Source organism: Microbacterium amylolyticum (assembly GCF_011046975.1).
Lineage (GTDB): Bacteria > Actinomycetota > Actinomycetes > Actinomycetales > Microbacteriaceae > Microbacterium > Microbacterium amylolyticum.
In genome coordinates this window covers 569,127-626,797 of the sequence record NZ_CP049253.1, presented here as the reverse complement: position 1 = coordinate 626,797, position 57,671 = coordinate 569,127, and the positions used below count along the sequence as shown (strand labels likewise).

The 57,671-nt window shown below is 63.4% G+C and carries 52 protein-coding genes and 1 pseudogene (1 of these 53 only partly in view); 33 read left to right on the top strand and 20 right to left on the bottom strand.

The window, feature by feature from the left end; genetic code table 11:
• Positions 1-301 precede the first annotated feature (301 nt).
• Positions 302-961: pseudogene (locus G6N81_RS03175) on the bottom strand (transposase); the annotation flags it as partial.
• A gap of 505 nt (positions 962-1,466) precedes the next feature.
• On the opposite strand from G6N81_RS03175, the gene G6N81_RS03170 reads away from it, so the two are divergent.
• The gene (locus tag G6N81_RS03170) at positions 1,467-2,282 is read left to right on the top strand and encodes an alpha/beta fold hydrolase (RefSeq protein WP_165132956.1); all 816 of its coding nucleotides are present in this window, start codon (positions 1,467-1,469) and stop codon (positions 2,280-2,282) included.
• A gap of 61 nt (positions 2,283-2,343) precedes the next feature.
• Here the strand turns inward: G6N81_RS03170 and G6N81_RS03165 are convergent, their stop codons facing one another.
• Complete coding sequence (locus G6N81_RS03165) at positions 2,344-2,589, bottom strand: hypothetical protein (protein WP_165132953.1); 246 nt, start codon at positions 2,587-2,589, stop codon at positions 2,344-2,346.
• A 220-nt stretch (positions 2,590-2,809) separates the two neighbouring features.
• Positions 2,810-4,102, bottom strand: a complete 1,293-nt coding sequence (locus tag G6N81_RS03160; RefSeq protein WP_165132950.1) for a hypothetical protein — start codon at positions 4,100-4,102, stop codon at positions 2,810-2,812.
• Positions 4,103-4,324: 222 nt separating this feature from the next.
• Between G6N81_RS03160 and G6N81_RS03155 the strand changes: the two genes are divergently transcribed.
• The 19 genes from G6N81_RS03155 to G6N81_RS03065 all read left to right on the top strand — a co-directional run bounded on the left by G6N81_RS03155 (position 4,325) and on the right by G6N81_RS03065 (position 27,753).
• Positions 4,325-7,510, top strand: coding sequence for a LamG-like jellyroll fold domain-containing protein (locus G6N81_RS03155; protein WP_241245042.1), 3,186 nt, complete (start codon positions 4,325-4,327; stop codon positions 7,508-7,510).
• Between the two features lie 296 nt (positions 7,511-7,806).
• Complete coding sequence (gene rpsA, locus G6N81_RS03150; RefSeq protein WP_165132947.1) at positions 7,807-9,264, top strand: 30S ribosomal protein S1; 1,458 nt, start codon at positions 7,807-7,809, stop codon at positions 9,262-9,264.
• 98 nt (positions 9,265-9,362) lie between these two features.
• On the top strand, positions 9,363-9,965 hold the full coding sequence (gene coaE, locus G6N81_RS03145; RefSeq protein ID WP_165132944.1) for a dephospho-CoA kinase: 603 nt from the start codon (positions 9,363-9,365) through the stop codon (positions 9,963-9,965).
• Positions 9,966-10,016: 51 nt separating this feature from the next.
• Entirely contained in the window at positions 10,017-12,089 is a 2,073-nt protein-coding gene (gene uvrB, locus G6N81_RS03140) for an excinuclease ABC subunit UvrB (RefSeq protein ID WP_165132941.1), read from the top strand.
• A gap of 29 nt (positions 12,090-12,118) precedes the next feature.
• Positions 12,119-12,832: a DUF4129 domain-containing protein gene (locus G6N81_RS03135; RefSeq protein WP_165132938.1), complete on the top strand. Its 714-nt coding sequence runs from the start codon at positions 12,119-12,121 to the stop codon at positions 12,830-12,832.
• Positions 12,829-13,308 (top strand): hypothetical protein, encoded by a 480-nt coding sequence (locus tag G6N81_RS03130; RefSeq protein ID WP_165132935.1) that lies wholly within the window; start codon positions 12,829-12,831, stop codon positions 13,306-13,308. Before G6N81_RS03135 ends, G6N81_RS03130 begins: the two co-directional genes overlap by 4 nt.
• The gene (locus G6N81_RS03125; RefSeq protein WP_165132932.1) at positions 13,305-14,261 is read left to right on the top strand and encodes an AAA family ATPase; all 957 of its coding nucleotides are present in this window, start codon (positions 13,305-13,307) and stop codon (positions 14,259-14,261) included. Before G6N81_RS03130 ends, G6N81_RS03125 begins: the two co-directional genes overlap by 4 nt.
• A complete protein-coding gene (locus G6N81_RS03120; protein WP_165132929.1) occupies positions 14,258-15,523 on the top strand; it encodes a DUF58 domain-containing protein in 1,266 nt (421 codons plus the stop codon). Before G6N81_RS03125 ends, G6N81_RS03120 begins: the two co-directional genes overlap by 4 nt.
• Positions 15,523-16,080: a hypothetical protein gene (locus tag G6N81_RS03115; protein WP_165132926.1), complete on the top strand. Its 558-nt coding sequence runs from the start codon at positions 15,523-15,525 to the stop codon at positions 16,078-16,080. The genes G6N81_RS03120 and G6N81_RS03115 overlap by 1 nt, the downstream gene beginning before the upstream one ends.
• Positions 16,081-16,133: 53 nt before the next feature.
• Positions 16,134-19,043, top strand: a complete 2,910-nt coding sequence (gene uvrA / locus G6N81_RS03110; protein WP_165132923.1) for an excinuclease ABC subunit UvrA — start codon at positions 16,134-16,136, stop codon at positions 19,041-19,043.
• A gap of 1 nt (position 19,044) precedes the next feature.
• Positions 19,045-20,949, top strand: a complete 1,905-nt coding sequence (uvrC, locus tag G6N81_RS03105; protein ID WP_165132920.1) for an excinuclease ABC subunit UvrC — start codon at positions 19,045-19,047, stop codon at positions 20,947-20,949.
• Positions 20,950-20,959: 10 nt separating this feature from the next.
• Positions 20,960-21,832, top strand: coding sequence for an RNase adapter RapZ (gene rapZ / locus G6N81_RS03100; protein ID WP_165132917.1), 873 nt, complete (start codon positions 20,960-20,962; stop codon positions 21,830-21,832).
• A 180-nt stretch (positions 21,833-22,012) separates the two neighbouring features.
• Positions 22,013-22,996: a DNA-binding protein WhiA gene (gene whiA / locus G6N81_RS03095; RefSeq protein ID WP_165132914.1), complete on the top strand. Its 984-nt coding sequence runs from the start codon at positions 22,013-22,015 to the stop codon at positions 22,994-22,996.
• Positions 22,997-23,184: 188 nt separating this feature from the next.
• On the top strand, positions 23,185-23,808 hold the full coding sequence (locus tag G6N81_RS03090; RefSeq protein ID WP_165132911.1) for a superoxide dismutase: 624 nt from the start codon (positions 23,185-23,187) through the stop codon (positions 23,806-23,808).
• Between the two features lie 102 nt (positions 23,809-23,910).
• Complete coding sequence (gene gap, locus G6N81_RS03085; protein WP_165132908.1) at positions 23,911-24,915, top strand: type I glyceraldehyde-3-phosphate dehydrogenase; 1,005 nt, start codon at positions 23,911-23,913, stop codon at positions 24,913-24,915.
• A 99-nt stretch (positions 24,916-25,014) separates the two neighbouring features.
• A complete protein-coding gene (locus tag G6N81_RS03080) occupies positions 25,015-26,232 on the top strand; it encodes a phosphoglycerate kinase (RefSeq protein WP_165132905.1) in 1,218 nt (405 codons plus the stop codon).
• The gene (tpiA, locus tag G6N81_RS03075; protein ID WP_165132902.1) at positions 26,220-27,035 is read left to right on the top strand and encodes a triose-phosphate isomerase; all 816 of its coding nucleotides are present in this window, start codon (positions 26,220-26,222) and stop codon (positions 27,033-27,035) included. The genes G6N81_RS03080 and tpiA overlap by 13 nt, the downstream gene beginning before the upstream one ends.
• 110 nt (positions 27,036-27,145) lie before the next feature.
• Positions 27,146-27,394, top strand: a complete 249-nt coding sequence (gene secG, locus G6N81_RS03070; RefSeq protein WP_165137665.1) for a preprotein translocase subunit SecG — start codon at positions 27,146-27,148, stop codon at positions 27,392-27,394.
• Entirely contained in the window at positions 27,394-27,753 is a 360-nt protein-coding gene (locus tag G6N81_RS03065; protein ID WP_165132899.1) for an RNA polymerase-binding protein RbpA, read from the top strand. The genes secG and G6N81_RS03065 overlap by 1 nt, the downstream gene beginning before the upstream one ends.
• Positions 27,754-27,902: 149 nt before the next feature.
• On the opposite strand, the gene pgl is transcribed toward G6N81_RS03065, so the two are convergent.
• The 5 genes from pgl to tkt all read right to left on the bottom strand — a co-directional run bounded on the left by pgl (position 27,903) and on the right by tkt (position 34,418).
• On the bottom strand, positions 27,903-28,643 hold the full coding sequence (gene pgl, locus G6N81_RS03060) for a 6-phosphogluconolactonase (RefSeq protein WP_165132896.1): 741 nt from the start codon (positions 28,641-28,643) through the stop codon (positions 27,903-27,905).
• A complete protein-coding gene (locus G6N81_RS03055) occupies positions 28,640-29,590 on the bottom strand; it encodes a glucose-6-phosphate dehydrogenase assembly protein OpcA (protein ID WP_165132893.1) in 951 nt (316 codons plus the stop codon). Before G6N81_RS03055 ends, pgl begins: the two co-directional genes overlap by 4 nt.
• Complete coding sequence (gene zwf, locus G6N81_RS03050) at positions 29,587-31,137, bottom strand: glucose-6-phosphate dehydrogenase (protein WP_165132890.1); 1,551 nt, start codon at positions 31,135-31,137, stop codon at positions 29,587-29,589. The genes G6N81_RS03055 and zwf overlap by 4 nt, the downstream gene beginning before the upstream one ends.
• Before the next feature lie 81 nt (positions 31,138-31,218).
• Positions 31,219-32,325: a transaldolase gene (gene tal, locus G6N81_RS03045; protein WP_165132887.1), complete on the bottom strand. Its 1,107-nt coding sequence runs from the start codon at positions 32,323-32,325 to the stop codon at positions 31,219-31,221.
• On the bottom strand, positions 32,322-34,418 hold the full coding sequence (gene tkt / locus G6N81_RS03040) for a transketolase (protein ID WP_165132884.1): 2,097 nt from the start codon (positions 34,416-34,418) through the stop codon (positions 32,322-32,324). Before tkt ends, tal begins: the two co-directional genes overlap by 4 nt.
• A gap of 356 nt (positions 34,419-34,774) precedes the next feature.
• Here tkt and G6N81_RS03035 point away from each other — a divergent pair, with 356 nt between their 5' ends.
• Together G6N81_RS03035 and G6N81_RS03030 are read left to right on the top strand one after the other, a co-directional pair.
• Complete coding sequence (locus G6N81_RS03035; protein WP_165132881.1) at positions 34,775-35,755, top strand: heme o synthase; 981 nt, start codon at positions 34,775-34,777, stop codon at positions 35,753-35,755.
• Between the two features lie 47 nt (positions 35,756-35,802).
• Positions 35,803-37,278 carry an MFS transporter gene (locus G6N81_RS03030; RefSeq protein WP_165132878.1) on the top strand — a complete coding sequence of 492 codons (1,476 nt, stop codon included), beginning with the start codon at positions 35,803-35,805 and terminating at the stop codon, positions 37,276-37,278.
• A gap of 12 nt (positions 37,279-37,290) precedes the next feature.
• On the opposite strand, the gene G6N81_RS03025 is transcribed toward G6N81_RS03030, so the two are convergent.
• Positions 37,291-38,364 (bottom strand): COX15/CtaA family protein, encoded by a 1,074-nt coding sequence (locus G6N81_RS03025; protein WP_165132875.1) that lies wholly within the window; start codon positions 38,362-38,364, stop codon positions 37,291-37,293.
• A gap of 228 nt (positions 38,365-38,592) precedes the next feature.
• On the opposite strand from G6N81_RS03025, the gene sufB reads away from it, so the two are divergent.
• The 7 genes from sufB (at position 38,593) to G6N81_RS02990 (ending at position 45,326) form a co-directional block, all read left to right on the top strand.
• The gene (gene sufB, locus G6N81_RS03020; RefSeq protein ID WP_165132872.1) at positions 38,593-40,011 is read left to right on the top strand and encodes a Fe-S cluster assembly protein SufB; all 1,419 of its coding nucleotides are present in this window, start codon (positions 38,593-38,595) and stop codon (positions 40,009-40,011) included.
• A 2-nt stretch (positions 40,012-40,013) separates the two neighbouring features.
• Positions 40,014-41,231: a Fe-S cluster assembly protein SufD gene (gene sufD, locus G6N81_RS03015; RefSeq protein ID WP_165132869.1), complete on the top strand. Its 1,218-nt coding sequence runs from the start codon at positions 40,014-40,016 to the stop codon at positions 41,229-41,231.
• Positions 41,228-41,554 carry a non-heme iron oxygenase ferredoxin subunit gene (locus G6N81_RS03010; RefSeq protein WP_165132866.1) on the top strand — a complete coding sequence of 109 codons (327 nt, stop codon included), beginning with the start codon at positions 41,228-41,230 and terminating at the stop codon, positions 41,552-41,554. The genes sufD and G6N81_RS03010 overlap by 4 nt, the downstream gene beginning before the upstream one ends.
• Position 41,555: 1 nt before the next feature.
• Positions 41,556-42,326 (top strand): Fe-S cluster assembly ATPase SufC, encoded by a 771-nt coding sequence (sufC, locus tag G6N81_RS03005; protein ID WP_165132863.1) that lies wholly within the window; start codon positions 41,556-41,558, stop codon positions 42,324-42,326.
• A 9-nt stretch (positions 42,327-42,335) separates the two neighbouring features.
• Positions 42,336-42,665 (top strand): metal-sulfur cluster assembly factor, encoded by a 330-nt coding sequence (locus G6N81_RS03000; RefSeq protein WP_165132860.1) that lies wholly within the window; start codon positions 42,336-42,338, stop codon positions 42,663-42,665.
• A 103-nt stretch (positions 42,666-42,768) separates the two neighbouring features.
• A complete protein-coding gene (locus tag G6N81_RS02995) occupies positions 42,769-43,914 on the top strand; it encodes a MalY/PatB family protein (RefSeq protein WP_165137662.1) in 1,146 nt (381 codons plus the stop codon).
• Positions 43,911-45,326, top strand: a complete 1,416-nt coding sequence (locus G6N81_RS02990) for an MFS transporter (protein ID WP_165132857.1) — start codon at positions 43,911-43,913, stop codon at positions 45,324-45,326. The genes G6N81_RS02995 and G6N81_RS02990 overlap by 4 nt, the downstream gene beginning before the upstream one ends.
• A 30-nt stretch (positions 45,327-45,356) precedes the next feature.
• Here G6N81_RS02990 and G6N81_RS02985 read toward each other — a convergent pair whose 3' ends face one another.
• The 6 genes from G6N81_RS02985 to G6N81_RS02960 all read right to left on the bottom strand — a co-directional run bounded on the left by G6N81_RS02985 (position 45,357) and on the right by G6N81_RS02960 (position 50,859).
• Positions 45,357-46,259 carry an endonuclease/exonuclease/phosphatase family protein gene (locus G6N81_RS02985; RefSeq protein WP_165132854.1) on the bottom strand — a complete coding sequence of 301 codons (903 nt, stop codon included), beginning with the start codon at positions 46,257-46,259 and terminating at the stop codon, positions 45,357-45,359.
• Complete coding sequence (locus G6N81_RS02980; protein ID WP_165132851.1) at positions 46,256-46,933, bottom strand: HAD family hydrolase; 678 nt, start codon at positions 46,931-46,933, stop codon at positions 46,256-46,258. The genes G6N81_RS02985 and G6N81_RS02980 overlap by 4 nt, the downstream gene beginning before the upstream one ends.
• Complete coding sequence (locus G6N81_RS02975) at positions 46,930-47,991, bottom strand: ABC transporter ATP-binding protein (protein ID WP_165132848.1); 1,062 nt, start codon at positions 47,989-47,991, stop codon at positions 46,930-46,932. The genes G6N81_RS02980 and G6N81_RS02975 overlap by 4 nt, the downstream gene beginning before the upstream one ends.
• Positions 47,988-48,860: an ABC transporter permease gene (locus G6N81_RS02970; protein WP_165132845.1), complete on the bottom strand. Its 873-nt coding sequence runs from the start codon at positions 48,858-48,860 to the stop codon at positions 47,988-47,990. Before G6N81_RS02970 ends, G6N81_RS02975 begins: the two co-directional genes overlap by 4 nt.
• On the bottom strand, positions 48,848-49,648 hold the full coding sequence (locus G6N81_RS02965) for an ABC transporter permease (protein WP_165132842.1): 801 nt from the start codon (positions 49,646-49,648) through the stop codon (positions 48,848-48,850). Before G6N81_RS02965 ends, G6N81_RS02970 begins: the two co-directional genes overlap by 13 nt.
• 77 nt (positions 49,649-49,725) lie before the next feature.
• The gene (locus G6N81_RS02960) at positions 49,726-50,859 is read right to left on the bottom strand and encodes an ABC transporter substrate-binding protein (RefSeq protein ID WP_165132839.1); all 1,134 of its coding nucleotides are present in this window, start codon (positions 50,857-50,859) and stop codon (positions 49,726-49,728) included.
• 246 nt (positions 50,860-51,105) lie between these two features.
• Here G6N81_RS02960 and G6N81_RS02955 point away from each other — a divergent pair, with 246 nt between their 5' ends.
• Positions 51,106-51,855, top strand: coding sequence for a GntR family transcriptional regulator (locus G6N81_RS02955; RefSeq protein WP_165132836.1), 750 nt, complete (start codon positions 51,106-51,108; stop codon positions 51,853-51,855).
• Here G6N81_RS02955 and G6N81_RS02950 read toward each other — a convergent pair.
• Positions 51,850-52,380: a TetR family transcriptional regulator gene (locus G6N81_RS02950; protein WP_241245041.1), complete on the bottom strand. Its 531-nt coding sequence runs from the start codon at positions 52,378-52,380 to the stop codon at positions 51,850-51,852. The two genes, G6N81_RS02955 and G6N81_RS02950, sit on opposite strands and share 6 nt — an antisense overlap.
• A 54-nt stretch (positions 52,381-52,434) precedes the next feature.
• On the opposite strand from G6N81_RS02950, the gene G6N81_RS02945 reads away from it, so the two are divergent.
• The 3 genes from G6N81_RS02945 to G6N81_RS02935 are packed head-to-tail and all read left to right on the top strand — an operon-like array spanning position 52,435 to position 54,313.
• Positions 52,435-53,046: a biotin transporter BioY gene (locus tag G6N81_RS02945; RefSeq protein ID WP_165132830.1), complete on the top strand. Its 612-nt coding sequence runs from the start codon at positions 52,435-52,437 to the stop codon at positions 53,044-53,046.
• Entirely contained in the window at positions 53,043-53,723 is a 681-nt protein-coding gene (locus tag G6N81_RS02940; RefSeq protein ID WP_165132827.1) for an energy-coupling factor ABC transporter ATP-binding protein, read from the top strand. The genes G6N81_RS02945 and G6N81_RS02940 overlap by 4 nt, the downstream gene beginning before the upstream one ends.
• The gene (locus G6N81_RS02935) at positions 53,720-54,313 is read left to right on the top strand and encodes an energy-coupling factor transporter transmembrane component T family protein (protein WP_165132824.1); all 594 of its coding nucleotides are present in this window, start codon (positions 53,720-53,722) and stop codon (positions 54,311-54,313) included. The genes G6N81_RS02940 and G6N81_RS02935 overlap by 4 nt, the downstream gene beginning before the upstream one ends.
• On the opposite strand, the gene G6N81_RS02930 is transcribed toward G6N81_RS02935, so the two are convergent.
• The 4 genes from G6N81_RS02930 to G6N81_RS02915 form a co-directional block, all read right to left on the bottom strand.
• Positions 54,290-55,621 carry a sensor histidine kinase gene (locus G6N81_RS02930; protein ID WP_165132821.1) on the bottom strand — a complete coding sequence of 444 codons (1,332 nt, stop codon included), beginning with the start codon at positions 55,619-55,621 and terminating at the stop codon, positions 54,290-54,292. The two genes, G6N81_RS02935 and G6N81_RS02930, sit on opposite strands and share 24 nt — an antisense overlap.
• Before the next feature lie 2 nt (positions 55,622-55,623).
• The gene (locus tag G6N81_RS02925) at positions 55,624-56,337 is read right to left on the bottom strand and encodes a LytR/AlgR family response regulator transcription factor (RefSeq protein ID WP_165132818.1); all 714 of its coding nucleotides are present in this window, start codon (positions 56,335-56,337) and stop codon (positions 55,624-55,626) included.
• Positions 56,338-56,400: 63 nt separating this feature from the next.
• The gene (locus G6N81_RS02920) at positions 56,401-57,414 is read right to left on the bottom strand and encodes a glycosyltransferase family 2 protein (protein ID WP_165132815.1); all 1,014 of its coding nucleotides are present in this window, start codon (positions 57,412-57,414) and stop codon (positions 56,401-56,403) included.
• 21 nt (positions 57,415-57,435) lie between these two features.
• Positions 57,436-57,671 carry the end of a hypothetical protein gene (locus G6N81_RS02915; RefSeq protein WP_165132812.1) on the bottom strand. It continues 415 nt past the right edge of the window, so 236 of the gene's 651 nt are visible here — the last part of the coding sequence; the start codon falls outside the window, past its right edge; it ends in the stop codon at positions 57,436-57,438.

Here is a 57,671-nt window from a genome sequence, read left to right as displayed (position 1 = left end):
GGCATTTGTTCAGAAAGTTCAGAACTCCCCGCAGGATTGCGGGGAGTTTTTGATTTCCCGGCGACAGCCGATCGGTGCGGGGCTACCGGCCAAAAAGAGTGGATGGGTCTGGCGTGTCACCCGCGTCCTGCCCATCCTGATCGGGACCAGAGCCCTTCACCCGCGTCGAGACCTGTGTCATAAAGGGCGGGGCCGATCGGTTCATCGTCCGGTGCCGGCGCGGTGACGGGTTCGACGGGTTTCGCGAGGTCGAGAGCGTGTTCGAGTGGGAGCTCGTGCAGGGTGAGATACCACTCGACCGCGCGGCGGCGGTCTTGAAGCCGGCGAACCCGTCCATCGCGACCACCTCGATCCGCTTGCTCCACTCCTTGGGCCGTCCGGCGAGCCACTGCTTGAACACCGCCTTCGAGCGGCCCTCGACCATGTCCAACAGCCGTGCCGGGCCCGTCTTCTCGCGGGCTGGGGTGAGGTCGATGATCACGGTCACGTACTTGTCGCCGAGCCGGGTGTGACGCCAGACATGCTGGTCGACACCGATCGTGGTCACCCCATCGAACCGGGTGGGGTCGTCGATCAGTCGCCGCTTGCCTTCGGCGAGGACGGCGGCGTTCGCGGCGCTCCAGGACACTCCGAGACCGCGGGAGATCTTCGTCCTCGGCGTCGCCGCCTTGCTGGTGTCCTGCCGCCATGTGCGCCGGCAGTGTGCGCACCGATACCGGCGCACCCGCACCAGCAGAATCGTCGGTCGGTGGCCGAACGGCTCGTGCGCGAGCCGGCGCGTCACCGTGTCCCGCGGCGCGCCCTCGGCGCCGCATTTCCGGCACCACGGGTCATCGTCGACGACGCGGCACTCGATCGTCGCCCGACCCGGCTCGAGCAGCTGGCCCACGGCGACCAGCCCGAGCTCGTCGGGGCGGCAGAACGTGGTCAGGTCAGTGGTCGCGAACGTAAGGTGGAGCAAGTCGAGGTCTTTCGGGATGGCAAGCGTGAAGAACTTCCATCATCCGGGAGACCTCGACCGCTACCCGGCCATCGACGCGCTCAACCGACTACACCCTCGTTCGTGAAGAGCCACGTAAGGTGGAGCAAGTCGAGGTCTTTCGAGATGGCAAGCGTGAAGAACTTCCATCATCCGGGAGACCTCGACCGCTACCCGGCCATCGACGCGCTCAACCGACTACACCCTCGTTCGTGAAGAGCCAGTTTGACTCGAAGGGGATCGTCATATTTCAGCTACACCTCAACCCGGCCAGCCGAGAAATGCCTCCCCCGAGAGGTTGGAAGATAGTGGGTTCCGTAAACTCTCAAATCGTGCGCAAGAGAAAAGTGGTTTAGGTCGGTCTCGGCGTGTCGTTCGGGTTCTCTCCGCGTTCGTTATCATTTTGCTTGCGTCAATTTTGTCACTCTGCTCGTACCACTACGCGGCGCTCCCTGGCGAGCAGAAGGGCCTTGCTGCTCCAGGCGTGATGGTCACGGTTGAAGGCAACCGTATTCACGTTCTCGGGGTGGGCGATCCGACGGCGCCGACTGTCCTACTGATGGCTGGGGCGGCGACTATCGCGCCTGTCTACGATTTCCAGCCACTCATGTCGGGACTTGAGAACGATTTCCGAGTCGTTGTTGTTGAGAAGCCGGGGTACGGTTACTCAGATTTAGCCGGTTCAGAAAGGGGCCTCGACACGCGTGTCGAAGAGATGCGGAGTGCACTGCGGCAGGCCGAGCAGCCTCCGCCATACATTCTCGCGCCTCATTCTATGTCCGGACTCGAAGCCATATGGTGGGCCGATCGCTATCCGGAAGAAGTGGCAGGGATTGTAGGGCTCGACATGTCGACACCCGAAGCCTATGAGAAGCAGGATAGGAATCTTGTCGCGGCGATAGCTGCGACGGGACACATCGCGACGCGGGTCGGGACACAGCGCATACCCGGCCTATATCCCGGCATGTATTGGTCGACGCTGTCCGAAGCTGATCAGGAACAGCAGCGGCTGCTCCTCTATCGCAACGCAGGTAACGTCGCGCAAGTTCAAGAAAGCCGTCAGGTCTTTGAGAGCGCCGCCGAGCTAGGGACAGATAAAGACATCGATCCTCCGATGTTGCTTTTCGCCTCGGATGGGCGAGACCTCGGCCCCGATTGGCTGAAGGTTCAGAAGCAGCTCGCACTCCGCACTGGCGCGAATCTCGTGATGCTCGACTGCGGCCATGCTGTTCATCACTGCGCGCCCGATCGCATTAGCCACGAGATGCGCACCTTTGCTCTGTCGATCTCCGACTCGCGCTGACTCGAAAGCTCTTCGGGAAGGATCTCCCGTCGCTGCCGTAAAACGCGACGGCCACTTCGCTTCAGTCGAAGCGGTGTAGGGCGCGGAACGCTGCTCCGTGCGAGAGATGGTGGCGTCGCTCAAGCTCGGCAAGCGTTGAACCCGCCGAGTGCTCTGAGATCAAGCGCTGAGCGTGCTCATCCGTGACGCCGGACTGTCGGATCACAGCCTGCTGTTGACGTAGGAAGCGGAGCAGCGCGGATGGTGCAACGCCATGCTTACGCGCGATCGACGTCGCGCTGTCGCCAGCTTCGTAGTCAGCAACCATTCGCTTCACTTGTGCCGGAGTGAAGCGCTGTGTCAGTGGCACGCTGGTGCGGCCTCGTGGTGGTCGGGGCGCCGAATCCCGTCCACCGCCCGCGCGTAGTTTCGCCAGCCCACCAGGGTTAAATCCTGACGCGGTATGGTTTGAACAGAGACGGATAAGGCCAGCGTGAAAAAGACCCCCGGTTAACCGGGGGTCTTTTTGCTTTCCTGCATTCTTCAGCTCAGCGGAACAGCGAGCCGATCCATGAGAAGAGCTGTCGTGTGTCGGCGAACAATTCGGCGATGTCGTTCCAGACGATTGCTCCCGCGATCGCGACGAATCCCGCCGCGAGGATGGCGGCGCCGATGGGGAACGACCGCGTCAACCGCCGACCTTCCTCCGCAGGCCCAGCCGGCGCGCTCTGCAATGGATGCGCGGGATGTGGGCGGCGGTCATCCCGCCAGCGGCCCCATTGCTCAACCTTCTCCGCCATGGCACGCAGGGCCCCATCTGCGCGTTGCCAGCTGGCCGCGTCGTCTCGCGCAAGGTGCCTTTTCGAGTAGAGGAAGAGCTGATTGTCGATGATCTCCACGTCGTAGAGCGCTGCACGGTCGATCAGCCTGGTCATCACGTCGGGCGTGAACAGATACAGCGCGTCGGCCTCGTAGCCCCGCGGGCAGAAAAGCGTGAAGTAGCGGTCGAAATCTCCTTCGAGGCTGAGCTTTTGTTCGGTACGCGGCGCCCACATGCCGGGGAGGCTCGTTGAGAGCAGGTTATTGGCGCCGCGGGCATCCAGCACGATGTGCGGAAGTGCGGCGGGCAGGCGGAGAGTGGCATAGCCCCATGTCACGAGTGTTGGGCTGTTCGGATCCCCAGAGAGGTCGAACGTGTACCTCGCGATTTCGGCCGAGGGTCGGCCCGTTCTTCGTACACGATGTTCGGTGACGACGGGGCGCCCGACCTGGAAGAGCATGCCGCGGAGATGGCGATCGGGGTGCCGCACGCGCGTGTATTCGAGATTGTTGTCGCGCGCATAGTTCTCCGCGCGCACGCCGTATCGAAGGTCTTTGCGCTGCTGTCGGATGTCATGGCCACTGAGCCACCAGACCCATCCCCAGACGATGACCGCAAGCGGCGTGAGAAGAAGTGAATTCGCGAGTGTCGATCCGTTCTCGCCAAAGAGGAGAAAGAAGACCAGCTCAAGCGCGATCATGCCGGGGACTACCACCGCGAGGATGGCAGCGATCACGAGGAAGGCGAGCCCCGCGAGCAGGGTGATCAGTCCGCTGACTCCTCCGATGATCCCCAGGATCACGCGAGCGACGCCTCTCGTTCCGACACCGATTCGAGCGAGCGTCATAAACGACCGTGTCACGATCGCGACGGCCGTATACGCAGCGGCGATGACTCCCTGCCTGCGCGCCGCCTGCACGTTGTGGCGCCGGGCGTAGTCGTCAATCTCGGCGCGTGAGGGAGCTCGCCCCGAGAAAGAATCGACGGTAGCGGGATTCTCGGCGTCAGGTGGTGAGCTCACTCGACGACGCTATCGCGATCGCTGTTCCCGTTGCGGCAGGGGTGGCCCCGCGCTTCGCCTCGACATCACGCGCTTTCTCGAACGGTTGTTCCGTGCGACGGCATCACGGAACTATGATCTTGACGACACGGGTGTACATCGTTGTAAAGTGCATATGCATCGATGTAGATGTATCGGTACGCCGATTCGAGAAGTTCGAGGACGAACCCACGAGGAGTCGCCATGACCGGCAGGTCACGACACACCGCACACATGAGAATCGCGCTGAGCGTTACGCTCGCCGGCGCCCTTGCGCTCGCAGCCCCCGGGGCCGCGAGCGCAGTAATGACCCCGCACGCTGCTCCGCAGACTGCGTCAACCCTGATATCCGACCCTCCCGCGCCGGTGTGGACAGACGTTGAGGTGCATGACCCGTCGTTGATTACTGTCGACGACGAACACTACTTCTTCGGTTCCCACCTTGCCGCCGCGAAGACGACCGACTTCGTGCAGTTTGATCAGGTGGCCAATCACGTCACTGCCGCCAACCCGCTGTTCGAGAACGTCCACGAGGATCTTGCGGATGTCTTCGAGTGGGCGGAGACCCAGACTCTCTGGGCTCCCGACGTGATCCAGCTGGCTGACGGTCGCTTTTACATGTACTACAACGCGTGCAAGGGGGATTCTCCGCGCAGCGCGCTGGGGATCGCCGTTGCGGACGATATCGAGGGCCCGTACGAGGATCTCGGCATCATTCTTCGCTCGGGTCACCGCGAGGGTGAGGAAGAGTTCCTCGTCGAGGGTGACGCGTATGACGGGCGTATCCACCCCAATGCCGTTGACCCGGATATCTTCTTTGGCGACGATGGTCGCCTCTGGATGGTGTACGGATCGTTCTCCGGCGGGATCTACGTTCTGGAGCTCGACCCCGAGACGGGGTTCCCGTTCGAGGGCCAGGGGTACGGTGTGCACCTGACAGGCGGCAACCATAGCCGCATCGAGGGTCCGTCGATGATGTTCCACCCTGAAACGGGGTACTACTACCTGTTCACGTCGTTCGGCGGTCTCGACGCAGACTCGGGATACAACATGCGCGTGATGCGCTCAGAGAGCCCGACGGGACCGTTCGTCGACTCGGCGGGCAACGATATGCGTGAGGTGAAGTCAGACCCGACACTGCCGATTTTCGATGACGTCACGATTGAGCCGTACGGCGCGAAGATCATGGGTAACTACCTGTTTCAGCGCGATGTTGGAGCCCCGGGGTCCGGAATCGGTGATGGCAAGGTTTCGCCCGGCCACAACACCACGTTTGTCGACCCCGAAACGGGGGAGATGCAGTTGATCTTCCATAGCCGCTTCCCCGACATGGGGGAGTTTCATCAGGTGCGCGTCCACGAGATGTTCATGAACGAGGACGACTGGCCGGTTGCAGCGCCTCATCGTTTCGCCGGTGGTAACGATGCATCAGAATTCACTGCGGAAGACATCGCGGGGCCATTCCAGGTGATTACCCATGACAAGACGATTTCCGATGACATTCACCGAGCAGTTGACGTCACGCTGACGCCTGATGGCGAGATCACGGGAGTGTTGAACGGCTCGTGGAGCGTCACCGGTGGCAACCAGATCACCGTTGATGTCGACGACACCACCTATCGCGGAGTGTTGTCGCGTGAGTGGAACGCGACGATGGGCGAGTGGGTCACCGCGTTCTCGGCGCTGTCGACAGGTGGCGTTTCGCTGTGGGGGAGCGCGCTCACCGAGATGACGGACGACGAGGTCGTCGCGGCGGTTCTCGCTGATCTGCGCGTATCAACTCCCGTTGTCGCCGATCTCGAGCTGCCGACGCTGGGAACGCACGGCGCGACGATCACGTGGTCGCCGAGTGACGAAGAGGTCATCGCTGCTGATGGTTCGGTCAACAGGCCGGAGGGCGACGAAGACGTTGACGTCACGCTGACGGCCGCGGTTGTTCGCGGCGATGCGTCGGGGCTGGTTTCGTTCGATGTCATCGTCCCCTCGGAGCCTGCTCCCGGACTGCTCGCTCGCTATCGCTTTGATGGCGATCTCCTCGCCGACGGTGAGGGGAACCTGCGCGCGTTGGCGACATCGTCGAACCAGCCGTCTCCCGCCACAACAACGGGCAACCGCATCAACGTTGCTGGCGGCGAGGCCAGCTTCGTTGCGGGAGCACATGATTCGGCGATTTACCTTGACGGCACGAACGGCGTGCGCCTTCCCGATGGCCTCATCTCCGGTCACGACTATTCCGTTGGCCTCTGGCTCAACCCTGACCAGCTGACGGACTTCACGACATCGTTCTTCGGCGCGCGCAACGAGACCAACTGGGTGAGCCTGGTTCCGCAGGTGGGCTTTGGAGATGGCAATACGCTGCTGTGGTCCGGCTCGACGCGTTTTTACGATGGTGACACGGGCGCGACGATTCCCGCGGGTGAATGGACGCACATTGCGTTCACGGTTGCTGCTGGCGAGGTCACGATCTATGTCAGTGGCGAGCCTGTTCACAGCGGAAGTGGCTTCCCTGATGTCTTCACAACCGCCGACGGCGTTTTCGCGCTCGGTGTGAACTGGTGGGACACCCCTTTCCAGGGCGGCATTGATGACCTGCACGTCTACCGTGGCGCCCTGTCCGCGGATCAGGTGTCGCAGGTGATCGCCGGCGAGACCGCGGACTTCGGTGACGGCTCTGATGGTGAGGGTGACGTGGGCGCTGAGGGTGATGCGGGTGCCGAAGGCGATGCGGGTGCCGAAGGCGATGCGGATGCTGAAGGTGACGCGAGCGCCGAAGGCGATGCGGGTGCTGAAGGTGACGCGGGTGCTGAGGGTGACGCGGGTGCCGAGGGTGACGCGGGTGCCGAAGGCGATGCGAGTGCTGAAGGTTCCGAAGGTGACGCGAGTGCCGAGGGCGACGTGGGTGCCGAAGGCGATGCGAATGCTGAAGGTTCCGAAGGTGACGCGAGTGCCGAGGGCGATGCGAGTGCTGAAGGTGACGCGGGTTCTGAGGGTGATGCGGGTGCCGAGAGTGACGCGGGTGCCGAGGGCGATGCGGGTTCTGAGGGTGATGCGGGTGCCGAGAGTGACGCGGGTTCTGAGGGTGATGCGGGTGCCGAGAGTGACGCGGGTTCTGAGGGTGATGCGGGTGCCGAGGGTGACGCGGGAGTCGTGAGTGCCGCTGATGCCTCGGGCGACGTTGGCGGAACCGAAGCGGATGCGAGCGCTGACACAGGTGCCGCTGCCGCGGGAGATGTCGTTGATGCGGCTGCCGAAGCGGGCGCGTCCGGCGATGGCCTCGCACCGACAGGAGGGAGCACGAGCGCCCTTCCGCTGGCGTTCATCGCGCTTCTGGGTGGGGCTGGTCTTCTGGCCTACGTCATGCGCACGAAGCGGTCTGCGCATCGGGCCTAATGGCCGGTACGCACGCCGGCGGCGATCTCGGAAGTGGGGTCGCCGCCGGCGTCTGTCACGATCCGCGGGAGCGAGCTGCGTCAGTGCCCGTCAGATTCAGCGGACTCCCTCGACGCAGGCGCAGAGTCCTGATAGTCTGAGGTGTCACCCGCGGGTGGGCGCGCTATTGGTGTGCCTGACGTGGGTCACGCCGTACCATCCATCCACCGCTTCGGCTCATCACGGGATTTCCGTGCCCGCGGGCACTGACGATGAGAACGATGCCCGAGAATACAACCTCTAAGGCAAACCACTACATGACTAACGCAACGGCCACCTCGGCCACCAAGCAGGTCGCGATCAACGACATCGGATCTGCTGACGACTTCCTCGCTGCAGTCGAGAAGACGCTCAAGTTCTTCAACGACGGCGACATCATCGATGGCGAGATCGTCAAGATCGACCGCGACGAGGTCCTCCTCGACGTCGGCTACAAGACCGAGGGCGTCATCCCCTCGCGCGAGCTCTCCATCAAGCACGACGTCAACCCTGACGACGTCGTTAAGGTCGGAGACCACATCGAGGCCCTCGTTCTCCAGAAGGAGGACAAGGAAGGCCGTCTGATCCTGTCGAAGAAGCGCGCGCAGTACGAGCGTGCGTGGGGCGACGTGGAGCAGGTCAAGGAGAACGACGGTGTCGTTAAGGGCACGGTCATCGAGGTCGTCAAGGGCGGCCTCATTCTCGACATCGGTCTTCGCGGATTCCTTCCCGCCTCGCTGATCGAGCTCCGCCGCGTTCGCGACCTGACGCCGTACCTCGGCCAGGAGCTCGAGGCGAAGATCCTCGAGCTGGACAAGAACCGCAACAACGTCGTGCTGTCGCGCCGCGCGCTCCTCGAGGAGACGCAGTCGGCTTCGCGTGCGCAGTTCCTCAACGGTCTGCACAAGGGTCAGGTCCGCAAGGGCCAGGTTTCGTCGATCGTCAACTTCGGTGCGTTCGTCGATCTCGGCGGTGTGGACGGCCTCGTTCACGTTTCCGAGCTCTCGTGGAAGCACATCGACCACGCCAGCGAGGTCGTTGAGGTTGGCCAGGAGGTCACCGTCGAGGTTCTCGAGGTCGACCTTGACCGCGAGCGCGTTTCGCTGTCGCTCAAGGCGACGCAGGAAGACCCCTGGCAGGTCTTCGCTCGTACGCACCAGATCGGTCAGATCACGCCCGGTAAGGTCACGAAGCTCGTTCCGTTCGGTGCGTTCGTTCGCGTTGCCGATGGCATCGAGGGACTCGTTCACATCTCGGAGCTGTCGCACAAGCACGTCGAGATGGCCGAGCAGGTTGTCTCGGTGGGCGAAGAGCTCTTCGTCCGCGTCATCGACATCGATCTCGATCGTCGTCGCATCTCGCTGTCGCTCAAGCAGGCCAACGACATGGTCGACCCGAGCGGTACCGAGTTCGACCCGTCGCTCTACGGTATGACCACCGAGTACGACGAGAACGGCGAGTACAAGTACCCCGAGGGCTTCGACCCCGAGACTAACCAGTGGCTCGACGGCTACGACGAGGCTCGCGAGACCTGGGAGCAGGAGTACGCAACTGCTCAGGCTCGTTGGGAGCAGCACAAGGAGCAGGTTGCTAAGGCCATTGAGGCCGAGGCAAACGCCGAGGAAGTCGCACCCGCCGCAGGCGCGTCGACCTTCTCGACCGAGAGCAACGGTGCCGGCGCACTCGCCGACGACGAGGCACTTGCTGCACTCCGCGAGAAGCTCGCCGGCAACTGATTATCTGATCACACCGTCGTGCTGATGGGGCCGGATCCTTCGGGATCCGGCCCCATTCGTCTCCCCTCCAGTGCCTGTGGGCGCATACCATGGTCACCATGGTGCTCGTCGCAGTCACAGGAGGCATCGCCTCGGGGAAATCCACGATCTCCCGCCGGTTGGCATCGCACGGGGCCGTCGTTGTTGACGCCGATCAAGTCGTGCGTGATCTTCAGCAGCCAGGACAAGCAGTTTTCGCGTCGATCGTCGAGACCTTCGGACCGGGCGTCGTCGGCGATGACGGAGCACTGGATCGCGGCGCGCTCGGCGCCATCGTCTTCGCGGACAACGGCAGCCTGGCTCAGCTGAACCGTATTGTCCATCCCGCTGTCAGAGATGAGACTCAGCGACGGTTCCGTGAGGCCTTCGTCAACGACCCCCGGGCCGTTGTCGTTTATGACGTGCCGCTTCTCGCGGAGGCACGGGGCACGGGGGAATGGGACGTTGTCGTCGTCGCGCATGCGCCCGCTCCCGTTCGCATCGAACGGATGATCGCGGAGAGAGGGATGACGCGCGAGGAGGCAGTAGCGCGTATCGCGAATCAGGTCGGAGATGAGGAGCGGCTAGCATTGGCCGATGTTGTCATCGACACAGCGGGAACGATGGCACGAACGCTCGCCCAGGCGGACGCTCTGTGGAGCGATCTCCGCGCTCGTTCATGAGGAAGTCCTCCAAAGGGTTCCCGTGTCAGGGGTCGCGCATAGTCTGGATACATGCAGACCACGCGTAGTGTTCGGCCCTTTGAGGTTGTCAGCGACTACCAGCCTTCTGGCGACCAGCCGAAGGCGATTGAAGAACTTGCGGCCCGGATCAACGCCGGAGAGACCGACGTCGTCCTCCTCGGTGCCACGGGCACGGGAAAGTCAGCGACCACCGCGTGGCTGATCGAAAAGATTCAGCGCCCAACGCTCGTGCTGGCGCACAATAAGACCCTTGCAGCGCAGCTCGCGGGTGAGTTCCGTGAGCTCATGCCGAACAACGCCGTTGAGTACTTCGTGTCGTACTACGACTACTACCAGCCAGAGGCGTACGTTCCGCAGACGGACACGTTCATTGAGAAGGACAGCTCGATCAACGCCGAGGTGGAGCGCCTTCGACACTCCACCACCAACTCTCTTCTCAGTAGAAGAGACGTGATCGTGGTGAGCACCGTGTCGTGTATTTACGGTCTGGGCTCGCCCGAAGAGTACTTGCGTTCGCTCGTGGCACTCCAGGTGGGAGAGCGATACGACCGTGATGCGCTGATTCGGCAATTCATCGGCATGCAGTACAACCGGAACGACGTTGATTTCTCTCGCGGCAACTTCCGTGTCCGGGGCGACACGATCGAGATTATCCCCGTTTACGAGGAGTACGCGATTCGTATTGAGCTCTTCGGCGATGAGATCGAGGCGATTCAGAAACTGCATCCGCTCACAGGAGACGTCATCGAAAAGATGGATGCCGTTGCCGTCTTTCCTGCCACCCACTATGCCGCCGGAACGGAAACTGTTGCCCGCGCGATGAAGCTGATCGAGGCCGAGCTTGCCGAGCGGCTTGCGGAGCTCGAGAGCCAGGGGAAGCTCCTCGAGGCTCAGCGTCTGCGCATGCGCACAACGTTCGACCTCGAAATGCTGCAGCAGATCGGGTTCTGTTCCGGAATCGAGAACTATTCTCGCCACCTCGATGGCCGCAAAGCGGGCGAACCGCCGCACACGCTGCTCGACTTCTTTCCTGATGACTTCGTGATCGTCATCGACGAGTCGCACGTGAGCGTTCCGCAGATTGGCGCGATGTACGAGGGCGATGCCTCTCGAAAGCGCACCCTCGTCGATCACGGCTTCCGGCTTCCGAGCGCGCTCGATAACCGGCCGTTGCGATTCGACGAGTTCAAAGAGCGTATCGGCCAGGCGGTCTATCTCTCGGCGACACCCGGGAAATACGAGATGGGCATCGCCGACAGCGTTGTGGAACAGATCATTCGCCCAACCGGCCTGGTCGATCCCGAAATCGTGGTGAAGCCGTCAGAGGGGCAGATCGATGATCTGCTCGAAGAGATTCGCGTTCGCGTCGAGAAGGACGAGCGCGTTCTCGTGACCACTCTGACGAAGAAGATGGCGGAGGAGCTCACCGACTTCCTTGACGAGAACGGCGTACGCGTTCGCTATTTGCATAGCGATGTCGACACACTCCGGCGTGTGGAGCTTCTCACGGAGCTCCGGCAGGGCGTTTTTGACGTTCTGGTCGGAATCAACCTGCTCCGAGAGGGCCTTGACCTCCCCGAGGTCTCGCTCGTGGCAATCCTCGACGCAGATAAAGAGGGATTCCTCCGCAGCGATACCTCGCTCATCCAGACCATCGGCCGCGCTGCGCGCAACGTATCGGGTCAAGTGCACATGTACGCCGACCGCATCACCAACTCGATGCGCCGAGCCCTCGACGAAACCGATCGGCGTCGGGACATCCAGATCTCGTATAACCGCGAACATGGAATCGAACCTCAACCGCTTCGAAAGAAGATCGCCGACATCACCGATGCCCTGGCAGACGAGGTCGCCGACACGGCCCGCATGCTACAAAACCGAGGCAAAGGGGCGCGCGGCGGAAAAAGTAGCGTCCCCGCTGTCAGGCGCGAGGGCATCGCGGCGGAGGGTGCTGAACACCTCGAACAGACCATCGCTGACCTCAGCGAACAGATGCTCACCGCGGCCGATGAACTGAAGTTCGAGTTGGCGGCGCGTCTGCGTGACGAGGTTCAGGACCTCAAGAAGGAACTCCGCGCGATGGAGAAGGCCGGTCACGCCTAGGGTGTGTTGACCACCGATAGGGTGGGGTCATGGCAACCGACGATGACCGTCTTACGGTGCGTCGAGGGTTCGGGCCCGTCCTGGTCGTCGGACTGATTTTTGGGACCGTTGCTGTTGCGTCGGCTCGTGGGGGCCGCCCCGAGGTGGGCGACGCCCTGTTTCATCCTCCGACGGGCGACGAACCGCCTGAGGGAGAGGTCCTACCGGCGGTGACGATGTCGCCGTCTTTTGAGTACGAGGTGACCTCGAACGAGGTGCCGTCCTCCGTGATGCTGGTGCTCGCGGTTCTCGCCGGACTCGCCCTCGTGGTTGTTCTCTTCAGTGTCGCGCGCGCCCTTCTTCGCCAGCGCCCTCGCGCACGCCAAGAGGGCATTGCGATCGATGATGAACTCACCCCCGTCGTCGCCGAGGCGCGAATGCCCGTCAGCGTTCCCGCTATCAGGCGCGGAATCGAGGGCGCGTTGGCCAGACTCGACGACGATCGGCCGACAAGCGACGCGATCATCGCAGCGTGGGTGGGCTTGGAAGAATCCGCCGATGATGCCGGTCAATCGCGCGGCATCTCGGAAACCGCGGGCGAATTCACGTCGCGCATCCTTCAGGAGCGCCCCGGCGCCGAAGCTGACATCAGGTCGCTCCTCTTTCTTTATGAGAGCGTTCGGTTCGGGGGAGTGACGGCCTCTGACGCCGACAGAACAGCAGCCCGGGCGGCGCTCGAGCGTATTCGCGAGGCCTGGTCGTGAGGCTCGGGCACATCGTGCTCTCGGTGCTCGGCGGCGCATTCGTCTGTGCCGCGCTCGTCTGCTTTCGCGTGGAGACGCTCTTCGCCGTCGGGTGGGCGTTCCTTGCGGTCGCGGTCATCGCGGCTTTCTCCCTTATCGGGACCGAGCTCACCCCGTTGCCGCTTCGCATCGAGCGCCCATCGGGGGAGACCGGCACACGCAGCGACGTGCGCTCGATTGGATGGTCGATCGACCGCCGAACCGGGCTGGTCCGAGATGCTGCCCGGAAAAGACTCCGACGGCTGGTGACTCGAGTTCTCCTCCGGCACAGCATCGACATCTCGCAGCCAGGCGGCCGGGAAGCGGCGATCGCCCTTCTGGGTGAGCCGTCAGTTGGGGCGCTTGAGGGGTCGCAGGTCACGCTGTCCGATATCACCGACATTCTTCACCGCATTGAGCGCGTGCACACCGCACCCCACGTACAGGAGCACACATGACCGGCATCGCCGAGACCACTCGTACCGTCCTCGATCGTGTACGCACGGTCGTTGTCGGGATGGACGAACCGCTCGAGCTCGCGCTCGGCGCGCTGCTCGCCGGTGGCCATGTCCTCTTCGAGGATGTTCCCGGTCTGGGCAAGACACTCGCCGCGCGCAGTCTGGCGGGCGCCATCGGTCTCGATTTCCGGCGGCTACAGTGCACACCCGACATGCTCCCAAGTGATGTCACGGGATCGTTCGTCTACGCGCCGGGCACCGGCGCCTTCGAGTTCCGGCCAGGACCGCTTTTCACGGGGCTCCTTCTTGCGGACGAGATCAACCGGACAACACCGAAGACGCAGTCGGCCCTCCTGGAGGCGATGGCTGAGCGACAGGTGACTGTCGAGGGTCAACGATTCCCGTTGCCCGACGCCTTCCAGGTCATCGCAACGAGTAATCCGATCGAATACGAGGGAACTTATGCGCTTCCCGAGGCGCAGCTCGACCGATTTATGGTGCGTCTCGGCGTCGGCTATCCGACGGTCGAGCACGAGGCGGACATTCTTTTTCGCCGTGTCGCGCGCCAGAGTGAGAAAGCCGACGTCGAGGCGGTGATCGACCAGGCCGGCTTCCTCGCGCTCCAGCAGCAGATCGAGGGGCTGCACGTTGACCCGGACATCGTCCGCTACTGCGTCGATCTGGTACGTGCGACGCGGCGGGACCCCGCGGTTGCCGTTGGCGCCTCGCCGCGTGCCTCGCAGGCGCTTCTTCTTTTGGCGCGATCGCTTGCGGCGATGGCGGGGCGTGATTTCGTTCGCCCCGACGATGTTAAGCGCGTGGCGGTTCCGGTCCTTGCCCATCGCCTCACCCTGACAACCGAGGCATGGGCGGCCGGCACGGCGCCGGAGGCAATCGTCCAGCGAGTTGTTCCCACGGTCCCCGTTCCGCCAACGGCGGAATCGTCGCGATGACGAGAAGATCGTCATCGCGACGCGATTCGCTTCCGGGCGGAGTGCGCATCGGCATGATCGCCGCGGTGACCATTGCGGCGATCGGCCTGATCGCCTCACGACCTGATGTCGTTTTGCTCGCCCTCCCACTTGCCCTGGGCACAACATTCGCACGAGGGCGAGCTGTCGCCACGGCGCCGGACATCATCGTTGTTCCGCCGAAAAAGCCGAACGCGGGCCGCACGACAACGGAGATTTCCGTCGCCTCCGATGCAGAGTCCGTCCATCTCGCCATCCTTGTCGGGCAGGCGAGAGAACACGATGTTGTTCTTGCGCCTGGCGAGGTCGCGCGAGCGACGAGCCGCGTTCAGCATTCCGGGCCATGGGTGCCCGTGATAGCGGTTGCGCGCACGGTGGACATTGCCGGAGCGGGCGCGGGCGACCCGGGGGAGCAGGTGTCCGTTCGCCACACCGTCGCTCCCGTCGCACGCCCCCTTCAAGAGATCCCTGTTCCGTACCGACTGTCGGGGTTGCACGGCGTGCACAATGGACACCGCGCGGGTCAGGGCGGAGACTTTCGGGACACTCATCCGTTTCACCCCGGAGACGAACTGCGCCGCGTTGATTGGAAAGCTACGGCGCGACGCGCCCGAAACCTCGGCGACCTGCATGTTCGCCGCGTCGACGCCATGAGCGACGCGAGTGTCGCCATCGTCATTGATTCATCGGATGATCTGGGACAGGTCGTCGGAACATGGTCGTCGGGTGACCGATCACGCAGTGGTGTGACCTCGCTCGATCTGGGGCGCGAGGCGGCACGATCGCTCGCGGTGGCGGCAACGGGCGTGGGCGATCGCGTGGCGCTGCACGAACTCGGACGCGGCGGTCACAACGCGCGGAGCGGAGCCCAGAGCCGACACCTTGCCCGCCTCGTTCGCGTGATCTCGGACATCGAACCTCGCGGACCCATATCGCCGTATGCCCGCGTCCCGTTGATTGAGCGCGGTGCCGTCGTATTCGTGCTGTCGACCTTCATCGATCCTGCTGCTCGTGAAGTGGCACTTCAGTGGGCCGAAACTGGTCATCGCGTGATCGCGGTCGATGTGCTCCCGTCGCTCGACACCTCGCGTCTTGATGGTGCGGAGCGGGCGAGCCTGCGGATGGTTCTCGCTGAGCGTGCCGAGACCTTGGCTGATCTCACACGAGCCGGAATCGACACCGTCCGATGGGCCGAAGAACCGTCCGTGCGCTTGCGGATTCTGGCCAGACAGAGGAGGCGTTGATGCAGTTTCGACGGCAACGCGATCACACTGTGCATCCTCCCGCCGCGGTCCCATCGGCCGTACTTCGCGCGGCGCTGGGGGCTCTGGTCGCTGGCGGGGTGTATGTGATGCTGCCGGTTCCGCTCTGGCAGATCGCCGGCGTTGTTCTTGGCGGCGTTGCGGCGATATTTCCGCCCATTCGCGCTGGGTATCTGGGCGTTGCGCTCGTTGTGTTGGGCCTGCTGCAGGATGAGCCGAGTCTTCTGCGCACGTGTTTCGCCGTCGCGGTTACGCACGCCGTGCACGTGCTGACGTGCGTCAGCGTTGTTGTTCCGGCACGAGCACGCATCACGGTCCGGGCGCTTCGTCCGGAGGCCGTACGTTTCTTGGGCGTTCAACTCGCCTCTCAGGCGGTCGTCGTGGTGATCATGTTTCTTCCGGTCGGGGAATCTGCGTGGTGGGCGGTCGTTGGTGGCATCTGCCTCGTGGCAGCGGTCGTGCTCTTTCTGGTGCCGCGGAAAACACGCCTATCTCGCGTACACAGCGGTGCAGCACAGCACGAAGGGGAGCGTGGGTGAGGGTTTGCTGTGTCACGACCCATCGGACAAAGTTTCGAAGTAGGATCTGAATCGTGCCGATCGTTCCCGTAGAGACTGCCCAGAAGATCACCGTCCGCGGTGCCCGAGTTCACAACCTCAAAAACGTGGATCTCGAGATTCCGCGCGACAAGATGATTGTGTTCACAGGCCTGTCGGGGTCCGGAAAGTCGAGCCTGGCCTTCGATACCATCTTCGCGGAAGGTCAGCGGCGGTACGTTGAATCACTCAGCGCATACGCCCGCCAATTCCTGGGCCAGGTCGATCGCCCCGACGTGGACGCGATCGAGGGGCTGAGCCCCGCCGTGTCGATCGACCAGAAATCGACGAACCGCAACCCGCGTTCGACGGTGGGAACGATCACTGAGATCTATGACTACATGCGCCTGCTGTGGGCGCGAATCGGGATTCCGCACTGCCCCGTGTGCGATGCGCAGATCCAGCGCCAGACCGTGCAGCAGATCGCGGATCAGCTCGTGTCGCTTCCCGAGGGGACGCGCTATCAGGTTGTCGCTCCGGTCGTCACTCAAAAAAAGGGTGAGTTCGTCGATTTGTTCCAGGAACTTGGGTCGAAGGGATTCAGCCGAGCGCTCGTCGATGGCGATCTGATCCAGTTGTCCGAGCCCCCGAAACTGAAGAAGTCATACAAACACGACATCTCGGTCGTCGTTGATCGACTCGTTGCGCGCGGGGACAGCATTATGACCCGCGTGACCGACTCCGTTGAAACGGCACTTGGCCTCACCGACGGCGTGGTTCAGGTGAACTTCGTCGAAAAAGAGGGCGAAGAAGCATGGCAGTCGTTCAGCGAACGTCTTGCCTGCCCGAACGCGCATCCTCTGCAGCTGACAGAGATCGAACCGCGCACGTTTTCCTTCAACGCCCCGTTCGGCGCCTGCCCCGCGTGCTCCGGGCTCGGAACGAAGATGTCCGTCGACATCGATCTCATGCTCGGTGACGAGGACCTCTCGATCGCCGACGGCGTGATCATTCCCTGGACAACGCAGGGCAAGGGCCTGTTCCAGTATTACGAGCGACTTCTCGAGGGTCTCGCGGCCGATTTGGGTTTCTCGTTGCACACACCGTGGCGCGCGCTCCCGGAAGACGTCCGGCAGACGGTGCTGTACGGACAGGACGACTACAAGGTCAATGTCAAGTACAAGAATCGCTGGGGCCGTGAGGTGCGCTACGCTTCCGGATTCGAGGGCGTTGTTCCGTACATCGAACGCCAGTTCACACAGGCAGAGTCGGATACGCAACGCGCCCGGTGGGCCGATTATCTGCGTGAGATTCCGTGCGCCGTGTGTCACGGAGCGCGTTTGAAGCCCGAGGTCCTCGCCGTCAAGGTCGCCGGACGCTCGATCGCGGATGCAGCAGACCTCAGTTTGGAAGAGGCCGCGTCGCTGATGCACACGATTGAGCTCACCGATCGCGAGGCGATGATCGCCGCTCAGGTGCTACGCGAGATTCGTGTCCGTCTCGACTTCCTGCTTCGCGTCGGCTTGAACTACCTCACGATGAGTCGTGCCGCGGGCTCGCTTTCGGGAGGCGAGGCCCAGCGCATCCGTCTGGCAACGCAGATCGGAACCGGACTCACCGGGGTGCTCTATGTGCTCGACGAGCCATCGATCGGTTTGCACCAGCGCGACAATCGACGCCTCATCGAGACCCTCGAGGCGTTGCGCGACCTGGGCAACACACTTGTTGTTGTCGAACATGACGAAGAGACGATCGAGTCCAGTGACTGGGTCGTCGACATCGGCCCCCGCGCCGGTGAAGGCGGCGGCAACGTCATCCACTCCGGCACGTATGCGGACCTTCTCACCGATGAGAACTCGGTCACGGCCGACTATCTTGCGGGGCGACGACGGATCGAGGTTCCGGCCGAGCGGCGAAAGATCGACCGCAAGCGCATGCTGAAGGTGGTGGGCGCGCGGGAGAACAATCTGCGGGGCGTCGACGCCGAGTTCCCCCTGGGGGTCTTTACGGCGGTCACGGGAGTATCGGGCTCGGGGAAGTCCACGCTCGTCAACGACATCCTGTATCAGGTGCTTGCCCAGAAACTCAACGGTGCGCGGGTGGTCCCCGGCAAACACAAGCGCATCACAGGCCTGGAAGACCTCGACAAGGTCATCCATGTCGATCAGGCACCGATTGGGCGAACTCCGCGTTCCAACCCCGCCACGTACACGGGCGTTTTCGACAAGATCCGCAACCTCTTTGCCGACACCCCGGAAGCGAAGGTGCGCGGTTATCAGGCGGGTCGCTTCAGCTTCAACGTCAAGGGCGGCCGCTGTGAGGCGTGTTCGGGCGACGGCACGATCAAGATCGAGATGAACTTCCTGCCGGACGTCTATGTCGCGTGCGAGGTGTGTGGCGGAAGCCGATACAACCGCGACACCCTTCAGGTGCACTACAAGGGGAAGAACATCGCGGAAGTCCTGGAGATGCCGATCGCCGAGGCGGCCGACTTCTTCGAGCCCATTCAATCGATCCACCGGTTCATGAAGACGCTTGTGGATGTGGGGCTCGGCTATGTTCGGCTCGGACAGGCGGCAACGACGCTCTCTGGGGGTGAGGCACAGCGTGTCAAGCTCGCAACCGAGCTGCAAAAGCGCAGCCGCGGGCGGAGCGTCTACGTTCTTGACGAACCGACAACGGGCCTGCACTTCGAAGACGTACGCAAACTCCTCGAGGTCCTCGGCGGTCTGGTCGAAAAGGGCAACAGCGTCATCGTTATCGAGCACAACCTCGATGTCGTCAAATCAGCCGACTGGGTGATCGACCTGGGGCCAGAAGGCGGCTCCGGTGGCGGAGAGATCGTCGCGACGGGAACCCCCGAGCAGGTTGCCCAGAACCCTGACAGTCACACGGGGCGATTCCTCGCAGAGACTCTCGGAATCATCGCGCGCCCCAGCAGACAGAAAGCGGCCGCCGCTCACTGATATGGCTGATCACCTTCCGTACAAGCCGAAGCCAGGCGATATCCCCACGGATCCTGGTGTCTACCGGTTCCGTGCTGACGACGGAACTGTGCTCTACGTTGGCAAGGCGAAGAGCTTGCGTCAGCGATTGTCGAACTACTTTGCGCCCCTGCACACGCTTCATGAGCGCACCCGACGCATGGTCACGACCGCCACGCACGTGGAATGGACCGTTGTTCCGACCGACGTGGATTCGCTGCAACTGGAGTACCAGTGGATTAAGGAGTTCAACCCGCCGTTCAACGTCAAGTACCGCGATGACAAGTCATATCCCTTCATGGCCATCACGCTCGCGGATGAGGCGCCTCGCGTCATGGTCACGCGCAATGCGAAGATTCGCGGCGCCAAGTACTTCGGGCCCTACCCCAAAATCTGGGCGGTGAAGGACACGATCGAGCTGATGCTCAAGGTCTTTCCGATCCGCACCTGTAACGACTCTTCGTATAAAAAGGCGATGGCCACGGGTAAGCCGTGTTTTCCGGGACAGATCGGAAAGTGCGGAGGCCCGTGCTCCGGCAGGGTGACCATCGAGGAGCACCGGGCGATCGTCGACGATTTCGTTGCGTTCATGCAGGGCGGTGACGAACGGTTTGCGCGCGATCTGACGAGGAAGATGCGTGCTGCTGCGGCGGCCATGGATTACGAGCGGGCCGCCGTGTACCGGGATCAGCTGGAGTCGATCGACGCCGTGTTGAATCGGAGTGCGCTTGTGCTCCCCGATAACGAGGATGCCGATCTGTTCGGCATTGCAGAAGACGAGCTCTCCGCTGCCGTGCATCTCTTCGTCATCCGCGGCGGCAGGGTGCGCGGAGTTCATTCGTCGACGATCGATAAGGAGCTCGACATCTCGAGCGGAGACCTCGTCGATCAGGTGTTACAGCGCGCCTACGGTGAGGCCCGCGAGGAGGGCGTTCCTCGCCGCGTTCTCGTTCCTGTGCTTCCACCCGCGCATGAGGAGCTCGAAGCGTTTCTTTCCGAGCGGCGCGGGACGAAGGTCGAGATCCGCGTTGCACAGCGAGGCCAGCGTGCGGAGTTGATGCGCAATGCGACGCTCAACGCGACGCAGGCATTGGTGCGCTACAAGAGCCGTCGCACAGCAGACTTTGCCGCTCGGTCACAGGCGCTCGGAGATTTGCAGGAGGCGCTGGGCATGGATACGGCGCCCTTGCGTATCGAGTGTTACGACATCTCCCACCTTCAGGGGACGAACGTCGTCGGTTCGATGGTCGTTTTCGAAGATGGGCTCGCACGCAAAGACCAGTATCGCTCGTTCTCCATCGCGGAAACAACCGACGATACGGACAGCATCTACCAGGTGCTCGCACGTCGCCTTGCCCGCCTTGACGAGCCGGAGGAAGCGGTGCCGGACGTTGCCGAGCTGGCGATGAGTGATGCGGAAGGTGTTGTCACGGAGGCCTCGAAGAAGAAGCGATTTTCTTATCCGCCACAGTTGCTCATCGTCGATGGGGGGCAGCCGCAGGTGTCGGCCGCAGCGCGCGCGCTACGTGAGGCGGGTCGAACGGATATCGCTCTCGCGGGAATCGCTAAGCGTCTGGAGGAGCTCTGGCTTCCGGATGATGACTATCCGGTGATTTTGCCGCGCTCGTCCGAGGCGCTCTATCTGGTGCAGCGCATTCGTGATGAAGCACACCGCTTTGCCATCACGCATCAGCGCAAACGACGACGACGCGATATTCGCACGATCCTGAGCGAGGTGCCGGGGCTGGGGGAGGCTCGCATTGCGGCGTTGTTGACGCAGTTCGGATCCGTGACATCGTTGCGCGGTGCATCGGTTGATCAGATTCAGGAGCTCCCGGGAATCGGACCGGTGCTTGCGGCGACAATTTACGACCATCTGAATAGATAAGGTTGGTCATGTGAGCGACGACAGCAGAGGCGAAGTCCTGATCGTCACCGGCATGTCGGGGGCCGGCCGGTCGACGGTTGCCGACGCGCTGGAGGACCACGGCTGGTACGTCGTCGACAACCTCCCTCCGCAGATGTTGCGCCCGCTGCTTGACCTGGCGGGACGCATCGACGGGCAGCTCCCGCGCGTTGCCGCCGTCGTCGACGTGCGCGGAGGAGATTTGTACGCCGATCTGCCGGCGGCTGTCCAGCAGCTTCGCGATGCGAACAATTTGCGCATCGTCTTCCTCGACGCGTCCGATGACGTTCTTGTGCGCCGCTTCGAACAGGTGCGTCGACCGCACCCTCTGCAGGGCGGTGGCACGATCCTGGACGGAATTCGTGAGGAGCGCCGCCAGACTGCCCCAGCGCGTGAGCGCGCGGATGTCGTCATCGATACCTCGGCGCTCAACATTCACCAGCTCGCACGTCGCACGGCCGACCTTTTTCGTGAAGATCATGCCCCGCGGCACCGGACGACGATTCTCAGCTTTGGGTTTAAGTACGGTCTCCCTGCTGATGCCGATCTCGTTGCTGATATGCGTTTCTTGCCGAACCCGTTCTGGAAGGACGAGCTTCGGAACCTGACCGGCGAGCATGAGTCAGTGAGCGAGTATGTGCTGTCGCAGGAGGGCGCGACGGAATTCCTTGAGGCATACGCGAACGCGGTAACGCCGATCATCGAGGGGTATCAGCGCGAGAACAAGGGCCACTCGACGATTGCGATCGGCTGCACGGGCGGAAAGCACCGTTCTGTGGCGATGTCGATTGCGCTGGCGGCCCTGTTGCGGCGGCTCCCTGGGCTACAGGTGGGAGTCCGTCACCGCGACCTCGGCCGTGAGTAGCACGCATGGGCGGCTGTGAAGTGGCCGTGGTCAGCCTGGGAGTGGTGGAAACTGACCTAGTTATATCGCCGTCCGCTGTGAGGTCTCCTACGGTTTTTCGCGGGGGCGGACGGTAGTGTTGAGGGCCCGCTCCCGCTTCTGAACGCGTGGAGTGACGTGGCTTTTCGAGTAGGGAGATCCGTGGCTCTGACCGCCGAGGTGAAGGCAGAACTCATCGCCGTTCGCGACCCGCGACCAACGGTGCGTGTGGCTGAGACGACTGCTCTTCTGCGATTCGCTGGTGGCTTGCACTCGATCGCCGGACGCGTCGCCGTCGAAGCAGAGGTCGATGATCGTCGTCTGGCCGTGCGAACGGCTCGCGATATCGCCGAAATTTATGGTGTTCGCCCCGAGTTGGCGCATGTCCAGGCATCCGGTTCGCGTGATTCCGAAAGGTTCGCGGTCCGCGTTGTCAAGGGGGGCGAAACGCTTGCCCGCCAGACGGGGTTGCTCGATATGCGCCGTCGCCCCGTTCGAGGGTTGCCGAATCGCTTGACAACGGGCAACGCCGATGATCTGGCGGCGATCTGGCGCGGTGCGTTCCTCGCATCCGGATCGTTGTCCGAGCCAGGTCGTTCCGCCTCGCTCGAGGTGGCATGTCCGTCCGGTGAAGCCGGGATGGCGCTTGTTGGTGCGGCAGGTCGCATCGGTATTCAGGCGAAGTCTCGCGAGGTCCGCGGGGTTCCGAGGGTTGTCATTCGTGATTCCGATGCGATTCGCGCCATGCTGCTGGCGATGGGTGCCACGAGCGCGGCAGAGTCGTGGGACCAGATGCGCCAGCGCCGTGAGGTGCGCGCAGGGGTCAACCGCCTCGTCAACTTCGATGACGCGAACCTCCGACGTTCGGCTCAGGCTGCTGTCGCAGCGTGCGCCCGTGTTGAGCGTGCTCTGGAGATCCTCGGCGATGAGGTGCCTGAGCACCTTCAGCAGGCAGGTCAGCTCCGTCTTGCACACCGAGACGCGAGTCTCGACGAGCTCGGACACCACGCTGATCCTCCTCTGACGAAAGACGCCGTTGCCGGCCGGATTCGCCGACTGCTCGCGATGGCCGACAAACGTGCGACGAAAGAAGGCATTCCCGGAACCGAATCGGCGGTTCCCGCCGCAACCGAGAACGCATTGTGATCGTATGACGAACCCCGTCGAGAGTTTTCTCTCGACGGGGTTCGTCGTGCGCGGCGGGTGATTCACCCGGTCCCGGTGCACGAATCGTCATCGTATGTGCCTCTTCCTCGTGGCATCACTAGGATGAGGAGTGTCCGCGTCGATCGCACCCCGCGATCTACAACCCGGTACGAAAGAGAAAGCGACTGATGGCTACATACACGCTTCCTGAACTCACCTACGACTACGCGGCGCTTGAGCCCCACATCAGCGCGCAGATCATGGAGCTTCATCACTCGAAGCACCACGCGGCCTATGTCGCCGGCGCCAACACGGCGCTCGAGCAGATGGCTGAGGCGCGCTCGAAGGGCGAGTTCGGCGCCATCAACAAACTCGAGAAGGACCTCGCGTTCCACCTCGGCGGTCACACAAACCACTCGATCTTCTGGACCAACCTCAGCCCTGAGGGCCAGGAACGTCCCGAGGGCGAGACCGCTGCGGCGATCGAGGAGTACTTCGGTTCGTTCGAGGGCTTCCAGGGCCAGTTCAACGCCGCCGCGCTCGGGCTCCAGGGCTCGGGCTGGGCAGGGCTGTTCTGGGACTCCATCGGCCAGCAGCTCATCATCCAGCAGTTCTTCGACCAGCAGTCGCAGTTCGCGGCAGGCACCGTTCCGGTGCTGCTCCTCGACATGTGGGAGCACGCGTTCTACCTGGACTACAAGAACGTCAAGGGCGACTACGTCAAGGCGTTCTGGAACATCGTGAACTGGGACGACGTCACGCAGCGTCTTGAGACTGCTCGCGAGCAGACCAAGGGTCTCCTCGTCAAGTAACGTTTTTTGCCGGGCGAGCGGAGTGCGGATCCTCTCGCCCGGCGCACGACCTTCCACCGGAAATCGCCCCACTTCAGGGGCACATACATGAGGAGACACATAGTGTCCGCACGGATCGGTATTAACGGCTTCGGCCGCATCGGACGCAACTTCATTCGAGCGGCTTTCGCCCAGAACGCCGACATCGAGATTGTTGCGGTGAACGACCTCACCGACAACAAGACTCTCGCGCACCTGCTTAAGTACGACTCGATCCTTGGCCGTCTGGACAAGGAGGTCACGTACGACGAGACCGCGATCTACATCGACGGCAAGAAGATCGTTGCCCTCGAAGAGCGCGACCCCGCAAAGCTGCCTTGGGGCGAGCTGGGTGTCGACATCGTCATCGAGTCGACGGGTCGCTTCACGCACTCGGACCAGGCGAAGGCCCACCTCGAGGCTGGCGCGAAGAAGGTCATCATCTCGGCGCCCGCCAAGGGCGATGTCGCAACGTACGCAATCGGCATCAACGCTGACCAGTACAACGCCGAGACGGAGCACATCCTCTCCAACGCGTCGTGCACCACGAACTGCCTGGCGCCGCTGGCTAAGGTCTTCAACGACAAGTTCGGTATCGAGCGTGGTCTGATGACCACGGTTCACGCTTACACGGCAGACCAGAACCTGCAGGATGGCCCGCACAGCGACCTCCGTCGCGCCCGCGGTGCCGCGCAGTCGATCATTCCCACCTCGACCGGAGCAGCCGCGGCCATTGGCCTCGTTCTGCCCGAGCTCAAGGGCAAGCTCGACGGCTTTGCGCTTCGCGTGCCGGTCCCGACGGGATCGATCACGGACCTCACGCTCGAGTCGTCTTCGGACGTCACGGTCGACGAGATCAAGGCTGCCTTCAAGGAAGCTGCTGACGGATACCTCAAGGGTGTTCTCAAGTACACCGAGGATGAGATCGTTTCGGCTGACATCGTCACCGACCCGCACTCGTCGGTCTTTGACGCTGGTCTGATCCGCGTCATCGGCCGTACCGTCAAGATCTCCTCGTGGTACGACAACGAGTGGGGCTACTCGAACCGTCTGGTCGACCTTTCGTCGCTCGTCGGCGCTCAGCTCTGATCCAACCGGATCTGATCCTCGTCACACGATGACCCGAACGCCGGTCCGCTCACGCCACAGTGCGCGAGCGGGCCGGCGTTCGCGCTAAGTTGGGAACTGATGACTCTTCGTACCCTCGAATCCCTGGGCGACGTCGCTGGTAAGCGCGTTTTCGTCCGTTGCGACTTCAACGTGCCGCTCAGCGGCGGCACGATCACCGATGATGGCCGCATCCGTGCGGCCCTGCCAACGCTGACCGCTCTTCTTGAGGCCGGCGCACAGGTGATTACCTCCTCCCACCTCGGTCGCCCGAACGGCGAACCGAATCCGGAGTTCTCCCTCAAGCCGGTTGCCGACCGTCTCGCCGAACTGCTCGGCACCGATGTCGCTTTTGCGACGGACACGGTGGGTTCCTCCGCCGAGGAGACCGTCTCGGCGCTGGAAAACGGCCAGATTGCTGTTCTCGAGAACCTGCGCTTCAACGCAGGGGAGACCTCGAAGAACGACGCTGAGCGCCGGGAGTTCGCTTCCCAGATCGCACGCTTCGCCGACCTCATGGTCAGCGACGGCTTCGGTGTTGTTCACCGGAAACAGGCCAGTGTGTACGAGCTGGCGGAACTTCTTCCTTCTGCTGCGGGCACGCTCGTCGCCCATGAGGTCAACGTGCTGTCCGCCCTTCTCGAAGCCCCAGTGCGCCCCTACACGGTTGTTCTCGGCGGCTCGAAGGTCAGCGACAAGCTCGGCGTCATTGACAGCCTCCTGCCGCGTGTGGACAAGCTCCTCATCGGTGGTGGCATGGCCTACACCTTCCTCGCCGCGCAGAACGCGAAGATCGGGAAGAGCCTCGTCGAGGTTGACCAGATCGAAACGGCTCAACGCTACATCGCCGACGCCGAGCAGAAGGGGGTTGAGCTCCTGCTTCCCATTGACAGCGAGATGGCAGCGAGCTTCGCTCCCGACGCCGCTCATGAAGTCGCGCCGTCGACGGGCCTCGAAGACACCGTTTTCGGTGCTGAGGGTCTCGGGCTCGATATCGGTCCCGAGACGGCGAAGATCTTCGCTGAGGCCATCGCCTCGTCGAAGACTGTGTTCTGGAACGGCCCGATGGGCGTGTTCGAGTTCGAAGCCTTCGCGGCCGGAACGCAGGCAGTAGCCAAGGCGCTCACAGAAGCCGACGGCCTCACGGTCGTCGGAGGAGGAGACTCCGCAGCAGCTGCTCGCCAGCTCGGCTTCGCCGACGATGAGTTCGGCCACGTCTCAACGGGCGGTGGCGCCAGCCTCGAGTTCCTCGAGGGTAAGAAGCTCCCCGGACTGGAGGTCCTCGGATGGCAGATGTAACGACGGATGGCGCTCAGCGCGCCGGACGCACCCCGCTGATTGCGGGTAACTGGAAGATGAACCTGGACCACCTGCAGGCGGTCGCTCTTGTGCAGAAGCTGCACTGGAGCCTGAAGGACGCAGAGCACGCCGCCGATTCGGTCGACGTCACCGTGTTCCCTCCCTTCACCGATCTGCGAAGCGTTCAGACGCTCGTCGACGCCGATGAGATTCCCTTTGGTGTTGGCGCGCAGGACCTTTCCGTTCACGATTCTGGTGCGTACACGGGTGAGATCTCGGGTGCATTCCTGGCGAAGCTCGGGTGCTCTTCTGTGATCATCGGTCACTCCGAGCGTCGTGAGTACCACGCAGAGGATGACGACGTGGTCGCGGCGAAGACGCGTGCCGCGCTCACCCACGGCCTTGTTCCCGTGATCTGCGTCGGTGAGACCGCCGAAGACCTCGAGAAGCACGGCGCGAGCGCGGTTCCGATCGCACAGCTTGAGAAGGCTCTTGAGCCGGTTGCGTCGAACGCAGAGATCGTTGTTGCTTACGAGCCCGTCTGGGCCATTGGGTCGGGACAAGCGGCAACGCCTGAGCAGGCACAGGACGTCTGCGCGAAGCTGCGTGATGTGATCCGCGAGAAGATGGGCGACGAGGCAGCCGCCTCGACGCGCATTCTGTACGGCGGTTCGGTCAAGTCGACCAACATCGCCACCTTCATGCGCGAACCTGACATCGACGGTGCGCTCGTTGGCGGCGGTAGCCTGAAGGTCGACGAGTTCTCGTCCATCATTCGCTTCCAGAAGCACGTCGGCGTTTAAGGTCGATTCGGCTCGGCGGCTCGGTCATATGGCCGGGCCGCCGACCTTCATGTAGGTATACTGAACGCTTGTGCGCCGTAGATCGCGGAGCACGACGGAAAGGCCTCACCTTGCAGATTCTCGAGATCTCTCTGCAGGTCCTGCTCGGACTTACGAGCCTCCTGCTCGTCCTGTTCATCCTGATGCACAAGGGTCGCGGCGGCGGACTGTCAGACATGTTCGGCGGTGGCATGGCACAGGCCGTGAGCTCCTCTGGCTCGGCAGAACGCGTGCTCAACTACATCACGATCACGGTCGCCCTTGTGTGGTTCCTGTCGATCGTCGGACTGGGCCTGATCACCAAGTTCCAGGTGCTGTAATGGCGGCCCGCGGCGGAAGCGCGATTCGCGGTACCCGTATTGGTTCCGGCCCGATGGGGGAGCTGGACCATGGGCATCAGGCTGAACGCATCTCGGTCAGTTACTGGGATGCAAAGGGCAACGAGGTCGTGCGTCACTACGCAGCTGACCTTCCCGAGGCCGAGATCCCCGAGTTCATCGACCACCCACGGTCGGGACTGCCCGCGGGGCGCGATAAGGAGAATCCTCCTGCGGCCGACAAGAACGCGCCGTACAAGACGCATCTCGCATACGTCAAGGAACGTCGCACCGATGCTGAGGCTGGCGAACTTCTCGCAGATGCCCTGCAGAAGTTGCGGCAGCGCCGCGGCGACGCGTAAAACGCACGGAGTATGAAGAAGGACCCCACCGATGGCGGTGGGGTCCTTCTTTGCGCGGTGCGCGTGCCCCGAGAGGCCCGTGCGGATCCTGTCAACAGAGAAGACGGGCCCCTCCGCTGGCGGAGCCCGTCTCATCGCAGCAGGGGCCGTCAGTCTGCGAGGGCGGCCTTATCGGCGAAGAGCACCGTTTCCAGGGTGCCCCGGGCCGCCGAAGCGGGAGCCTCACCGGCCAGTGCGCCAGCGCGCACACGCGCAACAGCTTCCGCCTTGTCTGCTCCGGCAACCACGAGCCAGACGCGTGCCGAGCGGTTGATCACCGGCAGGGTGAACGTGATCCTCTCGGGCGGAGGCTTGGGCGAGTTCCGGACCGGAAGCACGGCGACTCCGCCGCTGACGTGAATTTCCTCACGGCCGGGGAACAACGATGCGATGTGTGCGTCGGGCCCGACGCCGAGCAGACAAATGTCGAAGGCGGGAGCCGGCTCGCCGTCCGGCCCGTGCGCGGACAGCTCATCGGCATACGCCTTGGCGGCGTCGTCCAGTGAGCCGTCTTCGGATGCCCACGGTTCGTGGACGTTCACATCGGGAACATCGAGCGCGTCGAGAAGCGCCTCTCGAGCCTGTCGTGCGTTGCGCTCGCCATCGTTCCGGGGGACGAAGCGCTCATCGCTCCACCAGAAGTGCACACGCGACCATGCGACGTCATCGCGGTCCGGAAGGTCTCGGACAGCAGCAAGCGTGCCAATGCCCATCGATCCGCCGGTGAGCGAGACGTGCGCAACACCGTCGCCAGCCGTCAACACGGCTAGCTCCGAGATGAGACGTTCAGCGACCGCGTGTGCGAGTGCGCTTTTATCCGCACGGACGACGACGTTCTCGAGGCTGCTCATGCCCCGGCTTCCTCGGCTGTTGTGGGGTGACTGAGTGCGTTCCACCCCTCCTCGATGACCCGTCCGTACAGCGGGTCGGCGTCCAGACGCCGGAGCTCTTCGGCCAGGCACTCCCGCAACGATCGACGCGCCAGCACGATCTCGTGTGACGGCTGGCCGGGCTGCGTGAGAACAGCGTGCGTTGCCGTGCGCCGTTCGAGGAGAATGTCGCCGCTGGCGCGCGTGAGGCGAACCGAGTGAATGCCGTGATCCCATTCGCTCGGCGCTTCGGGTGTCCAGGTAACTGGCGCGTCCAATGCCATTCCCAGCCACGCCGCGAGAAGCGGCGTCGACGGAGACGACGCTGCCCCGCGCACATCAACGGCGGTGACCGGCTCAAACGGCGGCTGGTCGAGCACAGAAGCAAGCTGTTCGCGCCACCGCGTCAGACGTGTCCATGCGAGATCCGTGTCGCCCGGGGTTGACGAGGCAGACAGCTTCGCGATGCGATCGGCGGCATTCGAAGCCCGGGAGGCATCGGTGATGCGGCGATGGGCGATACGCCCAAGAGCGTCCTGAGAGGGCGCCTCGGGGGCGTTCTCCGGCCACCAGACAACGACGGGTGCGTCGGGAAGGAGAAGCCCGGTAATGAGCGACTCGGGATTGTTTGAGGCTTCTCCGTGCGCGCGCAGGATGATGACCTCGCTTGCGCCGGCGTCGCCGCCCACACGGATTTGCGCATCGAGGCGCGGGGCGTCCTCCGGATGCGTCACCAGGACGATGACGCGCATCGGGTGCTCACGCGACGCGGCGTTTGCCGCCTCGATCGCTTCTTCGACGGGCCGGCGATCACTCTTGATGATGAGCGTCAACACGCGGCCGAGCGCGACGGCGCCGCCTTCTTCGCGAACGCTGACCAGCTTTTTCGCGACCTTGCTGACGGTGGTTTCGTTGAGATCGATGATCATGGGCGCCTCCAGACTCGGCCATCCTGTTCGAGCAGGGCATCTGCGGAGCGAGGGCCCCACGATCCCGGCTCGTACTGCTCCAAGGGCTCGTCGAGCGAAGCCCAGTACTCCTCGATGGGGTCGAGGATGCGCCACGACTGTTCGACTTCCTCGTGGCGAGGGAACAGAGGCGGATCTCCGAGCAAAACGTCGAGGATGAGCCGCTCGTAAGCCTCCGGGCTCGCCTCGGTGAAGGCATGGCCGTATCCGAAGTCCATCGTCACGTCACGAACGTGCGTTCCGTTGCCGGGCACCTTCGACCCGAACCGCAGGGTGACGCCTTCGTCGGGCTGAACACGGATGACCAGCGCGTTGTGACCGAGTTCCGAGCGGTCGCGACCTCGTTTGAAGAGGTGCTCCGGCGCCTTCTTGAAGACGACCGCGATCTCGGTAACACGGCGACCGAGTCGCTTTCCGGCGCGCAGGTAGAAGGGCACTCCTGCCCACCGTCGTGTGGCGATCTCCAGCTTGAGAGCCGCGTAGGTCTCGGTGCCGGAGTTCGGGTCCATGCCCTCTTCGTCGAGGAAGCCCGTGACTTCTTCTCCGCCCTGCCAGCCGCCAGCATACTGTCCGCGTGCGGTTGCCTTTGAGAGGTCTTCCGGCAGCATGACGGCCGCGAGCACCTTCTCCTTTTCCGACCGCAGGTCGTCTGCGGACAGGCTGATGGGCTCCTCCATGGCGGTGAGCGCGAGCAGCTGCAGCAGGTGGTTCTGGATGACGTCACGCGCGGCGCCAACGCCGTCGTAGTACCCCGCACGACCACCGACGCCGATGTCCTCGGCCATGGTGATCTGGATGTGGTCGATGTGATTGCTGTTCCAGATGGGCTCGTAGAACTCGTTGGCGAATCGGAGCGCCAGGATGTTCTGGACGGTTTCCTTACCCAGGTAGTGGTCGATCCGGAAGATCGAGTCGCTGGGGAACGCGGTCTCGAGATAGTCGTTCAGCTCGCGGGCCGTCTCCAGATTGTGCCCGAAGGGCTTCTCAACGACGACGCGCTGCCAGCTGTCGAGCTTCTGCTCGCTCGAGACAAGGCCCGAATCGAGCAGTTGCTGCACGACGATGGGGAAGGACTTCGGCGGAATCGACAGGTAGAACCCGTGATTTCCCATCGTTCCGCGTTCTTCATCGAGGGCGTTGACGGTGCTTCGCAGGCGCGCGAACGCCTCTGCGTCGTCGAACGTTCCGTTGACGAACCGGATGCCCTGGGCGAGCTGCTGCCACGTCTCCTCGCTGAACTCCGTCCGCGAGTACTGCTTAACAGCGTCGTGCACGACCTGGGCGAAGTCCTGGTCCTCCCATTCGCGGCGGGCGAATCCGACGAGTGCGAAACCCGGCGGAAGGAGGCCGCGATTGGCGAGGTCGTAGACCGCAGGCATGAGCTTTTTCCGCGAGAGATCGCCGGTAACGCCGAAGATCACAAGGGCGCTCGGCCCGGCAATCCGGCTGAGGCGCCGATCATTCTGGTCGCGCAGCGGGTTGACGCCGCGCTGGATGGGAGCAGGCATGGATTCCCTAGAGAAGACGAGTGTTGTTATGAGAGAGGACCGGCCGGTGCCTGGTGCGGCACCGGCCGGACCGGAAGGGTTCTACTTGGCGGCCTTGAGGGCTGCCGTGACGGTGTCCTGGAGTTCGTGCCAGGAACCGATGAACTTCTCGACGCCCTCGTCCTCAAGGACCTGGGTCACGTCGGCGAAGTCGACGCCGACACCAGCGAGCGCCGCGAACACACGGTGTGAGTCTGCGTAGTTCGCGGTGATCGTGTCACCCGTGACGGTGCCGTGGTCGAACGTTGCCTCGAGTGTCTTTTCGGGCATCGTGTTGACGGTGCCAGCCGCGACGAGTTCCGTCACGTAGAGCGTGTCGGGCAGCGACGGATCCTTGACACCGGTCGAGGCCCAGAGCGGACGCTGCACGTTGGCGCCGGCGGCGACGAGAGCGGCAGCAGCGGGCTCCGCGAACTTCTGCTCGAAGAGCTCGTAGGCGAGACGTGCGTTCGCAACGCCAGCCTTCGACTTGAGCGCGATCGCCTCGTCCGAGCCGATTGCCACGAGACGCTTGTCCACCTCGGAGTCAACGCGCGACACGAAGAACGACGCGACCGAGTGGATCTTCGACAGGTCGTGCCCTGCGGCCTGAGCCTGCTCGAGGCCGGCGACGAAAGCGTCGATGACCTCGCCGTAGCGCTCGAGGCTGAAGATCAGCGTGACGTTGACGCTGATGCCTGCGCCGATCACCGCAGTGATCGCGGGCAGGCCCGCCTTCGTCGCGGGGATCTTGATGAGGACGTTTTCACGGTCGACACGCGCCGAGAGGTCCTTCGCCTGGGCAATTGTGGCGTCGGTGTCGTGTGCGAGGTCGGGGGAGACCTCGATCGATACGCGGCCGTCCACGCCTGCAGTGGCGTCGTAGATCGGGCGGAAGATGTCGCATGCGTCGCGGACGTCCTCGGAGGTGATCGAGAAGATCGCCTCGTCGGTGGTCGCTCCGGAAGCGGCGAGCTCCTTCACCCGGGGGGCGTACGCCTCGCCCTTGGAGAGAGCACCGGCGAAGATCGTCGGATTGGTCGTGACGCCCGTGACGGCGCGCGAGGAGATGAGCTCGGAGAGGTTACCGGACGAGATGCGCTCGCGCGACAGGTCGTCGAGCCAGATGCTCACGCCGGCGGCGGCGAGCTGTTCAGTGGGGGAGGTCATGCGTTCTCCTTGATGGTCTCGCGTGCGGCCTCAGCGACCGCATCGGCGGTGATGCCGAACTTCTGATACAGGGTCTCGTAGTCGGCCGATGCACCGAAGTGATCCAGCGAAACAATGCGACCAGCGCTTCCGACGATGGCGTGCCACGGCATCGCGATTCCGGCCTCAACCGAAACGCGCGCGGTGATGCTCGAGGGGAGGACGCTCTCGCGGTACTCCTCGGGCTGCGCGGCGAACCACTCGAGCGACGGTGCTGAAACGACGCGCGCGTTGATGCCCTCCGCCTTCAGGGTCTCGCGGGCCTCGACGGCCAGCTGAACCTCGGAGCCGGTGCCGATGAGGATCACATCAGGAGTGCCGTTCGGAGCCTCGGCCAGGACATAAGCGCCCTTGCCGGTGAGCGACGCGGAGGCGAACGTATCGCCGGTGGCTTCGCCCTCGCCACGAGCGAACGTGGGAACGCCCTGACGCGTCAGTGCGATGCCGGCGGGGCCGTCAGTGCGCTTGAGGATTTCGAGCCAGGCGTACGCGGTTTCGTTCGCGTCAGCCGGACGGACGACAGCGAGGTTCGGAATCGCACGCAGAGCCGCGAGGTGCTCAACCGGCTGGTGAGTCGGTCCGTCCTCGCCGAGCGCGATCGAGTCGTGCGTCCAGACGAAGATGCTCGGGATGTCCATAAGCGCCGCGATGCGAACGGCGGGACGCATGTAGTCCGCGAACTGCAGGAAGGTGCCGCCGTAGGCGCGCGTCTTTCCGTGCAGAACGATGCCGTTGAGGATGGCACCCATGGCGTGCTCGCGAATACCGAAGTGCAGAACGCGGCCGTAGGGGCTGCCCGTCCACTTGGAGGTCGAGTGCTCCTCCGGGATGAACGAACGCGCGCCGTCGATTGTGGTGTTGTTCGAGCCGGCGAGGTCGGCGGAGCCGCCCCATAGCTCGGGCAGCTCGGGGGCGAGTGCGTTGAGCACCTTGCCCGATGCAGCGCGAGTGGCAACACCCTTACCCGCCTCGAAGACCGGCAGGGCGCTCTCGAGGTTCTCAGGCAACTCGCCGGCCTCGAGCCGGTCGAGAAGTGCCTTGCGCTCGGGGTGTGCTGCGGCCCACGCGTCGAAGCTCTTCTGCCATTCTGCGCGAACGGCAACAGCGCGATCCGCCAGCGAACGCGTGTGCGCGATGACCTCGTCGGCAACCTCGAACGACTTCTCTGGGTCGAAGCCCATGACCTTCTTGGTCGCGGCGAGCTCGTCAGCGCCGAGCGCGGAGCCGTGGATGCCACCGGTGTTCTGCTTACCGGGAGCCGGCCAGCCGATCACGGTCTTGAGGATGATGATGCTGGGCTTGGAGGTTTCCGCCTTCGCCGACGCAATCGCGTCGTTCAGCTCGGCGATGTCTTCGACATACTCGCCGGTCTTCTTCCAATCAACCTCGATGACCTGCCAGCCATAGGAGGCGTAGCGCGCAGCGACGTCCTCAGTGAACGCCACATCAGTGTCGTCCTCGATGGAAATCTGGTTTGCGTCGTAGAGCACGACGAGGTTGCCGAGCTGCTGATGGCCGGCCAGAGAGGAAGCCTCGCTGGTCACGCCCTCCTGCAGGTCGCCATCCGAGGCGATGACGTAGACGAAGTGGTCGAACGGGCTTTCGCCCGGAGCCGCTTCTGGGTCAAAGAGCCCGCGCTCGTAGCGCGAGGCATAGGCGAAGCCGACAGAGGATGCAAGTCCCTGACCGAGCGGGCCCGTTGTGATCTCGACGCCGTCCGTCTCGCCATATTCCGGGTGTCCAGGGGTTTTCGATTCCCAGGTACGCAGCGCCTTGAGGTCATCCAGCTCGAGGCCGAATCCGCCAAGGTAGAGCTGCACATACTGGGTGAGCGAAGAGTGGCCCGCAGACAGGATGAATCGGTCGCGACCGATCCAATGCGTGTCAGCAGGGTCATGATTCATGACGTGCTGATACAGCAAGTAAGCAGCAGGTGCCAGGCTCATCGCAGTGCCGGGGTGGCCGTTACCGACCTTTTCGACAGCGTCAGCTGCCAGCACTCGCGCTGTATCCACAGCGCGTCGATCGAGTTCGTCCCAACGCAGTTCCGTCACCGGACCGCCTTTCGTGAGGAGATGAAGCGCCGCGGTGACGAGGAGGGTGACACCTGCTATCGCGGGCAGTCGGCCTGACAACGTCGGCGCGCGTCCGGCCCCAGCATAGTCTTCCGGAGAGGACGGCGAGTTCGACGATGTCACTCCATGTCGGCTGGCGCGTTCCCATGCGGTGTCGGCAGCATTGCAACGTTTTCCCAATTCGGCGATCGGCGAAGTGAGATCGTGAGCAGCGCGATGTCGCGTGAGCACAGCGTTGCCGCGTGGCTGTGTTCGTTGGTCACGGGCTCAGAGACAAGTGAACTAGACTGCCGATGCCCACATGCCGACCCGGACGGGAGTGATTCGACTTGTCGATGACGAGCAGCCCCGAGGCCGCTTTCGAGCGCGATCGCGCAGCGAATGACGAGAGCGTCGCCCCGGTTCCCCTCCCGCGAAGTTGGCGGCGCACGGTCGGCGCGTATGTGCAGCTGACGAAGCCGCGCGTGCTCGAGCTGCTGCTGGTGTCAACGGTTCCCGTGATGTTCCTTGCCGCGCAGGGAATGCCGAACCTGTGGCTCGTGCTGGCGACGGTCGTTGGCGGGTCGATGAGCGCTGGCGCTGCCGCCGCGTTCAACATGTACGTCGATCGCGATATTGACGCAGAAATGCGTCGTACCGAGAATCGTCCGCTCGTGACGGGCGTGATCTCTCCGCGTGCCGCGCTGATATTCGCGTGGACTCTCGCGGTGATGCAGGGCGTGTGGTTCCTGGCCTTCACGAATGTGCTCACAGCGGCGCTCTCGACATTCGCGATCTTCTTCTACGCGGTCGTCTACACGATATGGCTCAAGCGTCGCACGGAGCAGAACATCGTGTGGGGCGGCATCGCCGGGTGTTTCCCCGTGCTCATCGGATGGTCGGCTGTGACCAATTCCCTCTCGTGGGAAGCGGCCATTTTGTTCGTCCTGATTTTCCTCTGGACGCCTCCGCACTACTGGCCGTTGTCGATTAAGTACGCGGCGGACTACGACCACACGGCTGTTCCGATGCTCGGCGCGACGCGGTCGAGTATGCAGGTGGGGCTTCAGGTCGTTCTCTACGCCTGGGCCACGGTCGTGTGCTCGCTTCTGCTGGTTCCGGTTGGCGGAATGGGCATCGTCTACTCGGCTTCGGCGATTGTTTTCGGCGGCTGGTTCATTTACGAGTCTCACCGGATGTATGTCATGGCTGTGCGGGCAGCGGCTGGCGAAGAGGAGGGAACCGAAGCGCGTCCGATGCGTGTGTTCCACGCGTCGATCACGTACCTCACCCTGCTGTTCCTCGGGATCGCCATCGATCCGCTCCTGCCGTTCTAGCGTTCGTTCCGGCGGTATCTCTCCGCCGAGCGTAGGCTCGAACAACCATGAGCACGCCTGGCGAACCCCCGCGAACACGCAGTATCACGCTCGACCCTCGTCATCGGAACCGCGCGTTCTGGGTGTGCGTTGCGGTTGCAGCGCTGACGATCCTCGACATCTCGAAGGTGAACGTCGGGCTTGCGTCAATCGAGAACGCCCTCGGCGGAGGCTCCACCGAGCTGCAGCTGATCGTATCTGGCTACATCCTGGCGTTCGGGCTGGTGCTCGTACCCTTTGGCAGAATCGGCGATCAGCGATCGCGCCGCACGCTGATGATCGTCGGTCTGATCGGTTTCGCCGTCGCGAGCGCCCTGTGCGCCCTGGCGCCGAATATCTGGGCTCTGGTCATTGCACGGTTTTTTCAGGGCATGGCTGCCGGCATTCAGATGCCGCAGGTGATGGGAACGATTCAGCAGCTCTACACGGGTAAGGAGCGCGGAGCAGCTTTTGGGCTTTTCGGTGCGACGATCGGCCTGGCGACGGCGTTCGGCCCGACGATCGGCGGGTTGCTCATTGCCATCGGAGGCGCGCAGGACGGATGGCGCTGGATCTTCTGGATGAATGTGCCGCTGTGCGCAGTGGTGGCGATCGCTGCCATCGTCTTTCTTCCCGAAGTGCGTAAACCATCAGGCAAGAAGCTCTCGCTTGACCCGGTCGGCCTGATTCTGTTTGCCCTCACGGTCGTGACCCTCATGATTCCGTTTCTGTTCACAACGGGATCACCGAGTGATACGCCCGTTCGCTGGTGGCTTCTCGTTCCGTGTGTCCTGTTTCTCGCGGCGTTCGTTGCCTGGGAACGGCGCTATGCGCGGCGCGGTGGGTCACCGCTCGTGCCGCTGCGCCTGTTCCGGGTGACATCATGGCGAAACGGGAACCTGATCCAGGCGCTCTTCTTCGCGGCGATGCCATCGATTTTCTTGCTGACGGCGCTGTTCCTGCAGAACGGGCTCGGCCTGGCCGCCGTCTATGCCGGGATGGTGACGATTGGATTCGCCCTTGCCAGCGCCGTCACATCCTGGTGGGGCGGCAAGCTCGTTGCTCGCTTCGGCCGCTCACTGGTCATCTGGGGGCTGAGCGGTGTTCTGATCGCGATCGTTGCGCTGGTCCTGATTTCCGATCTCGCCGGTGATCGGCTGACGCCGTGGCTCATGGTCATCGCGCTGACGGTCGGCGGTGTCGGCGGAGGTTTTGTGATTTCGCCAAACCAGACGCTGACCCTCGCGGACATTCCGCCGAGTGAAGGCGGGCTGGCGGGATCTGTCGGACAGCTCGGGCAACGCATTGGAAATGCCGTGGGAGCCGCCATTGCCCTGTCGTTGTTTTACTCCACGATTTTCCGCGAGCACGGCACGGCCAGCCAGAGCGTTGTGTACCACAACGCATACTCGATCGGTCTGTTGTCCGCGGCGTTGTTCGTTGCGGCCGCTCTCGTTGTTGCGCTTCTCGATCTGAGCGGGAGAAGGCGCGCGGAGCGCGGGTAGCGGGAATCGTCGCTACTGCGGAGGGGCGGTATCGCGTGGTTCCTTCAGGCGCAGCAGGAACACGACATACGCCGCCGCGGTGAGGGCCGCGAGCACCATATGGATGCCGACGAGCAGGGGCGGCAGCGCGTGGTTGGCTTGCCACACGCCGACGATGATTTGCACGATCAGCACGGCGACAAAGGCGATCGACCAGTTTCGCGTCGGCAACTCCTGTGCGAGAGCGGTGAACATCAGCGCGAGCGCCAGCGCCGCCAACGCGTATCCCGGCCAAGCGTGAACGTGCGCGAGGAATGTCGCGTCGAAGCCGTCGCGGACGATATCGAGGTCGCCGGAGTGCGGACCATTGGCCGTCGTGAGGATTCCAAAGACGATCGTCACGCCCAAAACAGCGGCCGTCACGTGAGACAGGACCGCGTACCACCGCGGAACCGCGAGGCGGCGCGGGCCGGGAACGGCAGACAACCGGACGAGGAACGCCACGGTCACACACACCAGCGCTAGTGAGGCGGCGTAGTGGAAGCCGACCATGAACGCGTTGAGTGAGGTCAAGACCGTGATGCCGCCGGCGAAGGCCTGGGCGACCACCCCGGCGACGACGATCCACGCGAGAACCGAGAGGTCGCGGCGCATCGGCACTCGTCGGACCGACACGATGGCCGCAATGATCACGGCGAGCAACAGGATCGAGCTCGCAACAACGAAGATCTGCGTGATGGCAAAGCCCGCTGCTGCGGCAGCCACGCCGCCAACGGCGAACCAGATCGCCAGCTTGACCTCCTGGCGGCCGCCGAGCTTCGCGAGCGTGAGGAGCAGAACGCCGATGGCAACGATGCCGACGACGCCGGTCATCGTGCGATTGCCGAATTCGATCACACCGTGGATTCCCATGTCCTCCGTCGGGACGAGGGAGTCAGGAGTGCACAGGGGCCATTCGGTGCATCCGAGACCCGAGCCCGTGAGCCGTACAGCGCCACCCGTTCCGATGATGAGCGTCTCCGCGAGGAAGGACAGCCACGCGAAAATTCGGAGGGCGGGAGAGAAGCCCGTCACGGTCGGAGAAGAGGGGGCAACGGTCGTGGTCATGCGGGATGGCTCCTGAACGCACGCTGACGTCTTGCCGGGACGGGCATTGACCGGTGCGAACCCTGTAGAATCGGTAGCGGACGGATGCAGGGGCGTAGCTCATTGCATCCGCGAACAGTGTAGGCGCGAAATCTGTGCCCGAAAGCAGGGTCCAATTGCACCGTTTCTTCTCCGAGGCGGTGGGGCAGATGACACTGCTGGAGACCCGTGAGGAGAATGTGAGTCGCCATGTCTGAAGTGCTGATCGACCGTCCAGAGCTTGAAGGTCTGGGGGTGTACGAGTTTGGGTGGCACGACGCCGACGCTGCTGGCGCAAGCGCCCAGCGCGGCATCAACGAGAAAGTTGTGCGCGACATTTCCGCCCACAAGTCTGAGCCGGAGTGGATGCTGAAGAACCGCCTCAAGGCGCTTCAGCTCTTCGGCCGCAAGCCGATGCCCACGTGGGGCGCTGATCTCAGCGAGATCGATTTCGACAACATCAAGTACTTCGTGCGGTCCACCGAGAAGCAGGCCCAGAGCTGGGAGGACCTGCCGGAAGACATCAAGAACACGTACGAGCGCCTCGGCATCCCGCAGGCCGAGCGAGAGCGTCTCGTTGCCGGTGTTGCCGCGCAGTACGAGTCTGAGGTTGTCTACCACCAGATCCGCGAGGACCTGGAAGAGCAGGGTGTCATCTTCATGGACACCGACACGGCTCTCCGTGAGCACCCCGAGTTCTTCGACGAGTACTTCGGTTCCGTGATCCCCGCTGGCGACAACAAGTTCGCGGCGCTGAACACGGCTGTGTGGTCCGGTGGATCCTTCGTGTACGTCCCCAAGGGCGTTCACGTGGAAATTCCTCTGCAGGCTTACTTCCGTATCAACACGGAGAACATGGGCCAGTTCGAGCGCACGCTGATCATCGCCGACGAGGACTCTTACGTTCACTACATCGAGGGCTGCACGGCTCCGATTTACAAGAGCGACTCGCTGCACTCGGCCGTTGTCGAGATCATCGTCAAGAAGAACGCCCGTGTTCGCTACACGACGATTCAGAACTGGTCTAACAACGTCTACAACCTCGTCACCAAGCGCGCTGTGGCAGAAGAGGGCGCGACGATGGAGTGGGTCGACGGCAACATCGGATCCAAGGTCACGATGAAGTACCCGTCGATTTTCCTCATGGGTGAGCACGCCAAGGGTGAGACGCTCTCGGTTGCGTTCGCTGGCCCCGGTCAGCACCAGGACGCGGGCGCGAAGATGATTCACATGGCGCCCTACACACAGTCGTCGATCGTCTCAAAGTCGATCGCACGTGGTGGCGGCCGCGCCGGATACCGAGGCGAGGTGCGCGTCGATGCGAACGCACACCACTCGGCCAACACCGTGCGTTGTGATGCGCTTCTGGTCGACACGATTTCCCGGAGCGACACCTACCCCGCCATCGACATCCGCGTCGACGACGTCGAGCTTGGCCACGAGGCAACCGTCTCGAAGGTCAGCGAAGAGCAGCTGTTCTACCTCATGAGCCGCGGAATGCCAGAAGACGAAGCAATGGCGATGATCGTGCGCGGCTTCATCGAGCCGATCGCGCGCGAATTGCCGATGGAGTACGCGCTGGAACTCAACAAGCTCATTGAAATGGGCATGGAAGGATCGGTCGGCTGAGAATGACGACCACAACCACAGCGCCCGACGAGGCGCAGGATTCGCACGGCCACATGGACCCGGCTCGCGCTCTCGTGCAGCCGCAGGACGAGGTGAGTGGGCCCATCCAGACCCGCTCTGAGCGCCCCCGGTCGTTCGACCCGGCTGATTTTGGCGTTCCGACCGGCCGCGAGGTCAACTGGATGCACACGCCGATGAAGCGCATCGCGCCGCTTTTCGAGGCTGCAGAGGCGAACGACGGTGTCATGTGCACCGTCACCTCCGGGGCAGAGTACGCCAGCGGAACGCTCGCGATCGGTGAGGCACCGCGCGGCGAGTTCTTCCAGCCGGAGGATCTCCCTGCGGCGATTGCCTGGGTGAACTCGGCCGACGCGCTTCACGTTCAGCTGCCGCGGGAAACCGAGGTTGCCGAGCCGATCGTCATCGACATCGTCGGTCAGGGCGCAGATAAGCGCGCTGACGGTCACATCGTGATCGAGGCACAGCCGATGTCGAAGGGCATCGTCATCCTGCAGCACTCTGGCGCCGCGCAGTACGCGCAGAACGTCGAGATCATCGCGCGTGACGGTTCCCACCTCACGGTCATCACTCTTCAGGACTGGAGCGACGGCACCGTTCACGCGTCGTCACACCAGGCGCGCGTCGACCGGGATGCGTCGCTGAAGCACTTCGTCATCACGTTCGGCGGCGACGTTGTACGCGTCAACCCCAGCCTGGAGCTGTCTGGCCAGGGCTCGAATGGGGAGATGTTCGGCCTGACGTACAGCGACGCCGGCCAGCACCTCGAGAGCCAGGTTTACCTGTTCCACAAGGGTGCTCACACCAAGGGCGACGTTCTGTACAAGGGCGCTCTGCAGGGCAACACCGCCCGCAGCGTGTGGATCGGCGATGTTCTCATCGGTCCGGACGCCACAGGAACAGACTCCTACGAGGCCAACCGCAACCTGCTGCTCACAAACGGCACCCGTGCCGACTCAATTCCGAACCTCGAGATTCAGACGGGTGACATCGAGGGCGCGGGACACGCGTCGGCAACAGGGCGTTTCGACGACGAGCAGTTGTTCTACCTGCAGGCCCGCGGTATCTCCGAGGAAGAGGCGCGACGCCTCGTCGTTCTCGGTTTCCTTGTCGAGATCGCTCAGAAGATCGAGGTCCCTGAACTTCAGGAGCATCTCATCGCGGCGGTCGAGAAGGAGATCGCTGAGGGAGTGAAGGCGTGACCAGTCAGCGTGTATGCGGTGTGAGTGACCTTGAACAAGACACCGCATTGCGGGTCGAGGTTGATGGCGTCGCTATCGCCGTCGTGAAGGACGCGAACGATGAGATCCACGCGATCGGTGACGTTTGCACCCACGGCGACATCTCGTTGTCCGAGGGTTTCGTCGAAGGCGACACGCTGGAATGCTGGGCCCACGGCTCGGCGTTCTCGCTGCGCACCGGCAAGCCCCAGACGCTCCCTGCTTACGAGCCCGTTCCTGTTTACGCCGTCCAGATTGACGGCGACGACGTGCTCATCGATATCAACGTGAAGAAGGAAAACTGACATGGCTGTCCTCGAGATCCGCGACCTGCACGTCTCGGTCGAGACGGATGAGGGAACGACCCCCATCCTGAACGGCGTCACCCTCACCATCTCGAGTGGTGAGACACACGCCATCATGGGCCCTAACGGCTCCGGCAAGTCGACGCTCGCCGCGACAATCGCCGGCCACCCGAAGTACACCGTGACGAGCGGTTCGATCACGCTCGACGGTGAGGATGTTCTGGAGATGGCCGTTGACGAGCGTGCTCGCGCCGGCCTGTTCCTCGCGATGCAGTACCCCGTCGAAATCCCCGGCGTTACGGTCACGAACTTCCTTCGTACGGCCAAGACGGCGATTGACGGCGAAGCCCCCGCGATCCGCACCTGGACGAAGGACGTCAAGGAGGGCATGAAGAACCTCCGCATGGACGAGAAGTTTGCGTCCCGTAACGTCAACGAAGGCTTCTCCGGCGGTGAGAAGAAGCGTCACGAAATCCTGCAGCTCGAGCTCCTCAAGCCGCAGATCGCCATTCTCGATGAGACCGACTCCGGTCTCGACGTTGACGCGCTCAAGGTTGTTTCCGAGGGCGTTAACCGTGCCAAGGAGTCCTCGGAGCTGGGTGTTCTGCTCATCACGCACTACACGCGAATCCTGCGCTACATCAAGCCGGAATTCGTGCACGTGATGGTGGCGGGCAAGGTTGTCGAAGAGGGCGGTCCTGAGCTGGCGGATCGTCTCGAAGCCGAAGGTTACGAGGCATACCTTCCCGAGGGTGCGCCCATCGAGGCGTAGGCTGTGACCATGGCTGCAACGCTCACGCCTGAGAAGTACGATCAGGTCGAAGAAGCACTCAAGGACGTCATGGACCCCGAGCTCGGGGTCAACGTGGTGGACCTGGGGCTCATTTACGATCTCGCATGGGATGACGAGAACGACGCTCTCGTGATCCACATGACGCTCACGAGCGCCGGCTGCCCCCTGACCGATGTCATCGAAGAGCAGATCGCTCAGTCGCTTGACGGCGTCGTTGAACGGTTCCGCATTAACTGGGTGTGGATGCCGCCGTGGGGCCCTGAGCGCATCACGGACGACGGACGTGACCAGATGAGGGCCCTCGGCTTCGCCATCTGATCTCTTTCCCCGTGTGGCCCGCCGGCGTATGCCGGCGGGCCACACGTGTCCGTGTGCAGGAAAGAGGCAACATTCGGGGCGTGGGGGTTAGGCTCGACGGGTGATGCTCGACGCCCTTCCCCTCGACGAACTCCGCCAGCGTTCCAGCACGAAGTGGGCGACGCACGGAGACGACGTGCTTCCTCTGTTCGTTGCCGAGACGGACTTCCCGCTGGCTGCCCCGATCGAACGTGTTCTGAGCGAGGCTTTGCGCATCGGAGACACCGGTTATGTGCCCCCGAAAACGCGCTATCCGGATTCGTTTGTGTCCTTCGCGCAGCGGCGGTGGGGATGGGACGTCGACCCGGGTCGCGTCCGGACCACGTGTGACGTGATGATGGGTGTTGCCGAGCTTCTCCGCGCCGTCACGAAGCCGGGGCAGAAGGTCGTCGTCACCTCGCCCGTGTATCCGCCGTTCTTCGGTGTGCACGAGGAATCGCACACCGAGTACGTCGATGTTCCGCTGCTCAAGACACCGGGCGGGTGGAAGCTCGATCTTCACGGCATCGATCAGGCCTTTGCCGAGGGCGCTGTGGCGCTGCTCCTCTGCAACCCTCATAACCCCACCGGTACGGCGCACGACGCGGCGACGCTGGCCGAACTGGCACGAATCGCGGCGTCTCACGGCGCTGCTGTTGTCAGCGACGAGATCCACGCACCCTTGACGATGCCGGGTCGGGACTTCACGCCCTTTCTCTCGACAGGAACCGACGCAGAAAAGGTCGGCTTCGCTGTTCTCAGCGCCAGCAAGGCGTTTAACCTCGCGGGTTTGAAATGTGCTCACATCGTCACGGCCTCCGAGGAGAATGCGCAGATCGTCCAGCGCATCCCCGTTGAGGTCGAATGGCGCACGGGCTTGTTCGGCATCAAAGCGGGCATTGCTGCCTTTGAAGAGGGCGATGAGTGGCTGGATGCGTTGCGCGAGCGGCTAGTTTCCAACCAGCAGTTGCTCGTCGAGCTGCTCGCGGAGCACGTTCCTGGCGCGGTCTATGAGCCGGGAGACGCCGGCTTCCTCGCCTGGGTGGATATGCGGGCCACCGGATTGGGCGACAACCCCGCGGCGCGGATCCTTGAGGACGCCCGTGTTGCGGTGAACCCGGGACTATCCTTCGGAGCGCCGGGAGTGGGATTCATCCGGATTAACTACGGAACGAGCCCCGAGATTCTCACCGATGCGATTGAACGCATCGGAGTGCTAATCCGCGCGTGAGCCATTCCGCGGATCCGTCAAGCTTCTCCGGACCGCTTCCTCTTCAACCGGAGCGGTCCGGGGCTAGCATCTGGGATCGCCAGTTCGTCTGGACGACCCTCGGCGCAGTCTCCCTCATCTTTCTTGCTGCTCTGCAGACGCTGGCCGTCACCACCGTGATGCCAGCCGTTGCTGATGATCTCAACGGGTACGACCTTTACGCGCTTGCCTTCTCGGGCACATTCGCCACGAGTGTGATCGGCATGGTCGCGGCCGGTGCAATGAGTGACCGGAAGGGGCCGGCGATCCCGATTACCGGGGCCGTCGGGCTTTTCCTCGTTGGTCTCCTTATCGACGCGGCTGCGCCGACGATGGAGATTCTCGTCACCGGACGCCTCGTCATGGGGCTGGGCTCCGGCGGCATGGTGGTCTCCCTGTATGTGGTGATCGCCCGCGTGTATCCCGCCAATCTGCACGGTCGTGTCATGGCCCTGTTCGCCGCAGCGTGGATCATCCCGTCACTGATTGGTCCCGCGGCCGCTGGTGCTGTCACGGAGTTCGTGCACTGGCGATGGGTGTTCGGTGGTGTCGCCGTATTCGCGGTGATGGCGTTCAGCATGATCGCGCCGCGTCTGCGCGGCATTCCCGATAGCGACGACGCTCCCGCTGATGGTCGCGTCGGCGCACGCCTCGGGCTCGCCGGAATCGTGGCGGTCGCCGCGTTGGTTCTTAACCTCGCAGGCAAGGGGGAGGGCATCGGCCTGCCCACGTGGGGTACGGGCGCCGTGGCGCTGGGCGCGATCACCGTTGTCGCTCTGGCGATGCGCCCCCTCGTCCCTCGCCGCACCTATCTGGCGGGTCGTGGCCTTCCCAGTGTGATCCTGATGCGCGGTCTGATCGCAGGCGCCCTGTTCGGCGCCGAGATCTATGTTCCCTATCTCTTCCAGGACCGGTATGGCTTTTCGCCCACCTTCGCCGGGCTCGGGCTGACCGCGGCCGCGATCACCTGGACGGCCGGATCGGAGATCACGGGCCGCTATGGCGACAGGATCGGAAACAGGAACATCGCGCTCAGCGGTATTTTTCTGCTCACCGGTGCTCTCACAGCCATGGCATTGTCGGCCTGGCTTCTGCTCCCGCCGTGGATCCCCATTGTGCTCTGGGGCCTTGCTGGCTTCGGGATGGGGCTGATGTACCCGCGCCTGACCGTCCTCTCGCTTGCTTACTCCACGCGCAACAACCAGGGCTTCAATTCGTCAGCGTTGCAGATCTCCGACGCTGTCGGAACGGCGTCATCGATGGCGATCATGGGCCTGATCTTCACACTGGCCGCCGACGGTTTTACGGCCGTTTTCGCGTTCTCGGTTGTTCTCGCCCTCGTTGCGCTTCTCCCGGGTTTCCGGCTGGGGCACGCTGCGGAACTGCGGCGATAGCGCCGATCGCTTTCGGAGCGAGAGAGGCGCTCAGCCTACCGGTGTCGCGGCCAAAGCGGCGCGAACGGCGAGGTGATCGCTGGGAAACGCGTTGTCCGCGTGGTGGGGAATATACGCGTTGCTTCCGCCGTGTTCGGTGAAGCCCGTCCGGTTCTCGTCGTCGATCACAGAGCCGTAGTGGTCGGCCGCCACTGCGGTGAGCCCGCGCGTGAAGATGAAGTCGATGCGATCGCGCGGCTCATCTTCGAGAGTGTGAATCTGTGCCCACGTCAGCCCGGGCGCAGCGCCAGGGTCGGGGTGGATGTCCCGGAACGCGTCAGCGTAGCCAGCGTCGAGGAGAATCTGCGTGGCGGGCCACGCGACATCTGGACGGTGGTGGCCGTTCCAGTCCTGGGGCGAAGGAACGTTAAAGTCTCCCGCGATGATCACCGGCATCTCACCGTGCCCGGCGAGAATGCGTTCCGTCTCTGTGAGAACCGATCGAATTTGCTCCGCTCGTTCCTCCTCGCCCGGAACCTCCCGTTCTGCGCCAAAGGCGGTGTTCTTCTCGCCGGCTGATGCGCCGTGCCGGTAGGGACCGTAGTCCCACGGTGCAAGGTGCACGGACCAGGCGAGAACCTCGCCAAGGAACGTTGAGACGATCGCGGCGCTCGCATACGGATCCGTTCCGGTCGCGATCAGCCGTGCCGGATGCGGGCTGAGGACGGCGTTATCGTATCCCTGCTGAGCGACGCCCATGTCGAGGGCCGCGGCAAGAGGCGCAGCCGATCCTTCCCACGCTTCCTGGAGCAGAACGATGTCGGCGCACTGGTCGCGGAGAACATCGATCTGTTTGGCGGCAGAATGTGCCACCTCGCGACCGCCGCACCAGATGTTCCAGGTGAGCACGCGGATCGACGGCGGGGCCGAGGGAGAAGGCAGGGGAACGGTCATGATGTGCGTGTCTCCATTGTCTCGGGAACAATCCGGGCAGTGATGTCGACGAGTGACGCGAATCGGGCGTCGCAGGTCAGCGCAACGCGCGGATCCGCGTTGACCCCGAGCACCGTCATGCCGGCGGTACGAGCTGCCGTGGCGCCAGCGGGCGAATCCTCGAGGGCGATGATGTGGCGCGGGTCCGTCCCCAAGGCATGCGCGGCAGCGAGATACAGATCAGGAGCGGGTTTCCCCCGAGGGACGTCTTCGAGGGTGCGGATCACGGGGATGATATCCAGCAGGCCAACGCTCTTCAGCATCATGTTGACATCGTGGCGTAAACCGTTGCTTGCCACCGCGACGGGGATGTGGGCGGCCAGGTGCGTCATGAGCTCGACGGCCCCCGGCATGGGTTCCACTCCGGGGCGAAGGAGGTCCGAGTAGGTCTTGACCAGGTCGATACGGACATCGCTCGCTGCCTGGCCCGTGTGCGCAGCGAGAACGCGCGCCGTGTCGTCGACGCTGAGCCCGTGAAACGCGTCAGCGTCGACATCAGGAAGCTCGGCAAGGCACTCGGAAATCAGGCGCAACCATACGGATTCTGAGTCGACGAGGATGCCATCGCAGTCAAAGACGACGGCGTGCGCAGTGAACGAACCGCCGGCGCCATCGGAGATGACGAGCGCGCTCACGCGAGAACTCGGTTGCGCGCACCCGAGGCGCTCGGCAGCCGGAGCGCCGGGGCAGCGGAGACGTGTGCTCTCACTCTGGTGCCCGGTGAGATCGACGATGCCGCGGCGGCCGAGACCGAGCTGGTGATCCGGAAGCCTTCCGGCGTCACGGCGCTGACGATGGTCCGTTCGCCAAGATATGTCTGTTCGGTGACGGTGGCATCGCCATCGGCGTCGCGGCGCAGTTCGACATCTTCCGGTCGGACGAACAGCGTGTCGAGGCCGGCTGAGGGAGCCACGAGCGGTAGCGGTCCGCCAGCGAATTCGGGGCGAGCGCCCACCTCCGTGACGGTTCCCACGAAACGGGCGACGAACTCGGACGCCGGCCGCTGATAGACATCCTGTGGTGCGGCGATCTGTTCGATATGACCGCCGTTGAGGACAGCGACACGATCGGCAATCGCGAGTGCTTCGCCCTGGTCGTGCGTCACGAACATCGTCGTGATGCCCAGCTGCTGCTGGAGTCGCCGTATCTCATCACGAATCTGAGCGCGCACGATGGCATCGAGCGCGGAGAGCGGCTCGTCCAAGAGGAGAACCGACGGTTGAACGGCGAGGGCTCGCGCCAGTGCCACGCGTTGCTGTTGCCCGCCGGAGAGCTGGTGGGGAAAACGCGTGGCGAGATGATCCAGTCCGCACATCTCCAGCAGATCGTTCGCCCTGCGGCGGCGCTCGGGGCTCGGCAGGCGTCGAATGCGCAGTCCGTACTCAACGTTGTGGAGCACGGAGAGATTGGGGAACAGGCTGTAGGCCTGGAACACCATTCCGATGTCGCGCCGGTTCGGCGCACGGTGCGTGACGTCGTCGCCGCCGACGAGCACACGGCCTGACGTCGGCTTTTCGAAACCGGCCAGAATCCTGAGTGCGGTTGTCTTCCCGCATCCCGACGGGCCGAGCACACTGAGGAGCTCGCCGGGCGCGATGCGAACAGACATGTCCTTCAGAACCGTCGTCGTGCCGAAGGTTTTCGTCACGTTCTCGAGGACGACGTCGTTGTTGGCTGTGGCGGGAATGGTCATGATGCGGTCACCTTCTCGGGGGAAGCACTCTGGGCCGGGTCGGCGGTGTTGCTGTCATCGATAACGCGTGTGGGAGCCATGCGGCTCGCGGCGACAGTGGCGAGAAGCATGAGTGCCCAGGTGGTCAGATTCAGGAGGACGGCGACGGCGATCGACGCGCGAAAGTCGGTCTGGGACACCGTGAAGAGCCAGACCGGAACCGTTTGTTGGCTGAGCGTGGCAGCAATGGAGAACTCACCGAAGCACAGTGCGGTTCCGAAGAAAGCAGAAAAGCGAACGGGGCCGGCGATGTTGGGAAGGACGACCCGCCAGATCGTTCCCCAGGTGCTGGCGCCGAGGATCGTCGAGCCCTCGACGATCGCCTTGAGGGGAATTGTGCGGAGGCCCGCGTCGATGGAACGGAACGTGAAGGGGAGGCAAAGAACGACGTAGGTGCCAACGAGAATCAACGGAAGGTCGGGATTTTGCAGGGTCTGGCTGATCTGGCCGGGGACGGATCCTCGTCCCTGGGAAGCGCCCCACCGCAGAAGCGAAATGACTCCGGCGGCGAGTGCGATCGAGGGAACAACAAGCGGCAACGTGCACAGCACCTCGAGAAGGGGGCGGAGCCTCGGTGCCCAGAGGTGAACTGCCACGACAGCGGGGACAAGCGTCAGCAGTAGCACGACGATCGTGATCGCTGCGATGGTGAGGGTGCGTAGCGCGGCCGAGGCGAGATTCTGATCGCCTGTCAGCACCTCGAATGCCCGCAGCGAAAAGGATCCGCCGGGAAAGGTAGCGAAGGCGATGCTGCAGATGATGGGAACCGCCAGATACAGCGCAACGGCAAGGATGGGCACCCAGCGCAGGGGCGAGGTCAGGCGAGCCATCGTGCGGACATCCTCTGCAGTCGATTGAAAAGGAACAGAACGACGACAGCGATCGCGACCATCGTGAGGCCGAGTGCCATGGCGGCTTCTTCGCCTCCTGCGCGCGTGCCGGATCGGAGTTCGTCAGCGATCGTCAGCGTCACGAGGGGGAAACCGCCGGTTCCGATGAGAACGGCGGCGGAAGCATGCGTTGCGTAGGCGGAGCCGAACAACAGAATCCACCCGCCGAGAAGGGCCGGGGCCGCAACAGGAATCCCGACACGGCGCCAGAACGTCCACGCCGAGCCACCGAGGCTCTTGTTGGCTTCGTGCCACTCGCGGCGGAGACCGACGAAGGTCGGAAGCGTCACCATGATCATGGTCGGGATGAGGAAGTACTGGTACATGACCACAAGGCCCTGCCAGCTATACAGAGAGAACCCGACCGAGTCGAGTCCGAGCGCAGCGAAGAGAAAACCCGTGTTGCCGATGGTCACAATGAATGAGAACGCCAGGGGAGCGCCACCGTCATTGGCGAGTACGGACGAGAGAACGGCAACGACGTCGTCGAGGCGGCGGTGCCGGATCTGTGCGATACAAAACGCTGTGATCGCTCCGATGCCGGCCCCAACGGCGGACCCGACGAGTGACACGCGCACCGAGTTCGCGATTGCCTGGCCGCGGTCGGCGAGGCTGGCGAAGTTCTCGAGGCCAAGAGTCTTTCCGCCCTGTCCATCGCTGACCGAGAACGCGACGATGGCCATGCCAAGGAGCGGAAGAAGGAAGAAGCAGGCCAGGAGAAGTGCCATCGGCGCCAGGGCAATGATGGCAGGCGATCCGCGCCCGCCGAGACCTGCTCGGCGGGCGCGGGAGGACGTGGCGGAAGTCACCGGATGGCCGCGGACCACTGCTCGTCGATGACATCCTGATTTGCCTGACGCTGTTCGAGCGTGGGCGACTGTCCGAGTTCCGCGCTCGGAAGGGCCGCGAGGGCATCTTCGTCCACGGTTCCTGCCGCAATCATGGCGTCGAGGCGAACAGGGGAGACACCGCCCTGGAGAAGCAGGTTCTGCCCCTCGTCGGAGAAGAGGAACTCGAAGAAGAGCCTTGCGGTCGCGGGGTGCGGTGCGTCGGCGTTCAGTGATGCGGCGTAGAACGACGAGACGACGCCGTCGTCCGGGATGATGACGTCGATCTCCATGCCGACCTCGTCGGCAAGCCGGTCAGCCACGGGCTGCAGCGTGTATGTCCACTCGAGAAGAATTGGCGTCTCTCCGGTTTCGAGCGTTCCGGCGTTGCCTTGAACGGGGATGAAGTTCCCGACTTCGTTGAGCTCCCGGAAGAACTCGATGCCGGGCGTGATGTCGTCGAGGCTGCCGCCGTGTGCGAGCGCGGCTGCGTGCACGATCATGAACGCAGATTCGGAGTTCTCCGGGGTGTTCGGGAGCGCGACCTGGCCGCGGTACTGGGGGTCCAGCAGGTCGGCGAAGCTGGTCGGACAGGTCTCGACGCGGCCCGTGTCACAGGCGATCGCGATGGTTCCGCCGTACTGGTGCAGCCAGGTGCCGTTTTCGCCGATGTACGAGGGGTCGATGTCGGCAATCGTCTCCGGCGCGTATTCGGCGAGGAGACCATCGAGATCGGCTTGAACTGCGTAGCTCATACCGGTGTCGAGGTAGTCGAGTGAGGTGTCCTGGCCCTGCCGGTTGACAACGGCGTTGACGAGATCCTGGCTCGACCCCGTCGAGGTGTCGTTGTTGATGGTGATGCCGTACTTCTCGGAGAAGGCATCGAGCAGCCCGCCGTAGTTGGCCCAGTCCTCGTAGAGGCCCATGACGTTAAAGGTTCCTTCGGCCTGCGCGTCTTCGACAAGCTGATCGAAACCACCGCCCTCGGAGACGGTTGTTGCGCTCCGCCACAGTGCGGAGGACTCGGACTCGGCCGCCGAGGTTGTGCAGCCTGTCAGCGCGATAGCCGCCGCGGCAACCACGCCGGTTGCGGTGAGGGCGCGTGTGCTCATGGTGTTCAAGGTCACAGCCTTTCGTGAGAGTTGTCGAGCTACTCATCACCGAGATATGACCAACGTCCCTAGTGATGTTGTCTCAACCACCATAAAGATCACTAGTGAACATGTCGAATCGACAACGAGAAAGGGAACGTGATGTGAACGACAGCCGGCGGGCGGGTTGACAGGTGCCGGGTGCATACAATGAGTGTTCATACCTGTCGCGCCCAGGCTGCGCGGCGCACGAAGGGACCCCATCGGGTGCAGACATTTGCCTTTCGGACGATCGCCGACGCACTGCGCGAGGAGATCCTGTCTGGTGCGTACGCCGTTGGTGACTCCTTGCCGCCCGAGCGGGTATTGGCCGAGCGGTTCGGCGCATCCCTCGGCACAGTTCGTGTGGCACTCAAGGAGCTCGTAGCCGAAGGGATCGTTGACGGAAGCAGGGGGCGTCCGAAAACAGTTGTGCGCGTGCCGCGACAGCGTTCCTCGTTCGATGAATTCCACAGCTTCGCGCAGTGGGCGCGTGGCAAGGGACGCGAGCCTGGTGGTCGCGTTGTTGAGAGCGTTTGGCAAATCGCCGACGAGACGGACGAGCGCCTTCTGCAGGCCCCGCGCGGCACACGCGTCCTCAACGTCGTTCGTGTGCGCATGCTCGACGGCGATGTCGTCATGTTGGAGCGCACCCGGTACGCCGAATGGGTGGGTGAGCTCGTCCAGGCGATTCCCGCTGAGGCGTCATCGGTGACGATGGTTCTCGCGGAGCATGGAGTGCGGTTCACGCATGCCGAGCACCGCTTCGGCGCAGAAGGAGCGAAAGCTCGCGATGCGCAGCTCTTGGGAGTGGCGCGTGGCTCGGCCCTTCTGACACATCGTCGTGTCTCCCGTGATCCCAACGGGCGAATCCTCGAGTGGTCCATCGACCGCTACATCGCGGGCAAGATCGTCGTGTCTGTGGGGAACTCGTGGAATCAGAACCCTCTCACATGGACGGTTCCCGACGCCTCATAGCATGCTGAGCGCCGCGATCCCGTCGGCAAACTCGGCACGTGTGCTCGTGTCTACGTCGCGAGGATTCGCGTCGTAGGCGCCGATTGTCGCGGCCTGGATGCGCTGCTGGACGAGCGAGGTGTGCCCGAGGAGGAATTGCTCGGCCACGGCTGCGGCGCGCGCCGGGTCGGAGGATCCTGCACGTGTATACGCCGCGTGAAATCGCTCGCGAATCGCGCCGGAGCTCAGCCCCAGCGCGGCGGAACTCGTGACGACTTCTGCCGCGTCGCGGTGGGCGAGAATCGCGTCACGTAGCGCGAGCGCGGTGGTGTCGACGCCGTCGGCTGGCGCGGCCTCCGCAACGATTCGGTCGGCAAGGGCGGCAAGCAGGGTTTGTTTATTCGCGACGTGCCAGTACAGGGCGCTGGGGGCGACGCCGAGCGCTCCCGCGAGGCGGCGCATCGAGAGGTCGGGAAGGCCGATGTCATCGAGAAGGGCGATCGCCTGATCGATGATGCTCTCGAGGTCATGTCCGGCTCCGCGCATATCCATGACTATACTGAACGACGTTCAATGAACAGTGTTCAGGAAGGAACTCTGATGACCATCAGCGACCGTTGGGAGGCGCGCGACATCGCGCGCGTGGCTGTTTTCGCCGCCATCATTGTGGTGCTCGGCCTGATGGGACCCATCCCCGTGCCCGGGCTCGTTCCGATCACGGCGCAGACGCTGGGGATCATGCTTGCTGGTGCCATTCTCGGGTGGAAGCGTGGGGGAGCGGCAGTTCTCGTCTTCCTCCTCCTTGTCGCCATCGGCCTGCCCGTGCTGTCGGGAGGGCGCGGCGGTCTCGGCGTGTTCGTCGGTCCGAGTGCGGGATACCTCATCGCGTTCGTCCCGGCAGCCATCGTCGTCGGTCTGATCGCCCACTCCGGCCGACTCACCTGGTGGCGCGTGGGCCTGGGCACCGTCGTCGGCGGGCTCTTCGTGATGTACGCGCTCGGCATCCCGGTGGCCGCCGCTGTGACGGGCCAGCCCCTCTCCCTCACGGCGCTCCAGGCGCTCGCCTTTGTCCCCGGTGACCTCATCAAGGCCGTTCTTGCCACTCTTCTGACGCTCGCGCTCTTCCGCGCGTATCCGCCCGCCTTCCCGGCCAAAGCCCGAGCGTTCCGCGCCGGCACGGTGGACACAGCGACCGCTTCCGCATCGGCATGATCCGCACGGAGGGCCTCGACGTTGCCCGTGACGGTGTGCGCATTCTGCACGGGATCACGACGACGCTCGATCAGCCGCGCGTTGCGATCATCGGCGCGAACGGCTCAGGTAAGTCGACGTTCGCACGAACGCTCAACGGCCTCGCAAAACCCACCTCCGGCACGGTCGAGGTCGCAGGAATCGACGTGGGCTCACGCCCGAAACATGCACGCGAAGCGGTCGGCTTTCTGTTCTCGAACCCCGATGCCCAGATCCTCATGCCTACCCCCGCCGAGGACATCGCGCTGTCGTTGACGGCTGCCGGTGTCCCGCGCCCAGAGGTGTCGGCGCGGGCGCACCAGGAGCTGGCGAACTTTGGGCTCGACGGGCGGGCAGACCAGCCGGCGTACAGTCTCTCGGGCGGGCAGAAACAACTTCTCGCGCTCGCGGCCGTGCTCGTCAGAAAACCTCGTGTTCTTGTCGCAGATGAGCCGACGACCCTTCTCGATCGCGGTAATGCTCGTCGCATGGCTGATCTGCTGCTGGAAGGAACGGACCTGGAACAGGTCGTGATCGTCACGCACGATCTTGACCTCGCTGCCCGGTGCGATGTCGCGCTGCGCTTCGCAGACGGCCGGCTTGTGCAACAGGGCGAGCCGTCGACTGTCATTGACGCATACTGCCGGGAGTTCGCGTGATCGCGCTCTTCCGTTCCGGAACGAGCATCGTCCATCGTGCGCCGGCGGGTTTCAAACTCGCTGCGCTTGCGCTACTTGCGCTCATCGCATCCCTGATTCCCCACACGTCGTTGACCGCCGGAATGGGGTTGGCAGCAACGCTTGGACTGTTCTTTCTCGCCGGCTTCGGGCCGATCACGTGGGCGCGTCAGATCTGGCGCATGAAGTGGATCCTGCTGTTTCTCGCCGTGACTCAGGGGATCTTCCTCGGGTGGGAGCCCTCCTGGATCAACACGGCTCGTATCGCGTCGATCGTCCTCCTTGCTGCCGCCGTGACCCTGACGACACCAACGGGAGAGATGATCGATGTCCTGCAGCGTGTTCTTCGACCGCTTCGGCGCATCGGTATCGATCCCTGGCGGGTTGCCTTTACGCTGTCTCTGACGATCGCCGCGATCCCGGTGATCGGCGATTTCGCCGCGCGGATCCGGGAGGCGAAAACGGCGCGAGGCGTTCGGCTGGGACCGAAAGCGATTGTCACTCTGCTCGTGATGTCGTTGCGCCACGCCGACGATATGGCCGACGCCCTAACGGCTCGCGGAATCGCCTGATTTCTGCGGCCGCGGGAAGAGGAGCCGGAGCGAGAACCATCGTTCGTCGGCGTTAATAGACATCGAACCGCCATACGTCGCGACGGTCTGCTCAATGCTTCGCAGTCCGAAACCGTGGTCGTCCGCATCCGGTTTTCGCGAGCGGGGCATGTCGCCCTCGCGTAGAAGAACACCGTCGTAGGTGTTGTCGATGCGGAGCATCACGAAGGCATCTTGTGCGAAGAGCGCAACGCGAACGGAGCGGGTGCCGTCGTTTTCCGTCCGCGTCGCCGCTTCAATGGCGTTGTCGAGGGCATTTCCCGTGACAGTCACCAGATCAAGAGGCGTGAGCATATCCAGCAGGGCGCCGTCTGCAACGCAGGTGATCTCGATCCCCTCATCGCGCGCTGTCATCGCTTTGGCCTGTAAAACGGTGTCGAGCACTGCATTACCGGTGCGAAAACGCGTGCCGTAGTCGGCGATCGACTGCTCAAGTTCATCGACAAGCCGCGCGCGAATCGTGGGATCCTCTTCAGCTCGGATGGCCTGGACGACATGCTTCATGTCGTGATGTTTGCGGCTGACTTCATCGATCGCGCGCTTGGTTGTGCGGTACTGGTCATGCTGACTGCGCAGCAGCGACTGCATTGCCTGCGATTCCGCGCGTGCACGCACTTCCCGTCGCCACTCCTGCTGGGCATACAACGCGATGTACCCGCAGAGATCGACGAGCGTACGAATGTAGAAGATTTCGTGTCCGATACGACCGGAGAACGGGGTATTCGCCCCCGTGAAGCTCAGGTTCGAAATCCCGAACGTGGCGCTGGCGATGGCGACGGCCGCGACCGTCTCGCGCCATCCGGCGTCGACCTCACCACCGCGGGGCAGATGTCGTGCTTCGGCGAACCAGGCGAGGACGAAGCAGCCCGTGAACGTCACGATAAGGAGCACAATCGCTGGTCCGGTGATCGCGCCGTGGGGAAGGAAAAAAGTGTGCAGCTGCCAGTGAAGAGATGCCACGAGCTCCGCCAGCACAAATGCTCGCGCTGTGAGATACACCGTTGCAAGGCGCGTGCTGTCGAGGCAGACCCGGAGAAAGGTGTACATCGCGAGCACGGCCGCGAGCATTCCCAAGGTCCAGAGCGGCAGCGGCAAAAGATCCGCGGCTGCCTGTGTCGCAATGAGTGCGAGCGTGCCAACGACAGCGATAGCGGCGAAGGCAAGCGGGGCCATCCGGCGCCGCAGGATGAGGAGATAAACAAGACACGCGCCGGCTTCTGCGAGTCCCGTGACGACGCGAGGAATGTCGGGGAGGGTTTGGTCGATCACGTTCACGACCCGAGTGCGCCGATATGCTCGGCGAGTGCCGCCAGGAACACCTTCCGCTTCGGCCGGCTGATCTGTAGCTGTGTCCCACCGCGAACGTGGCAGACGGACTGATCAACGGCGGTCACATGCCGGAGGTTAACGAGATAGCCGCTGTTGCACCGCTGGAAGCTCGCAGGGTCCAGTTCCGCCTCCATCGCCTTGAGCGAGGAGACAACGGAATGGGTGTCGGTCAGCGTGTGAATGAGGACGCGGTGACCCGCGCTCTCGAGATAGCGGATGCTGTCAACATCGATGCGGTGGTGCACGCCATCTGCTTGAAAGAGAAGGGTGCGCCGTTCCCGCTTCTTCATCTGAGCCATCACGCGGTCGAGTTCCTGCGCGAAAGCGCCGTAGCCAACAGGCTTGAGGAGATAGCTGAGCGCCTGGACCTCGTAGCCACTGATGGCGTACTGCGGCGAGTTGGTGATGAAGACAATGGCAACGTCACCGTCAACCTCTCGCACGCGCCGCGCCGTTGTCATCCCCGAGACGCGTTCCATTTCGATATCGAGAAGAAGAACATCGAAGTTTGAACGGTACTCGGCGAGTAGGTCCGCTCCGTCTTCAAAGACTGCGATATCGAACGTCTCGCCACGATCCGCCTGATAATGCGCAAGATGAGTGACCACGACATCGCGACTGATCGCATCGTCCTCGACGACACCGATGCGAATCACATCTGCCCCTTCGTCGTGCCCATGCGGTTAACGGTAGTCAGCAGAGATGAGAGGCGGCCGCTTTCAGCTGAACCCGACGACGCGTCGGGCAACGTGGTACGTGAGGGTCGTCATCTGCCGACCGACAGGCCCGGGCAGATTCGCGCTTGTGCCAATGACACCGCGGCGCAAACGTGAGTAGACCCAGGGGGTTTCGCGTTTGATATCCGCCCAGAACGCTCGTCTTTCAGCGAGGTGCGCACGGGTGCCCGCACGAACGAGAATTGCCGATGTGATGCCGCACAGCACCTCAACGTGGTGCAGAAGATACCGATAGAGACCGGCGGGGACATCGGCGGGATGGGGGAGCTCGGCGATCACGAGTCGGTTGACGCGAAGCTGTTGGTCGGCCCGCGACACCATGACGGAGTCATTGACCGACTGATCCGCCCTGCCGATGAAGTAACGGTAGAGGTCGATATCCAGGTAGTACAGCCGCTTTGTGTGAGACAGCGGCGTGACGACGAAGAGGTTGTCGACGTAGAACGTGTGTTCCGGAAGGGACATCCCGGAGGCGCGAATGAGCTCGGTGCGGTACACAAGCGCATGCATCATGAGGTACTGCCGGCGGCCGAATCGCGCCACCTCATCCCACCCAAACGCGCGACCGGCGGGCATCAGCGAGGTATATCGCGTGTACTTGCGCCTCCTGTTGACGCGTTCATGCACATAGTTCGTGATGATCGCGTCAACGCCGTTCGTTGCCTCGAGACGATCAATCGTCGTGAGCAGGGTGGCCAGAGCAGCCGGGTTCAGCCAGTCGTCCGCGTCGAGCACCTTGAGGTAGAGCCCGCGCGCCTTGGCGAGACCCGCCATGATGGCGCCGCCATGGCCGCGGTTGTGCTGGTGGACAACCTGAAAGACCGCGGGGTGGCGTTCTGCATAAGCCGTTGCGATCGCTCGGGTGTTATCGACAGAGCCGTCGTCAACGACGATGACCTCGATGCGCGTCCCGAAACGGGCGAGCGGGCCGAGCGAACGGTCCAGATAGTCGGCCGCGTTGTACGCGGGCACGACGATCGAGAGCAGAGGGTTCACGAGACCTGATTCTTGCCGAGATTACGGCTGGGTGGTGGTCGACACGTCGTCTGTTTTTCCGGATTCCTGCGTCTGTTCGGGAACCTGGCGGAAAATGACGCGAAAGATCGGGTAGAAAACCCAGAACGAGATGGCGGCGTTGATGATCATGGTGATCACGTCGGCTGCCGTTTCGCCCGCGGACCCCCATCCGAATGTTGTGATCAGGAGCTCGTAGATCGGTGCCTTGTAGAAGCCCTGTGCCGCTGCAGCAATGA

What these genes read in the sequence shown, in the direction of transcription:
- G6N81_RS03035 (WP_165132881.1), top strand. Translation starts at nt 34,775, where the DNA reads ATGACGAGCAGCCCCGAGGCCGCTTTCGAGCGCGATCGCGCAGCGAAT.
- G6N81_RS03065 (WP_165132899.1), top strand. Translation starts at nt 27,394, where the DNA reads ATGGCGGCCCGCGGCGGAAGCGCGATTCGCGGTACCCGTATTGGTTCC.
- G6N81_RS02970 (WP_165132845.1), bottom strand. Translation starts at nt 48,860, where the DNA reads ATGGCTCGCCTGACCTCGCCCCTGCGCTGGGTGCCCATCCTTGCCGTT.
- sufB (WP_165132872.1), top strand. Translation starts at nt 38,593, where the DNA reads ATGTCTGAAGTGCTGATCGACCGTCCAGAGCTTGAAGGTCTGGGGGTG.
- sufD (WP_165132869.1), top strand. Translation starts at nt 40,014, where the DNA reads ATGACGACCACAACCACAGCGCCCGACGAGGCGCAGGATTCGCACGGC.
- G6N81_RS03090 (WP_165132911.1), top strand. Translation starts at nt 23,185, where the DNA reads ATGGCTACATACACGCTTCCTGAACTCACCTACGACTACGCGGCGCTT.
- uvrC (WP_165132920.1), top strand. Translation starts at nt 19,045, where the DNA reads ATGGCTGATCACCTTCCGTACAAGCCGAAGCCAGGCGATATCCCCACG.
- G6N81_RS02985 (WP_165132854.1), bottom strand. Translation starts at nt 46,259, where the DNA reads ATGACCGTTCCCCTGCCTTCTCCCTCGGCCCCGCCGTCGATCCGCGTG.
- G6N81_RS03030 (WP_165132878.1), top strand. Translation starts at nt 35,803, where the DNA reads ATGAGCACGCCTGGCGAACCCCCGCGAACACGCAGTATCACGCTCGAC.
- G6N81_RS03155 (WP_241245042.1), top strand. Translation starts at nt 4,325, where the DNA reads ATGACCGGCAGGTCACGACACACCGCACACATGAGAATCGCGCTGAGC.
- G6N81_RS02945 (WP_165132830.1), top strand. Translation starts at nt 52,435, where the DNA reads ATGACCATCAGCGACCGTTGGGAGGCGCGCGACATCGCGCGCGTGGCT.
- coaE (WP_165132944.1), top strand. Translation starts at nt 9,363, where the DNA reads ATGGTGCTCGTCGCAGTCACAGGAGGCATCGCCTCGGGGAAATCCACG.
- uvrB (WP_165132941.1), top strand. Translation starts at nt 10,017, where the DNA reads ATGCAGACCACGCGTAGTGTTCGGCCCTTTGAGGTTGTCAGCGACTAC.
- G6N81_RS02950 (WP_241245041.1), bottom strand. Translation starts at nt 52,380, where the DNA reads ATGCGCGGAGCCGGACATGACCTCGAGAGCATCATCGATCAGGCGATC.
- G6N81_RS03115 (WP_165132926.1), top strand. Translation starts at nt 15,523, where the DNA reads ATGCAGTTTCGACGGCAACGCGATCACACTGTGCATCCTCCCGCCGCG.
- tal (WP_165132887.1), bottom strand. Translation starts at nt 32,325, where the DNA reads ATGACCTCCCCCACTGAACAGCTCGCCGCCGCCGGCGTGAGCATCTGG.
- G6N81_RS03025 (WP_165132875.1), bottom strand. Translation starts at nt 38,364, where the DNA reads ATGACCACGACCGTTGCCCCCTCTTCTCCGACCGTGACGGGCTTCTCT.
- zwf (WP_165132890.1), bottom strand. Translation starts at nt 31,137, where the DNA reads ATGCCTGCTCCCATCCAGCGCGGCGTCAACCCGCTGCGCGACCAGAAT.
- pgl (WP_165132896.1), bottom strand. Translation starts at nt 28,643, where the DNA reads ATGAGCAGCCTCGAGAACGTCGTCGTCCGTGCGGATAAAAGCGCACTC.
- G6N81_RS02975 (WP_165132848.1), bottom strand. Translation starts at nt 47,991, where the DNA reads ATGACCATTCCCGCCACAGCCAACAACGACGTCGTCCTCGAGAACGTG.
- G6N81_RS03120 (WP_165132929.1), top strand. Translation starts at nt 14,258, where the DNA reads ATGACGAGAAGATCGTCATCGCGACGCGATTCGCTTCCGGGCGGAGTG.
- G6N81_RS02995 (WP_165137662.1), top strand. Translation starts at nt 42,769, where the DNA reads ATGCTCGACGCCCTTCCCCTCGACGAACTCCGCCAGCGTTCCAGCACG.
- G6N81_RS03170 (WP_165132956.1), top strand. Translation starts at nt 1,467, where the DNA reads ATGGTCACGGTTGAAGGCAACCGTATTCACGTTCTCGGGGTGGGCGAT.
- G6N81_RS03125 (WP_165132932.1), top strand. Translation starts at nt 13,305, where the DNA reads ATGACCGGCATCGCCGAGACCACTCGTACCGTCCTCGATCGTGTACGC.
- G6N81_RS03080 (WP_165132905.1), top strand. Translation starts at nt 25,015, where the DNA reads ATGACTCTTCGTACCCTCGAATCCCTGGGCGACGTCGCTGGTAAGCGC.
- G6N81_RS03055 (WP_165132893.1), bottom strand. Translation starts at nt 29,590, where the DNA reads ATGATCATCGATCTCAACGAAACCACCGTCAGCAAGGTCGCGAAAAAG.
- G6N81_RS02940 (WP_165132827.1), top strand. Translation starts at nt 53,043, where the DNA reads ATGATCCGCACGGAGGGCCTCGACGTTGCCCGTGACGGTGTGCGCATT.
- G6N81_RS02960 (WP_165132839.1), bottom strand. Translation starts at nt 50,859, where the DNA reads ATGAGCACACGCGCCCTCACCGCAACCGGCGTGGTTGCCGCGGCGGCT.
- rpsA (WP_165132947.1), top strand. Translation starts at nt 7,807, where the DNA reads ATGACTAACGCAACGGCCACCTCGGCCACCAAGCAGGTCGCGATCAAC.
- tpiA (WP_165132902.1), top strand. Translation starts at nt 26,220, where the DNA reads ATGGCAGATGTAACGACGGATGGCGCTCAGCGCGCCGGACGCACCCCG.
- G6N81_RS03135 (WP_165132938.1), top strand. Translation starts at nt 12,119, where the DNA reads ATGGCAACCGACGATGACCGTCTTACGGTGCGTCGAGGGTTCGGGCCC.
- G6N81_RS03000 (WP_165132860.1), top strand. Translation starts at nt 42,336, where the DNA reads ATGGCTGCAACGCTCACGCCTGAGAAGTACGATCAGGTCGAAGAAGCA.
- sufC (WP_165132863.1), top strand. Translation starts at nt 41,556, where the DNA reads ATGGCTGTCCTCGAGATCCGCGACCTGCACGTCTCGGTCGAGACGGAT.
- G6N81_RS02965 (WP_165132842.1), bottom strand. Translation starts at nt 49,648, where the DNA reads ATGGCACTTCTCCTGGCCTGCTTCTTCCTTCTTCCGCTCCTTGGCATG.
- G6N81_RS03165 (WP_165132953.1), bottom strand. Translation starts at nt 2,589, where the DNA reads ATGGTTGCTGACTACGAAGCTGGCGACAGCGCGACGTCGATCGCGCGT.